This is a genomic window from Acidovorax sp. M14, assembly GCF_049331375.1.
Classification (GTDB): domain Bacteria; phylum Pseudomonadota; class Gammaproteobacteria; order Burkholderiales; family Burkholderiaceae_C; genus Acidovorax.
In genome coordinates this window covers 3,149,049-3,203,713 of sequence record NZ_CP186263.1, presented here as the reverse complement: position 1 = coordinate 3,203,713, position 54,665 = coordinate 3,149,049, and the positions used below count along the sequence as shown (strand labels likewise).

52 protein-coding genes and 4 tRNA genes (1 of these 56 only partly in view) are annotated in these 54,665 nt (G+C 65.2%); 33 read left to right on the top strand and 23 right to left on the bottom strand.

The window, feature by feature from the left end; translation table 11 throughout:
* Nucleotides 1–53: 53 nt before the first annotated feature.
* Both ACOYR4_RS14940 and ACOYR4_RS14935 read left to right on the top strand, forming a co-directional pair.
* Nucleotides 54–1,703, top strand: a complete 1,650-nt coding sequence (locus tag ACOYR4_RS14940) for a methyl-accepting chemotaxis protein (protein WP_422847146.1) — start codon at nt 54–56, stop codon at nt 1,701–1,703.
* Nucleotides 1,704–1,788: 85 nt separating this feature from the next.
* Complete coding sequence (locus ACOYR4_RS14935) at nt 1,789–1,992, top strand: hypothetical protein (protein WP_043566660.1); 204 nt, start codon at nt 1,789–1,791, stop codon at nt 1,990–1,992.
* A gap of 60 nt (nt 1,993–2,052) precedes the next feature.
* Here ACOYR4_RS14935 and ACOYR4_RS14930 read toward each other — a convergent pair whose 3' ends face one another.
* Entirely contained in the window at nt 2,053–3,315 is a 1,263-nt protein-coding gene (locus ACOYR4_RS14930) for a sensor domain-containing diguanylate cyclase (RefSeq protein WP_422847145.1), read from the bottom strand.
* A 90-nt stretch (nt 3,316–3,405) separates the two neighbouring features.
* Between ACOYR4_RS14930 and ACOYR4_RS14925 the strand changes: the two genes are divergently transcribed.
* Complete coding sequence (locus ACOYR4_RS14925) at nt 3,406–3,753, top strand: DUF6172 family protein (protein ID WP_422847144.1); 348 nt, start codon at nt 3,406–3,408, stop codon at nt 3,751–3,753.
* 59 nt (nt 3,754–3,812) lie between these two features.
* Here ACOYR4_RS14925 and ACOYR4_RS14920 read toward each other — a convergent pair whose 3' ends face one another.
* Nucleotides 3,813–5,093, bottom strand: coding sequence for a DEAD/DEAH box helicase (locus tag ACOYR4_RS14920; protein WP_422847143.1), 1,281 nt, complete (start codon nt 5,091–5,093; stop codon nt 3,813–3,815).
* 228 nt (nt 5,094–5,321) lie between these two features.
* On the opposite strand from ACOYR4_RS14920, the gene ACOYR4_RS14915 reads away from it, so the two are divergent.
* From ACOYR4_RS14915 to ACOYR4_RS14905, 3 genes are read left to right on the top strand one after another with little or no spacing between them, the layout of a single operon-like run.
* Nucleotides 5,322–5,792, top strand: coding sequence for a DUF2721 domain-containing protein (locus tag ACOYR4_RS14915; protein WP_015014759.1), 471 nt, complete (start codon nt 5,322–5,324; stop codon nt 5,790–5,792).
* The gene (locus ACOYR4_RS14910; protein ID WP_110961156.1) at nt 5,789–6,151 is read left to right on the top strand and encodes a translation initiation factor Sui1; all 363 of its coding nucleotides are present in this window, start codon (nt 5,789–5,791) and stop codon (nt 6,149–6,151) included. The genes ACOYR4_RS14915 and ACOYR4_RS14910 overlap by 4 nt, the downstream gene beginning before the upstream one ends.
* A gap of 13 nt (nt 6,152–6,164) precedes the next feature.
* Nucleotides 6,165–6,377, top strand: a complete 213-nt coding sequence (locus ACOYR4_RS14905) for a DUF3820 family protein (RefSeq protein ID WP_422847142.1) — start codon at nt 6,165–6,167, stop codon at nt 6,375–6,377.
* On the opposite strand, the gene ACOYR4_RS14900 is transcribed toward ACOYR4_RS14905, so the two are convergent.
* Both ACOYR4_RS14900 and ACOYR4_RS14895 read right to left on the bottom strand, forming a co-directional pair.
* Complete coding sequence (locus ACOYR4_RS14900) at nt 6,332–7,456, bottom strand: branched-chain amino acid ABC transporter permease (protein WP_422847141.1); 1,125 nt, start codon at nt 7,454–7,456, stop codon at nt 6,332–6,334. The genes ACOYR4_RS14905 and ACOYR4_RS14900 overlap by 46 nt on opposite strands.
* Nucleotides 7,431–8,012, bottom strand: a complete 582-nt coding sequence (locus tag ACOYR4_RS14895; RefSeq protein WP_082753352.1) for a GNAT family N-acetyltransferase — start codon at nt 8,010–8,012, stop codon at nt 7,431–7,433. The genes ACOYR4_RS14900 and ACOYR4_RS14895 overlap by 26 nt, the downstream gene beginning before the upstream one ends.
* 128 nt (nt 8,013–8,140) lie before the next feature.
* On the opposite strand from ACOYR4_RS14895, the gene ACOYR4_RS14890 reads away from it, so the two are divergent.
* Complete coding sequence (locus ACOYR4_RS14890; protein ID WP_422847140.1) at nt 8,141–9,034, top strand: LysR family transcriptional regulator; 894 nt, start codon at nt 8,141–8,143, stop codon at nt 9,032–9,034.
* Nucleotides 9,035–9,071: 37 nt separating this feature from the next.
* Nucleotides 9,072–9,245 carry a LiaI-LiaF-like domain-containing protein gene (locus ACOYR4_RS14885; protein ID WP_015014756.1) on the top strand — a complete coding sequence of 58 codons (174 nt, stop codon included), beginning with the start codon at nt 9,072–9,074 and terminating at the stop codon, nt 9,243–9,245.
* Between the two features lie 44 nt (nt 9,246–9,289).
* Here the strand turns inward: ACOYR4_RS14885 and ACOYR4_RS14880 are convergent, their stop codons facing one another.
* Entirely contained in the window at nt 9,290–9,766 is a 477-nt protein-coding gene (locus tag ACOYR4_RS14880; RefSeq protein WP_422847139.1) for a group III truncated hemoglobin, read from the bottom strand.
* Between the two features lie 17 nt (nt 9,767–9,783).
* Nucleotides 9,784–10,533, bottom strand: coding sequence for an iron-sulfur cluster repair protein YtfE (ytfE, locus tag ACOYR4_RS14875; RefSeq protein WP_060985960.1), 750 nt, complete (start codon nt 10,531–10,533; stop codon nt 9,784–9,786).
* Between the two features lie 90 nt (nt 10,534–10,623).
* Here ytfE and ACOYR4_RS14870 point away from each other — a divergent pair, with 90 nt between their 5' ends.
* Entirely contained in the window at nt 10,624–11,142 is a 519-nt protein-coding gene (locus tag ACOYR4_RS14870) for an Rrf2 family transcriptional regulator (RefSeq protein WP_309824989.1), read from the top strand.
* A 92-nt stretch (nt 11,143–11,234) separates the two neighbouring features.
* Here ACOYR4_RS14870 and serB read toward each other — a convergent pair whose 3' ends face one another.
* The 6 genes from serB to mfd form a co-directional block, all read right to left on the bottom strand.
* Nucleotides 11,235–11,948, bottom strand: a complete 714-nt coding sequence (serB, locus tag ACOYR4_RS14865; RefSeq protein WP_422847138.1) for a phosphoserine phosphatase SerB — start codon at nt 11,946–11,948, stop codon at nt 11,235–11,237.
* Between the two features lie 115 nt (nt 11,949–12,063).
* Nucleotides 12,064–12,252, bottom strand: a complete 189-nt coding sequence (locus tag ACOYR4_RS14860; RefSeq protein WP_015014751.1) for a DUF3149 domain-containing protein — start codon at nt 12,250–12,252, stop codon at nt 12,064–12,066.
* A 98-nt stretch (nt 12,253–12,350) separates the two neighbouring features.
* Complete coding sequence (gene map / locus ACOYR4_RS14855; RefSeq protein WP_422847137.1) at nt 12,351–13,148, bottom strand: type I methionyl aminopeptidase; 798 nt, start codon at nt 13,146–13,148, stop codon at nt 12,351–12,353.
* Nucleotides 13,145–13,399, bottom strand: a complete 255-nt coding sequence (locus ACOYR4_RS14850; RefSeq protein WP_422847136.1) for a ParD-like family protein — start codon at nt 13,397–13,399, stop codon at nt 13,145–13,147. Before ACOYR4_RS14850 ends, map begins: the two co-directional genes overlap by 4 nt.
* 97 nt (nt 13,400–13,496) lie before the next feature.
* Nucleotides 13,497–14,159 (bottom strand): hypothetical protein, encoded by a 663-nt coding sequence (locus tag ACOYR4_RS14845; protein ID WP_422847135.1) that lies wholly within the window; start codon nt 14,157–14,159, stop codon nt 13,497–13,499.
* Between the two features lie 343 nt (nt 14,160–14,502).
* Nucleotides 14,503–17,967 carry a transcription-repair coupling factor gene (mfd, locus tag ACOYR4_RS14840; protein ID WP_422847134.1) on the bottom strand — a complete coding sequence of 1,155 codons (3,465 nt, stop codon included), beginning with the start codon at nt 17,965–17,967 and terminating at the stop codon, nt 14,503–14,505.
* Nucleotides 17,968–18,064: 97 nt separating this feature from the next.
* Between mfd and ACOYR4_RS14835 the strand changes: the two genes are divergently transcribed.
* Together ACOYR4_RS14835 and ispF are read left to right on the top strand one after the other, a co-directional pair.
* Nucleotides 18,065–18,979, top strand: a complete 915-nt coding sequence (locus tag ACOYR4_RS14835) for an IspD/TarI family cytidylyltransferase (RefSeq protein ID WP_422847133.1) — start codon at nt 18,065–18,067, stop codon at nt 18,977–18,979.
* A gap of 133 nt (nt 18,980–19,112) precedes the next feature.
* Complete coding sequence (gene ispF / locus ACOYR4_RS14830) at nt 19,113–19,592, top strand: 2-C-methyl-D-erythritol 2,4-cyclodiphosphate synthase (RefSeq protein ID WP_422847132.1); 480 nt, start codon at nt 19,113–19,115, stop codon at nt 19,590–19,592.
* A gap of 30 nt (nt 19,593–19,622) precedes the next feature.
* Here the strand turns inward: ispF and ACOYR4_RS14825 are convergent, their stop codons facing one another.
* Complete coding sequence (locus ACOYR4_RS14825) at nt 19,623–20,660, bottom strand: LacI family DNA-binding transcriptional regulator (RefSeq protein ID WP_422847131.1); 1,038 nt, start codon at nt 20,658–20,660, stop codon at nt 19,623–19,625.
* Between the two features lie 219 nt (nt 20,661–20,879).
* On the opposite strand from ACOYR4_RS14825, the gene kdgD reads away from it, so the two are divergent.
* The 3 genes from kdgD (at nt 20,880) to gudD (ending at nt 24,403) form a co-directional block, all read left to right on the top strand.
* Nucleotides 20,880–21,791 carry a 5-dehydro-4-deoxyglucarate dehydratase gene (kdgD, locus tag ACOYR4_RS14820; RefSeq protein WP_422847130.1) on the top strand — a complete coding sequence of 304 codons (912 nt, stop codon included), beginning with the start codon at nt 20,880–20,882 and terminating at the stop codon, nt 21,789–21,791.
* A gap of 85 nt (nt 21,792–21,876) precedes the next feature.
* Nucleotides 21,877–22,866, top strand: a complete 990-nt coding sequence (locus ACOYR4_RS14815) for a Bug family tripartite tricarboxylate transporter substrate binding protein (protein ID WP_422847129.1) — start codon at nt 21,877–21,879, stop codon at nt 22,864–22,866.
* Between the two features lie 175 nt (nt 22,867–23,041).
* Entirely contained in the window at nt 23,042–24,403 is a 1,362-nt protein-coding gene (gene gudD / locus ACOYR4_RS14810; protein ID WP_422847128.1) for a glucarate dehydratase, read from the top strand.
* A 62-nt stretch (nt 24,404–24,465) separates the two neighbouring features.
* Here gudD and ACOYR4_RS14805 read toward each other — a convergent pair whose 3' ends face one another.
* Together ACOYR4_RS14805 and ompR are read right to left on the bottom strand one after the other, a co-directional pair.
* Entirely contained in the window at nt 24,466–25,995 is a 1,530-nt protein-coding gene (locus tag ACOYR4_RS14805; protein ID WP_209820107.1) for a sensor histidine kinase, read from the bottom strand.
* Between the two features lie 6 nt (nt 25,996–26,001).
* Nucleotides 26,002–26,733: a two-component system response regulator OmpR gene (ompR, locus tag ACOYR4_RS14800; RefSeq protein ID WP_015014739.1), complete on the bottom strand. Its 732-nt coding sequence runs from the start codon at nt 26,731–26,733 to the stop codon at nt 26,002–26,004.
* Nucleotides 26,734–26,950: 217 nt separating this feature from the next.
* Between ompR and ACOYR4_RS14795 the strand changes: the two genes are divergently transcribed.
* On the top strand, nt 26,951–27,664 hold the full coding sequence (locus tag ACOYR4_RS14795; protein ID WP_209820109.1) for an SIMPL domain-containing protein: 714 nt from the start codon (nt 26,951–26,953) through the stop codon (nt 27,662–27,664).
* Nucleotides 27,665–27,771: 107 nt separating this feature from the next.
* Here the strand turns inward: ACOYR4_RS14795 and ACOYR4_RS14790 are convergent, their stop codons facing one another.
* On the bottom strand, nt 27,772–28,554 hold the full coding sequence (locus ACOYR4_RS14790) for a 3-hydroxybutyrate dehydrogenase (protein WP_422847127.1): 783 nt from the start codon (nt 28,552–28,554) through the stop codon (nt 27,772–27,774).
* A 115-nt stretch (nt 28,555–28,669) separates the two neighbouring features.
* Between ACOYR4_RS14790 and ACOYR4_RS14785 the strand changes: the two genes are divergently transcribed.
* The 5 genes from ACOYR4_RS14785 (at nt 28,670) to rimO (ending at nt 34,421) form a co-directional block, all read left to right on the top strand.
* Entirely contained in the window at nt 28,670–29,638 is a 969-nt protein-coding gene (locus tag ACOYR4_RS14785; RefSeq protein ID WP_422847126.1) for an alpha/beta fold hydrolase, read from the top strand.
* Nucleotides 29,635–31,848: a RelA/SpoT family protein gene (locus tag ACOYR4_RS14780; RefSeq protein WP_422847125.1), complete on the top strand. Its 2,214-nt coding sequence runs from the start codon at nt 29,635–29,637 to the stop codon at nt 31,846–31,848. Before ACOYR4_RS14785 ends, ACOYR4_RS14780 begins: the two co-directional genes overlap by 4 nt.
* A gap of 114 nt (nt 31,849–31,962) precedes the next feature.
* Nucleotides 31,963–32,039, top strand: a tRNA-Val gene (locus tag ACOYR4_RS14775).
* A gap of 280 nt (nt 32,040–32,319) precedes the next feature.
* Entirely contained in the window at nt 32,320–32,880 is a 561-nt protein-coding gene (gene phaR, locus ACOYR4_RS14770) for a polyhydroxyalkanoate synthesis repressor PhaR (protein WP_015014734.1), read from the top strand.
* A gap of 149 nt (nt 32,881–33,029) precedes the next feature.
* Nucleotides 33,030–34,421: a 30S ribosomal protein S12 methylthiotransferase RimO gene (gene rimO, locus ACOYR4_RS14765; RefSeq protein WP_422847124.1), complete on the top strand. Its 1,392-nt coding sequence runs from the start codon at nt 33,030–33,032 to the stop codon at nt 34,419–34,421.
* Between the two features lie 133 nt (nt 34,422–34,554).
* On the opposite strand, the gene efp is transcribed toward rimO, so the two are convergent.
* The 3 genes from efp to ACOYR4_RS14750 all read right to left on the bottom strand — a co-directional run bounded on the left by efp (nt 34,555) and on the right by ACOYR4_RS14750 (nt 37,297).
* The gene (gene efp / locus ACOYR4_RS14760; RefSeq protein ID WP_015014732.1) at nt 34,555–35,109 is read right to left on the bottom strand and encodes an elongation factor P; all 555 of its coding nucleotides are present in this window, start codon (nt 35,107–35,109) and stop codon (nt 34,555–34,557) included.
* 140 nt (nt 35,110–35,249) lie between these two features.
* Nucleotides 35,250–36,398 carry an elongation factor P maturation arginine rhamnosyltransferase EarP gene (gene earP, locus ACOYR4_RS14755; protein WP_422847123.1) on the bottom strand — a complete coding sequence of 383 codons (1,149 nt, stop codon included), beginning with the start codon at nt 36,396–36,398 and terminating at the stop codon, nt 35,250–35,252.
* Nucleotides 36,395–37,297, bottom strand: a complete 903-nt coding sequence (locus tag ACOYR4_RS14750) for a LysR family transcriptional regulator (RefSeq protein ID WP_422847122.1) — start codon at nt 37,295–37,297, stop codon at nt 36,395–36,397. The genes earP and ACOYR4_RS14750 overlap by 4 nt, the downstream gene beginning before the upstream one ends.
* 149 nt (nt 37,298–37,446) lie before the next feature.
* Between ACOYR4_RS14750 and ACOYR4_RS14745 the strand changes: the two genes are divergently transcribed.
* The 12 genes from ACOYR4_RS14745 (at nt 37,447) to ACOYR4_RS14690 (ending at nt 48,775) form a co-directional block, all read left to right on the top strand.
* Nucleotides 37,447–38,652, top strand: a complete 1,206-nt coding sequence (locus ACOYR4_RS14745; protein WP_422847121.1) for a CaiB/BaiF CoA transferase family protein — start codon at nt 37,447–37,449, stop codon at nt 38,650–38,652.
* On the top strand, nt 38,649–39,629 hold the full coding sequence (locus ACOYR4_RS14740; RefSeq protein WP_422847120.1) for a hydroxymethylglutaryl-CoA lyase: 981 nt from the start codon (nt 38,649–38,651) through the stop codon (nt 39,627–39,629). Before ACOYR4_RS14745 ends, ACOYR4_RS14740 begins: the two co-directional genes overlap by 4 nt.
* A 45-nt stretch (nt 39,630–39,674) precedes the next feature.
* Entirely contained in the window at nt 39,675–40,655 is a 981-nt protein-coding gene (locus ACOYR4_RS14735; RefSeq protein ID WP_422847119.1) for a Bug family tripartite tricarboxylate transporter substrate binding protein, read from the top strand.
* Nucleotides 40,656–40,733: 78 nt separating this feature from the next.
* On the top strand, nt 40,734–41,714 hold the full coding sequence (locus ACOYR4_RS14730; RefSeq protein ID WP_015014724.1) for a Bug family tripartite tricarboxylate transporter substrate binding protein: 981 nt from the start codon (nt 40,734–40,736) through the stop codon (nt 41,712–41,714).
* A 114-nt stretch (nt 41,715–41,828) separates the two neighbouring features.
* The gene (gene uvrC / locus ACOYR4_RS14725) at nt 41,829–43,832 is read left to right on the top strand and encodes an excinuclease ABC subunit UvrC (RefSeq protein ID WP_422847118.1); all 2,004 of its coding nucleotides are present in this window, start codon (nt 41,829–41,831) and stop codon (nt 43,830–43,832) included.
* 43 nt (nt 43,833–43,875) lie between these two features.
* A complete protein-coding gene (gene pgsA, locus ACOYR4_RS14720) occupies nt 43,876–44,442 on the top strand; it encodes a CDP-diacylglycerol--glycerol-3-phosphate 3-phosphatidyltransferase (RefSeq protein ID WP_015014722.1) in 567 nt (188 codons plus the stop codon).
* 70 nt (nt 44,443–44,512) lie between these two features.
* Nucleotides 44,513–45,607 (top strand): tartrate dehydrogenase, encoded by a 1,095-nt coding sequence (locus ACOYR4_RS14715; protein ID WP_422847117.1) that lies wholly within the window; start codon nt 44,513–44,515, stop codon nt 45,605–45,607.
* A gap of 301 nt (nt 45,608–45,908) precedes the next feature.
* Nucleotides 45,909–46,181, top strand: coding sequence for an HU family DNA-binding protein (locus tag ACOYR4_RS14710; RefSeq protein WP_008906675.1), 273 nt, complete (start codon nt 45,909–45,911; stop codon nt 46,179–46,181).
* 15 nt (nt 46,182–46,196) lie between these two features.
* Nucleotides 46,197–46,272: transfer RNA gene (locus ACOYR4_RS14705), tRNA-Val, on the top strand.
* Between the two features lie 60 nt (nt 46,273–46,332).
* On the top strand, nt 46,333–48,261 hold the full coding sequence (locus tag ACOYR4_RS14700) for a SurA N-terminal domain-containing protein (protein WP_422847116.1): 1,929 nt from the start codon (nt 46,333–46,335) through the stop codon (nt 48,259–48,261).
* 49 nt (nt 48,262–48,310) lie between these two features.
* Nucleotides 48,311–48,386 (top strand) — tRNA-His (locus ACOYR4_RS14695).
* A gap of 185 nt (nt 48,387–48,571) precedes the next feature.
* Nucleotides 48,572–48,775: a hypothetical protein gene (locus ACOYR4_RS14690; RefSeq protein WP_291447646.1), complete on the top strand. Its 204-nt coding sequence runs from the start codon at nt 48,572–48,574 to the stop codon at nt 48,773–48,775.
* 136 nt (nt 48,776–48,911) lie between these two features.
* Here the strand turns inward: ACOYR4_RS14690 and ACOYR4_RS14685 are convergent.
* Nucleotides 48,912–48,988: transfer RNA gene (locus tag ACOYR4_RS14685), tRNA-Arg, on the bottom strand.
* Between the two features lie 189 nt (nt 48,989–49,177).
* On the opposite strand from ACOYR4_RS14685, the gene ybaL reads away from it, so the two are divergent.
* On the top strand, nt 49,178–50,917 hold the full coding sequence (gene ybaL, locus ACOYR4_RS14680; RefSeq protein ID WP_422847115.1) for a YbaL family putative K(+) efflux transporter: 1,740 nt from the start codon (nt 49,178–49,180) through the stop codon (nt 50,915–50,917).
* Nucleotides 50,918–51,107: 190 nt separating this feature from the next.
* Here the strand turns inward: ybaL and ACOYR4_RS14675 are convergent, their stop codons facing one another.
* The 3 genes from ACOYR4_RS14675 to ACOYR4_RS14665 all read right to left on the bottom strand — a co-directional run.
* Nucleotides 51,108–52,982 carry a M14 family zinc carboxypeptidase gene (locus ACOYR4_RS14675; RefSeq protein WP_422847114.1) on the bottom strand — a complete coding sequence of 625 codons (1,875 nt, stop codon included), beginning with the start codon at nt 52,980–52,982 and terminating at the stop codon, nt 51,108–51,110.
* Between the two features lie 138 nt (nt 52,983–53,120).
* Nucleotides 53,121–54,209, bottom strand: a complete 1,089-nt coding sequence (locus tag ACOYR4_RS14670; protein WP_422847113.1) for an endonuclease/exonuclease/phosphatase family protein — start codon at nt 54,207–54,209, stop codon at nt 53,121–53,123.
* A gap of 46 nt (nt 54,210–54,255) precedes the next feature.
* Nucleotides 54,256–54,665, bottom strand: partial view of a nucleoside-diphosphate sugar epimerase gene (locus tag ACOYR4_RS14665; protein ID WP_422847112.1) — the 3' portion only. It continues 73 nt past the right edge of the window; 410 of the gene's 483 nt are visible here — the last part of the coding sequence; its start codon lies off the right edge, out of view; it ends in the stop codon at nt 54,256–54,258.

The following is a 54,665-nucleotide window of genomic DNA, read 5'->3' as shown; positions in this document are numbered from 1 at the left end:
CAAGGCGGCGACGCCTCGGCGGACCTTCACGAAAGATTCAGATGCTTCAAAAAATGAAAATTGGTACCCGGCTGGCGCTGGCGTTTGCCGTGCTGTTGTTGCTGATCTCGGCCCTGGCGGCGGGTGGCATCAGCGGGGCCAAGCGGTTGACCGAGCGCAGCGCAGCCCTGTACGGCGACCGCACCGTGCCGATGGGCGTGCTTGCCGAGATCAGCCACCTGACGCAGCGCAACCGTGTGCTGGTGATGGACATGCTGATGGACCCCGGCACCAGCAACCTGGAGGCCAGCCACGCGGCCCTGACCGCCAATGTCGAGCGCATCCAGACCCTGTGGAAGGACTACGCCGCCAAACCGCTGGGGGCGGAGGAACAGGCCCTGGCGCAGGCCTTTGCCGATGCCAATGCCACCTATCTGGACAAGGGCCTGATCCCGGCGTCGGCCGCGCTGGTGGCCGGCAAGTACGATGACGGTTCGGAGCTGTACATCACCCAGATCCGCCCCAACGCGCTCAAGGTGCAGGACGCCATCGAGCGCCTGGTGGCCCTGCAGATCAACGTGGCCGCAGCAGAGTTTGCCGGGGCCCGCGCCATGAGCGACACCATCCACTGGTGGATGCTGGCCGCCACGGCCCTGGCACTGCTGGCAGGGGCAGCGATGGCCTGGGTCATCACCCGGTCCATCTCGCGCCCGCTGCGCCAGGCCGTGGTGCTGGCACGTACCGTGGCCGGGGGCGACCTGACGGCACAGATTGAGGTGCGCGGCAATGACGAAACCGCCGAGCTGCTGGGGGCCCTGCGCGAGATGAACCACCAGCTGGTGCGCGTGATCACGGAGGTGCGCGCCAGCACCGAGACCGTCGCGCACGAGGCCGTAGTGATGGCGGGCGGCACCGAAGATCTGGCACGCCGCACCGAGGTGCAGGCCTCTAACCTGCAGGAGACGGCCGCGTCGATGGAGCAGCTGACCATCACGGTGCAGCACAACACCGACAACGCCCAGCGTGCCACTGCGCTGGCGCAAGAGGCGAGCAGCGTGGCCAACGAAGGCGGTAGCGTGATGCGCGACGTGATCGCCACCATGCAGGAGATCAAGACCCAGTCGCAGAAGATCACGGACATCATCAAGGTGATCGACGACATCGCTTTCCAGACCAACCTGCTGGCGTTGAATGCAGCGGTGGAGGCGGCGCGCGCCGGTGAGCAGGGCCGGGGCTTTGCCGTGGTGGCGGGCGAGGTGCGGGGCCTGTCGCAACGCAGCAGCATGGCGGCCCGGGAGATTCGCGGCCTGATCTCGGCCAGCGTTCAGGGCGTGGAACGCGGGTCTACCCTGGTGGGGCAGGCGGGCGAGCGTGTGGCCAACACCGTGCACCATGTGAACCAGGTGGTCTCGCTCATCACCGCCATCAAAGAGGCGGGGCAAGAGCAGGCCCGCGGCATTGCCCAGATCGGCGAGGCCGTGCGCCAGCTGGACGCGGCCACGCAACAGAACGCGGCACTGGTGGACGACAACTCGTCTGCCTCGACCGGCATGAAGAACCAGGTCAAGCGCCTGCTGGAGGTGATTCACCAGTTCCGTCTGGCGCCCGATAGGCCCCTGTCGACCGGGGATGCGCCCCTGCTCGCGGCCTCGGGCATTCCTGCTGCGGCGGCCTTGGAGGGCCGAGGCGGCAACCGGGCGCAACTGGCCATTTCGGCCCGCTAGCCTGGCGGCGGCGAGACTTCGGTGATCGCATGGCTGTGCCGTCAATGACCGAGACATTGCCACCCATTTCGCCAGGCGCCGCGCCATGAACCGCACCGATGTATTGATCGCGATTGCCGAGGTGGCGCGCAGCGGTGGCGCGACCGCGCCCGAAGACGCCATTTCGCAGCTGGCGATGATCATTGATGATCTGGAGTTGTCCTGCAGCGGCTCGGAGCAGGTGATGGAGATGCTGCTGCGCATTGCCGCCTGCCTGTGGAACCTGCAGCAGGAACGCATGCGCCTTTGAATACTGGCCTCGGGATTCGGCGCCGCCCTGATCCGTCGCCGCTCAAGGCGACAGACGCGCTCACTCGCCCAATGTTTCGAGCGAAGCCACCTGGTTGCGTCCCCGGTGCTTGGCCAGGTACAGCGCCTGGTCGGCGCGGTCGAGCATGTCACGCAGGCTGCGGTCGCTCTGGCGGAAGGTGCTCACACCCAGGCTGGTGGTCACGCGGTAGCTGTGGCCTGCATCGTCCGTCAGCTCGAGCGCGCGAATGCTGTGCAGCATGCGCGTGGCAACCTCCAGGCCCTCAGCCAATGTAGTCACCGGCAGCAGCACGCCAAACTCTTCGCCGCCCAGCCGGCCCACGGCATCGCTGGCGCGCAACTGGCCCTTGATGGCCTGCGCAAACGCCATCAGCGCACGGTCGCCCTCCAGGTGACCAAAACGGTCGTTGATGGTCTTGAAGTGGTCCAGGTCCAGCATCAGCAACGTCAGGGGCTCGCCGTTGCTCCGTGAATGGGCGTAGGCCGACTCGGCACACTCCAGAAACGCGCGGCGGTTGGCAATGCCCGTCAGCATGTCGGTGGTGGCCAGGCGCTGCAGTTCGCGCTCCAGGTTCTTGCGCTGCGTCACGTCGCGGTAAATGCCCTCGACCCCCGCAAAATTGCCGGCGTGGTCGTACAGCGCGTGGCTGCTGATGGAGATGTCGATCACCGTGCCATCGCGCCGCACCATCTGGCCCGGAAAGTCCGACACCTCGCCGTGCTCCATGATTGCGGCCTTGAACGCGTCGCGGTCCTTGCTCTGGGGGTAGTACGACTCGGCGGTGCGGCCTTCGATTTCATGCGGTTCGTAGCCGAGCACGCGGCGCACGCCAGGGCCCACATGCTGCACGATGCCCTGCGCGTCGGTGCGGTAGTACACGTCCTGCATGTTGTCGAACAGGCGCCGGAAGTTCTGCTCGCTCTCGCGCAGCTGGGCCTCGATCTCGCTCTGGTGCGTCATGTCCATGCCGCACATGAGCACGGCGGGCGTACCGTCCCATTCAATGGCCACGCTGCTGATCAGCACCATGCGCAGGTTGCCCCGCTCGGTGCGGATGCGAAACTCGGACGACTTGTTGGGCCGCCCGGCCTGCTCGGGCACGGCCACCTGCTGGATGCGGTTGGTGGAGCGCACCTGATCCAACGGATGCACAAAATCGCCGGACAGCCGCCCGATCAGGCTGTCGATGCTGGGCGCCTCCAGCAGCTCCATGCTGGCGGCGTTGGCAAAGCGGATGGCACCCTCTTGTGTGACAAGCACAGCCGCTGGCAACAGGTGCAGCAGGCGCAGGTCGTGGTTCATGGGCTGGTGGGTAACCAAAAGTAATGCACCATTGTGGCACCGGGAAGAGGCGCCATCAAAGATCATCTGTCGCAGGCGGTACTATCGCCCATGAGAAAAACTTTCCAACTCCACGTTGAAGGCAAGAACCGCGACCGCGTTCTCGATGCCGTCAAGCACGAAATCCGCAAATACATCAAGCGCGAACGGCGCCGCGACCTGCCCGAAGGTGCCGACTTCTGGGACTTTGACTGTCGGTTTGGCCGCACCAAAGAAGACGCTGCTGTGGCGCATCTGTCGGCCTTGACCGGCTTGATCAACGGCGTGGCGGCCGAGGGTGGCGCCCAGTTCTATGTGGAAATTCTGGCCAAGCCTGGTAAGCGCACACTCCGGCCTGCCGGCCAGGCGCCGCAGGGCGGGGCCGATGACTTGGGCGGGAACGAAGAAGACGGCGTGTAAACCCGGGCCTGGGTGTGTACCACCCGTGCCCACTCTGTATCCCGACACTGCAGGCCCCTTCAGGGGCCTTTTTTCTGGCCGGCAGGGGCTTGGGCGGCTTGCGCTGCGGCGGCTGCGCGCAGCTTGTCCTTTTTGCTGGGGCGTTTGCCCTTGATGCCACCGGTGCCTTGAGGATCTGCGGGGGGTGCGAGCTGGGGCGTTTCGGTCGGCTCAAAGCCTGTGATCTGCTCACGCGGAATGGTGAGGTGCTGGCGCTTTTCGATCAGCCGGAAATGCGCCTCGGCATCGGCCGTCACAAAGCTCACAGCCATGCCGCTTTCGCCCGCCCGGCCGGTGCGGCCGATGCGGTGGACGTAGTCCACTGCAGAACGGGGCAGGTCGTAGTTCACCACGGCGGGCAGCTGTGCAATATCGATGCCGCGCGCGGCCAGGTCGGTGGTGACCACCACCTGCCAGCGCTCGTCCTTGAACTCCTGCAGCACCTGGTTGCGCGCGCCCTGGCTCAGCCCGCCGTGGAACGGCGTGGCGTAGATGCCCGCCTTGTACAGTTTTTCCGCCACATGCTCGGCAGCGTACTGCGTGGCCACAAACACCAGCACGCGCGACCAGTTGTGCTCCTTGACCAGATGGCGCAGCAGCTGGGTGCGGCGGCTCCCATCCACCGCAATGGCGCGTTGTTCGATGGCAGGCTCGTTGCCCAGGGTGTGAGGCACCTCTACCCGCACGGGGTTCTGAAGAAGGCCATCGGCCAGCGCCTGCACGGCAGCGGGAAAGGTGGCCGAGAAGAACAGGTTCTGCCGCCGGGCAGGCAACAGCGCCAGCACGCGCTGCAGTTCCTCGGCAAAGCCCAGGTCCAGCAGCCGGTCGGCTTCGTCCAGCACCAAGTGCGCCACGGCCGACAGGCGCAACGCGTTGTGGTCCACCAGGTCCAGCAGGCGCCCCGGCGTGGCCACCACAATGTCGGCACCGCCGCGCAGGCCCAGCATCTGCGGGTTGATGGATACGCCGCCAAACACGATGGCGATCTTGAGTGGTTGCTGCAGGTGCTGCGCCAGGCTGCGCAGCACTTCGCCCACCTGCGCGGCCAGTTCACGCGTCGGTACCAGCACCAGGGCACGCACCCGGCGCGGCCCGCCGGTGGCGCTGAGCTGCAGCTGCTGCAGCAAGGGCAGTGCGAAGGCCGCCGTTTTGCCCGACCCCGTCTGCGCCGCACCCAGCAGGTCTACCCCTTGCAGGATGGCCGGAATGGCGCCCGCCTGAATGGGCGTGGGCGCCACAAAGCCCGCCTGGGTGGCAGCGTGGACAAGGGCGGGGGAGAGACCGAGGGAAGCAAAAGGCATGGAAAGGCGCTGGAGAGGCGTTAAAAGGGGGCACGCAACGCAGCGCAGACAAAGCAGTGATGGCCCGCATTGTCGCCGCAGTTGCCCGATGCGCCCTACCTACGAGCTTGCAATGCATGCGTTGCACCTTCCGGGTTGCAGGGAATGCGAGTGCCCTTTCTCTGCGTTGGGCAACCGATAATCGGGCCGCCTCGTTTTTCGTTGACAGTTTTCCCGGACCCGAACCCCATGGCTTTGCCCCTAGATACCTCTGCCATCACCCACGGCATCCAGCTGGCGGTGGCGCCCGTGTTCTTGCTCACTGCGGTGTCCGGCATGATCGGTGCGGTGGCCGGCCGACTGGCCCGCATCATCGACCGGGCGCGTGTGGTGGAAGACCGCGCGCGCGTCAACACCGAACCAGAATTCCTGGCCCGTGCCTACAAAGAGCTGGGCGACTTGCGCTTGCGCGGGCGGCTGGCCAACGGCTGCATTGCGCTGCTGACGTTCTGTGCCTTCCTGATCGGCACGACCATCATCCTGCTGTTCCTGGGCGAAACCACGGACTTCCAGTCCAGCCGCCTCGCGGTGGGCGGGTTTCTGGCGGGCGTTGCCTGCTTTTTGCTGGCGCTGGTGTGTTTTCTGACCGAGACGCTGCTGGCCACGCGCCTGCTCGACTTTCACATGCTGCAGCAAGAGGTGGAGGGGAAGAAGCCATGAAGTCTTTTGCTGATCTGGGCGGCCTGGTGTATTCCACCGAGTCGGGCCGCATGTGCCCCGCCTGCCGGCAGCCGGTGGCGCAGTGCGTGTGTAAGCAGAACAAACCGCTGCCCACGGGCGACGGCATCGTGCGCGTATCGCGCGAGACCAAAGGGCGCGGCGGCAAGGCGGTCACCTTGGTCAAGGGCGTGTTGGTGGACGAGGCCACGCTGGAGCAGCTGGGCAAGCAGCTCAAGACCGCGTGTGGCAGCGGCGGCACGGTGAAGGACGGCGTGATCGAGGTGCAGGGCGACCATGTGGAGCGTGTGATGGCCGCGCTGCAGAAGCTGGGCCACAAGGTCAAGCGCGCGGGCGGCTGAGCGGGGCAGGGCAATGGACGCAGAGAAACTGCAGCGCCTGGTCACCACCGCGATGCCGTACGGCAAGCACAAAGGCACCCTGCTGGCCGACCTGCCGGGCAATTACCTCAACTGGTTTGCGCGCGAAGGGTTTCCCAAGGGCGAGCTGGGCCAGTTGCTGGCACTGATGCACGAGATCGATCACAACGGGCTGTCAGACCTGCTGCGGCCCTTGCGCGGGCGTTGATTTTTCCCCTGTGCCTGCGCCGCATCCGGCGCCGGCCACAGGCCGCTGGAGCGCCACAGCATGGTGATGATCATGGCCAAGGCAATCAGCAGCGGGCGCATCACACCCGCATCCAGCAGCCCGTGTGTTGCAGTCTGCAGGGGGCCCACCACATAGCGCAGCAGCTCTGGCAGCGCTGCGAGCAGCACGGCTCCCAGGATCACCCCGGGGATATGCCCCATGCCGCCAAACACCACCATCGCGACGATGAGCACGGACTCCTGCAGGCTGAAGGCCTCGGGGGACACAAAGCCCTGAAAAGCCGCAAACATGGCGCCAGTCACTCCGCCAAAGCTGGCGCCCACGCCGAAGGCCAGCAGCTTGAGGTTGCGGGTATTGATGCCCATGGACCGCGCTGCGGTTTCGTCGTCGCGGATGGCCATCCATGCGCGGCCGATGCGGGAGTGCTGAAGGCGCTGGCAGACAACGATGGTGAACGTCACGAGCGCCAGGAACAGGTAGTAGTACAACGTGACCGACGCCACTTCGTGGCCCGCCACCACCAGGGGGCGGCCCAGGTCCACCCCCAGAATGTGCACCGGGTCAATCAAGCCCAGACCCTGGGCGCCCTGGGTGATATTGACGGGGTGGCTCATGTTGATGACCAGCAGACGCACGATTTCGCCAAAGCCCAGGGTGACCACAGCCAGGTAGTCCCCCCGCAGCTTGAGGGTAGGGGCTCCCAGCAGCATGCCGAGGAGGGCTGCGCATGCCGCGCCCAGCGGGATGGTCACCCACCAGGGGGCGTGCAACCCCTCAGGGAACAGCGCAGCGATCCATGCAAAGTGGTCGGTCAGGTGGGGTGAGGTCAGCAGGGCAAACAGGTAGGCCCCCAGTGCGTAGAAGGCCACATACCCCAGGTCCAGCAGGCCCGCATAACCCACCACCACGTTCAGGCCCAGTGCCAGCATCACGTACAGCAGGCTGACGTCAGCAACGCGCACCCAGTGGTGGCCGAAGGGTTGCAGTACCAAGGGCAGCAGGAGCACTGCGAGGACCAGGCCTGCTTGCGTGCTACGCCGTTCGAAGATCGTGCTCATGGGTGGTGCCGTGGCTGGGGCGTTGGACGGGCCGCTGCATGAAGCGCCAGTGGCTGTGCAGTGCCAGCGGCACCTCGGTGCCTTCGTAGGCCGCGCAGTCGGCGTAGCCGTGGGCTTCGTACAGGCGATGTGCTGCCTGCATGAAAAGGGCGGTGTCCAGGCACATGCGGGTGTAGCCCGCCTGACAGGCATCTGCGTACAGCTTGCGCAGTGCCGAAGAGCCGAGATGCAGCCCCCGGTAGGCGGGGCGCACGTACAGGCGCTTGACTTCAACGGTGCCTGCGCCCAAGGGCCGCAGGCCACACATGCCTGCGGCTTCGCCATCCACCGTGATCAGGTAGTACACGCTGTTTGGCAGGTTGTCGGTCTGGGACGCCTTCAATCCGGGCAGGTCCTCCAAGGGCAGCGACAAGCCGGCACGCGGGGATAGGGCCGGAAAGCACCGGGCTATTTCGCCATGCACCCAGCGCAGATATTCAGCCTGCAAACCCATCAGCGACTTTCGGGTTTCGCAGGCACTGGCGGAGTCGGCGCGAAGGAATGACGGGTTCGGCATGGCGTGGATGTGTGGAAGTACAAGAAGGTTAGACTGGATCGAATCAGCCAAAAAGTGGCTTTCATTCCTTTTATTGCGGAATGAAAGGATTGAATTGGCCGTACTCACAACCGGAGAAAAGAACGCAGATGGACAAGCTCAGTGGCATGTTGGCCTTCGTGAAAACGGCAGAGCTGGGCAGCTTTGTGGCCGCCGGACGGGCGCTGGAGATATCGGCGTCCGCCGTGGGCAAGGGCGTGGCGCGGCTGGAGCAGGAGGTGGGCGTGCGCCTATTGCAGCGCAGCACCCGGCGCATCCAGCTCACGGCAGAGGGGCGCCTGTTCCATGAGCGCTGCCGACGCGTGCTGGACGACCTGGATGACGCGCAGGCCATGTTGTCGCTCTCGCGGGAGACTCCACGGGGAAAGTTGCGGGTGAGTGCGCCCATCGTGGGCTATCACTTCCTGATCCCGTTGGTGCCGGAGTTTTTGTCGCGCTACCCCGAGGTGGAGCTGGACATCACGTTCAGCGACCGTGCGATCGACCTGATCGACGAAGGCATTGACGTGGCGATTCGCGGTGGCGAGCTGCGCGATTCACGCCTGGTGTCGCGGCCCTTGCACACCTTTCGGCTGCTGCTGTGTGCTGCGCCCAGCTACCTGGAGCGCCATGGCACTCCGGCTGAACTGCGTGATCTGGCGCAGCATGCGTGCGTGCGCTTTCGCCACCCGGATTCCGGCAAGCTGCTTGACTGGCCGTGGCGTGAGGACCTGGCCGGTGACGAGCCACGCCTTCGCACGGTGCTGGCCTGCAACAACATCGAAGCCGTTCTGGGGGCTACCCTGCGGGGGATCGGTATTGCCTGCATGCCCGACTTTCTGGTGCGCGATGCCCTGGCAGAAGGGCGGCTGGTGAGCGTGCTGGAGCCGCACCTGGGCCCGGCCCGCCAGTTCCGGGCGCTGTGGCCCTCCAGTCGCCATCTGTCGCCCAAGGTGCGCGTGTGGGTGGATCATCTGGGCGCGCAGTTGTCCAGCCCGCCATAATCGCGGCCATACCAACAACCACACCGAGGGAATGCACATGAAGGGCAATATTGCTGCGATCGTTCTGGTCGTTCTGGGCGTGTTTTTTCTGCTGACCAACCTGGGACTGATCAGCATCAGCCTGCGCGAGCTGCTGCGCGTGTGGTGGCCGGTGGCGCTGATTGCGGTGGGCGTAGCGCTGTTCTTCACGCCGGGCAACAAGAGCAAATAAGCCGGGGAGAGCGCGGGCCCTACTGGCGCGCGAGGTGTCAGTCCTCAGCCCAGCTGGGCCCCTTCGGCGCCGTGGGGGTGGGCGCCGTGCCCGCCATGCTCCTCGCGGGGCTGCACAAAACCAGGGTCGTTGCCAAAGTAGCCCCGGAACAGGTTGCGTGCAATGCCATGGGCCGCTACCTGGAGGTCGCGCGCCACCTCGGGTGCAAACAGGCGGCTGGTGTGCTGTTGCCACAGCCCCACCCAGGCCGCAAAGTGGGCAGGGGTGACGCCCTCCAGCGCCATGTGTTTGCCGAAGACATCGCCCTTGAAGCTGCGGGTGCCCAGCACGACGGTGCTCCAGAAGTCCACCAGCCGCTGCAGGTGGGCGTCCCACTGGCCGTGCAGGGCCTTTTCAAACACCGGGCCCAACAGCGGGTCGTGCCGCACATCCCCATAAAAGCCGTGCACCAGCTGCGTGATGCTCTCCGCGCTGGGGGCGAGCTGGCTGGCGGGCTGTGTGCGGTTGGCTTCGTCGGTCATGGCGGCAGTGTGCCCGCTCACTGGCAACCGCAAGCTGACGTGGCACAAGCCTGGGCGGGAGCAGCGCTGGCTTCGAACCGCGGAAACAGCACGTTGTTCTCCAGGTGGATGTGGTTGATGAGGTCGTCGCCCAGCTGGGCAATGCCTGCGTAGAGCGCGCGCCAGGTGTTGCATGCGCCTTGGGGGGGCGTGGCGTCATTCGTCAGCGCGTTGAGCTTGTCCAGCGCTTCGCCATGGTCCACGTGTTCGGCGCGCATCATGCCGATGGGCTGGCCCACAAAGGGGTTGCCGCCGTTCTTGAGCATCGGGAACAGCACCTGTTCTTCCTTGAGCATGTGCGACAGCAGCTCTTCGTGCATGGCCTCCAGGTGGTCGGCCAGGCCGGCCGGTACCTGCGGGTGGTCGCGGTGCACGGCTTCCACGCGGCGGGCCATGCGGATCAGCTCAGGCAATTGCTGGCGGTGCACCTCGTGGTAGCGCGCCAGGATGTGGTCGATGAGCGCGCTGGGCGACGCTGCCTCGGGCACGGCGTCGCTGCGCTGCAGGGCCGCCAGTTCGGCCAGCACGGCGTCGGCGTCCAGCCCCTTGTCGGCAGCCGCCTTGGCCAGACTCACCTGGCCACCACAGCAAAAGTCCAGCTTGAGGCGCCGAAACACCGCCGTGGCGCCCGGCAACTGCACGGCGATCTGGCCGATCTGCTGCTCGGCGCTCAGTGGTAGCGGGGTGGTGGGGGCTGTGGCGTGCAGGGTGTCGATGCGGGCGTTCATGGTGGTCCTTTAAAGATTCATATCGTGTGAATATTTTAACGAATAAAATTCAGGCTGTATGCATCTTTTTGATTGATCTGCGGCAAACCCATGCGACTGACCCAATGGACCGACTACACGCTGCGCGTGCTGATGTACTGCGCTGCCACCGAGGGGCGGGCGCAGCCCGTCACCATCACGGAGGTGGCCGAGGGCTACGGCATCTCGCGCAGCCACCTGATGAAGATCGTGCAGCAGCTGTCGGCCCAAGGCCTGCTGGAGACCACGCGCGGGCGTGGCGGTGGCATGCGGCTGATGGTGCCGGCCTCGTCCATCCACATTGGCGCAGTGGTGCGTGCCACCGAGACGGACTTCAACCTGGTGGAGTGTTTTGACCCCGCCTCCAACCAGTGCCGCCTGAGCAGCCACTGTCGGCTGAAAGGGGTGCTGGGCCAGGCCATGCAGGCCTATCTGGCGGTGCTGGATGGCGTGACGCTGGCGGATCTTGTGGCGCCCACGTCGCCCCAGGGCGTGGCGCTGCAGGCCACGGTGGCGGCCCCGCGTGCAGGCAGTGCCCGCCGCAAGGCCGTGTTGGTGCCCGGATTGCCCGATGCACCTGGTTTTGAATAAGAACGGCGTGATGCGCTAGTGCTACATGCCTGGATAGCTATCAAATTAATAGTGTCCCGTTGCGCCCTGTAAGTATTGAGGCGCCACGCTGCTCAGCGCAGCACTTCGAGCAGGCGGTCCAGCCCGCCCTGGTTGATGGCCACCTTGGCCTGGGCGCGCACGGCGGGCTTGGCGTGGTAGGCCACCGACAGGCCGGCAACGTCCATCATGGGCAGGTCGTTGGCGCCATCGCCCACGGCAATCGCCTGCTGCGGCGAGATGCCCATCAGCGAGGCCACTTCCAGCAGCGTGCGGCGCTTTTCTGCGCCATCGCAGATGTCGCCCCAGGCCTGGTCCACCATGCGGCCCGTCAGCTGGCCGTCTTGCACTTCCAGCATGTTGGAGCGCGCAAAGTCGATGCCCAGCCCGGCCTTCACGCGGTCGGCAAAGAAGGTGAAGCCGCCCGAGACCAGCAACGTGGTCAGGCCTGCTGCCTTGGCGGCGGTGATCAGCTCTTTGGCGCCGGGATTGAAGCGCAGGCGCTCGGTGAACACCTGCTCCATGTGCTGCACCGTCACGCCCTTGAGCAGCGCCACACGCTGGCGCAGGCTCTCCTTGTAGTCGGCGATCACGCCCTGCATGGCTGCCTCGGTGATCGCGGCCACCTCGGTCTTGCGGCCGGCGGCATCGGCGATTTCGTCCACGCACTCGATGTTGATGAGGGTGGAGTCCATGTCAAAAGCGATGAGCTTGTAGGCGGACAGGGACAGCGGAGGCTCGATGCCCTGGATGACGAGGCCAGGGGCGAATTCGGTTGCGTGGGTCATGGCAGAAAAAGGGGAACAAATGCGGGGTAAGAACCCGCAATGGTATCCCTGGCGGGCTTCTGCTCCCGCCTTGCCCGCCGTGCTTCGCGCGCAGGTTCTCGTCAGATCCCTTACCTCAGCGCGGATGCGGCAGGTTCTGGCTGCCGCCTTTCAGCGCCTTGGCGGCCGGATTGGGCTGGGGCGGCTCGTTCATCTTGACCAGGAACATGCGCACAAAAAATGCAGCCATGCAGATCATGAACCCGATGCCGATGATGCTCATCAGGCCGTAGTCGGTAGAAAACAGATCGTTCAGCAGCTTCATGGAGACCCTCCTTGTGGTGGTGTTCCCCACTATCGGATGGTCCCTGCGGCGGCTGCTTGTGCTGTGTCAAAGACTGCGGCGTGTGGGCAAGATGCAAGTCAAACCAAGGCGGGATAGCGGCCAGTGCCTTCGGGCCAGGGCGTGAGCACCTCGAACCCGTCGGCCGTCACGGCCACCATGTGTTCCCACTGGGCGGACAGCGAGCGGTCGCGGGTGACCACGGTCCAGCCGTCGGCCAGCTCCTGCGTGTCGCGCTTGCCGGCGTTGATCATGGGCTCGATGGTGAAGACCATGCCTTCCTCCAGCCGCAGGCCCTGGCCGCGCTGCCCGTAGTGCAGCACCTGGGGCTCGTCGTGGTAGATCTGCCCGATGCCGTGGCCGCAGTATTCGCGCACCACGCTGAACCGCTCGCGGTGGGCCACGGTCTGTATGGCATGGCCCACATCGCCCAGCGTGGCGCCGGGGCGTACCTGGGCAATGCCCGCGCACATGGCCTCGTAGGTGGTGTCCACCAGGCGGCGCGCCAGCGGGCTGGGCTCGCCCACAAAGTACATGCGGCTGGTGTCACCAAACCAGCCATCCTTGATGATGGCCACGTCGATGTTGATGATGTCCCCTGCCTTGAGCACTTGGCCGGGCGACGGAATGCCGTGGCAGATCACGTGGTTGACCGAGGTGCACACCGTTTTGGGATACCCCAGGTAGCCCACGTTGGCGGGGGTGACCTGCAGTTCGTTCACGATGTAGTCGTGGCAGAGCCGGTCCAGCGCCTCGGTGCTGACGCCGGGCTGCACGTGTGGCGTGATCATGTGCAGCACGCGGGCGGCCAGGTGGCCGGCCTCACGCGCCTGGGCGATTTCGGCGGGGGAGCGCAGGGTGACGCGGGACGACTTCATTGAACACGCCGCCCGCTGTGGCCCGGCTTGGCGGCCACGGAGGCCGCCACCGTTTCCAGGTCGAAGCCTCCGGCCTGCTCGGCGCGGATCAGCAACTGGCAGATGTCGCTGTGGTCGAGGTTGGGATGCAGCTCGGCCAGCATGCCGATGCGCATCCAATGTTCTGCCTGTGCGTTGATGGAGCGAGACAGGGCGTTGCTGGCAACGCGCAGGTTCTCGTGCATTTGGTCTGAAATTTTGACAATACCCATGCAGCGAATTATATGCGAAACATATATGTTTCGTATTGCTGCGTGTCTGCAGTCCCTGTGGTGCGCGTTGGCAACACTGCGCTGATGCCCGCCAGCGCTACTGCGGCGGCCGCTTCAGATAGAGCTGGTCCGACCAGGTGGCCAGCCACTCGGGCTTGAAGGCCACAAAGATGGCCGCGAGCATGCCCGTCACAAACCCGTCGCCCCAGGCCATGAGCCAGCGGGCCACCAGCGACAGCTCGTTGCCCACACCCGGAAACAGGTGCCCGGTCCATTGCGAGAGCACACCGGCGGCGAACACGCAGGCCACGGTGCCCAGAAAAGCCCGGCCCAGCACGTACACAAATGGCTGGGTGCCCACCCAGCGCCGCAGCAGTGCGCCCAGCGCCAGCGCTAGCGTGGCGGGCACCACACCCAGCCAGATGGCGGCGCCCAGCGCGTCGGCCCAGTCCAGGGCGGGTGAAAGCAGGCCCGCAATCGCGCCCACCGCCAGCAGCACGGGGATGGCCAGCGGCCAGCCCAGTATCAGCACCACCAGGCACGCGCCCGACCACTGCAGTTGCAGCGGCATGGCGTGCAGGGTGGGCAGGGCCCACAGCCAGGGCAGAAACACCAGCGTGGCCAGCAACGGCGTCCACAGCGGGGACGCCGCACCGTGGGACTCATGCACCAGCGGCTTGCGGCTGGCCAGCAGTCGCCAGGGCCGCGTGGCCAGGGCGGCCGTCAGCGTCACCAGCGCGAGAAGAGACTCCAGCCACATTGTTTGCTTCTCTTTTGATAGCTGTCGGCGCATTATCTACTAGCGCTTGCAGCCTCTTTGGCTTTTTGAGCCTGTTTACGATCTCCCAGGGGGCGCGCAGCGGTCTTTGCGGGGTGGGATGCAAGGCGCGGTGCGCAGTGGATAGCCCAGCTATCCACAAGCGCCGCAACGCCGCAGACCGCCCGCAAAGGCCACTGCCCGAAGGGTTGGAGCGAAATCGGGTGATTGGACGCCCCAGCTGCTTGCACGGGCGTGGGCCCATGCTGCGCATCCGAAGCCTCCACTCATCCCGATTGCGCGCCAACGCGATCCCCTGCGAGATCGTAAACAGGCTCTTGTAACGCTATGCAGCCACCACGGGTTGCCCCAGGCTGCGCAGAATGTCCCGCACCATCTGCGCGCGGTCCTTGGGCTCCTTGAGCTCGCGCTCGACGCGCAGCTTCTCGTTGCCCGCCAGCTTGATGTGCTTGTTCTTCTGGATCAGCTCGATGATGCGCATCGGGTCGATCGGCGGCTGGGGCTTGAAGGTGATGTTGATGACGCCCGGCGCGGCATCCACCTTCACCACGCCATAGGGCTGGCTCAGCACGCGCAGGCGGTGCACATCGATCAGCGTTTGCGCCTGCGGCGGCAGCTTGCCAAAGCGGTCCACGATCTCTTCGAGCAAGCCGTCGATCTGGTCGTTGGTCTTGGCGGTGGCCAGCTTCTTGTAGAACGACAGGCGCAGGTGCACGTCGCCGCAGTAGTCATTGGGCAGCAGCGCGGGCGCGTGCAGGTTGATGTCGGTGGTGACCGAGAGGGGCGCCAGCAGGTCGGGCTCCTTGCCCGCCTTCAGCGATCGCACGGCTTCGCTCAGCATCTCGTTGTAGAGCTGGAAGCCCACCTCCAGCATGTTGCCGCTCTGGTTCTCGCCCAGCACCTCGCCCGCGCCGCGGATCTCCAGGTCGTGCATGGCAAGGTAGAAGCCCGAACCGAGTTCTTCCATCTGCTGGATCGCGTCCAGCCGCTGGGCGGCCTGCTTGGTCAGGCCCTCCACGTCGGGCACCATCAGGTAGGCATAGGCCTGGTGGTGGCTGCGGCCCACGCGGCCGCGCAGCTGGTGCAATTGCGCCAGGCCGAACTTGTCGGCGCGGCTCATGATGATGGTGTTGGCCGTGGGCACGTCGATGCCGGTCTCGATGATGGTCGAGCACAGCAGGATGTTGTAACGCTGCGCCACGAAGTCCCGCATCACCTTCTCCAGCTCGCGCTCGGGCATCTGGCCATGGGCCACGGCGATGCGCGCCTCGGGCAGGATCTCTTCGAGCTTCTGGCGGCGGTTCTCGATCGTCTCCACCTCGTTGTGCAGGAAGTAGCACTGCCCGCCGCGCTTCAGCTCGCGCAGCACCGCCTCGCGGATCACGCCGGTGCCCTCGGTGCGCACGAAGGTCTTGATGGCCAGGCGCCGCTGCGGCGCGGTGGCGATGACCGACAGGTCGCGCAGGCCTTCGAGCGCCATGCCCAGCGTGCGTGGGATGGGCGTGGCCGTGAGGGTGAGTACATCCACCTCGGCGCGCAGGGCCTTCATCTGCTCCTTGTGGCGCACGCCAAAGCGGTGCTCCTCGTCGATGATCAAGAGGCCCAGGTTGTGGAACTTGGTGGATTCGGACAGCAGCTTGTGCGTGCCGACCACGATGTCCACCGTACCGTCGCCGATGCCCTTGATGGCCGCCGTGATCTCCTTGCCCGAACGAAAGCGCGACACCTCGGCCACCTTCACCGGCCACTTGCTGAAACGGTCCACCAGCGTCTGGTAGTGCTGCTCGGCCAGCAGCGTGGTGGGCGCAAGGAAGGCCACCTGCTTGCCGCCCGTGACTGCCACGAAAGCCGCGCGCAGGGCGACCTCGGTCTTGCCAAAGCCCACGTCGCCGCAGACCAGCCGGTCCATGGGGCGCGGCGAGATCATGTCCTGGATGACGGCGTGGATGGCGGCGTTCTGGTCGGCCGTTTCCTCGAAGCCGAAGTCGTTGGCGAACTGCTCGTAGTCCTGCGGGCTGTAGCGGAAGGCATGGCCCTCGCGCGCGGCGCGGCGGGCGTAGATGTTGAGCAGCTCGGCTGCACTGTCGCGCACCTGCTCGGCGGCCTTGCGCTTGGCTTTTTCCCACTGGCCGCTGCCCAGCTTGTGCAGCGGCGCCTCGTCGGCGCTCACACCGGTGTATCGGCTGATGAGCTGCAGCTGGCTCACCGGCACATACAGCACGGCCTTGTCGGCGTATTCGAGGTGCAAGAACTCCTGCATGGCGGGCGTGCCGTCGGGGTTCTTGTTGCCCACGTCCATGTTGATCAGGCCCCGGTAGCGGCCAATGCCGTGCTGGCTGTGCACCACGGGGTCGCCCAGGGTCAGCTCGGCCAGGTCCTTGATCAGCGCCTCGACATCGCTCACCTGCTCCTGCTTCTTGCGGCGGCGCGTGGTGGGGCCTGCGGCAAACAGCTCGGTCTCGGTGACGAAGTCGATACCGTCTTCGATCCAGCTGAAGCCCACGGTAAGGCCGGCGGTGGCAATGCCCACCTTCTCGTCGGCGGTGCCCTGGAACTCGGCCAGCGAGTCGAAAGCCGGAGGGTTCACCCCGCTGGCGCGCAGAAAGTCGAGCAGGCTCTCGCGCCGCCCATCGCTCTCAGCCAGCAGCAGCACGCGGTGCTGTGTGTTGCGGATATGGGCGTGCAGGCGCGCCAGTGGGTCTTCGGCCCCGCGCACCACTGACAGGTCGCCCAGTTTCTGAAAGTGCGGGTTGTCCTCCACGTCCTCCACGCCGGGGCGGATGGCCAGCTGGGCATGCTCCTTGGCGCGCGTGTAGAACTGGTCGGCCGACAGGAACAGTGCCTCGGGCGGCAGCGCCGGGCGTTCGGGGTCACCCTGCACCAGGCGGAAGCGGTCTTTGGTGTCTTGCCAGAAGCGTTGGAATGCGGGCTCCAGGTCACCGTGCAGCACCACCGTAGCTTCGTCTCCCAGATAGTCGAACACCGTGGCGGTTTCATCGAAGAACAGTGGCAGGTAGTACTCGATGCCCGCCGTGGCCACGCCTGCGCCCATGTCTTTGTAAATGCGGCTCTTGGTAGGGTCACCCTCCAGCATCTCGCGCCAGCGGCTCCTGAACTTGGCGCGCGCGTCGTCGTCCATGGGGAACTCGCGGCCGGGGAGCAGGCGCACCTCGGGCACGGGGTACAGGCTGCGCTGGCTGTCGGGGTCGAAGGTGCGGATGCTGTCGATCTCGTCGTCGAACAGATCCACGCGGAAGGGCACGAGCGAGCCCATGGGGAACAAGTCGATCAGCCCGCCGCGCACGGCGTATTCGCCAGGGCTCACGACCTGAGATACATGCGAGTAACCGGCCAGCGTGAGCTGGGCCTTGAACTTGGCCTCGTCGAGCTTTTGTTTGACCTTGAAGTGGAAGGTATAGCCCGCCAGGAAGGAGGGCGGTGCGAGGCGGTACAGCGCGGTGGTGGCAGGCACCAGCACCACGTCGGCCTCACCCTGCGAGATGCGCCACAGCGTGGCCAGCCGCTCGCTAATCAGGTCCTGGTGCGGGCTGAACGTGTCGTAGGGCAGCGTTTCCCAGTCAGGGAACAGCGCGCAGCGCAGGCCGGGCGCAAAAAAGGCCATCTCGTCGATGAGCCGCTGCGCGTCGGTGGCGTCGGCCGTGACGATGGCGGTGGTGCGGCCGGCAGCCTTGTCGCGCTCGGCCAGGCGGGCCAGCAGCAGGGAGTCGGCGCTGCCCACGGGGCGGGGCAGGGCAAAGCGTTTTCCGGGGGAGAGTTTGGGGAGTTCCATGCGGACGGTGTCGTCAGTGGGCCCGCCGCATCCCCAGGGGCGCGAAACACGCACGGGTTGGATCGGGGGCAACGGGAGATTTTAGAATGAGCGCTCCATGACTGCTCCCCTGCTGCACCCTTCGCTCACCCCCTTGTCGGCCCAAGGGCGTTTTTGGGCGCTGGTGCCCTGCGCAGGGGTGGGGTCACGGGCTGTGCCGGCAGGCGCAGGCAGCCCCCCTCCAGCACAGCCCGTGCAGGCATCGACCGTGGCGGCGTTCTCGCCTGCCGCAGCGCTGTCTGCCCGCGCTCCTGCAGTGGCGGGCCCGCTGCCCAAGCAATACCACCTGGTGGCAGGCCACCCTATGGTGCTGCACACACTGGCCGCCTTTGCCGGTGTCGGGCGCCTGCTGGGCACGCTGGTGGCTGTGGCACCGGGAGATCGCTTTCTGGATGCCCATGCCCACCCCGCATTTTTTGTGGTCGAGTGTGGTGGCCCCACGCGTGCCGACACGGTGCTGGGTGGTCTCAAGGCGTTGCTGGAGCGCGGTGCGCAGCCTGGCGACTGGGTCCTGGTGCATGACGCTGCGCGCTGCCTGGTGACCTCAGAGCAGATCGATGCGCTCATCGACCAGTGCGCGGGCGACAGTGTGGGCGGGCTGCTGGCGCACAAGCTGGCCGACACGCTCAAGACTTCCATCGACGGCCCGGGCGGCGTGCGCGTGGCTTCTACTGTGGACCGCAGCGACAAGTGGCTGGCGCAGACGCCCCAGATGTTCCGCATCGGCCCGCTGATGGAGGCGATTGACAAGGTGGGCTCCAACGTGACCGATGAAGCCAGCGCCATGGAGGCCATGGGCTTTCACCCCCGGCTGGTGCCCGGCGGGGCACAGAATTTCAAGGTCACTTACCCGGATGATTTCGCGCTGGCGGCTGCTGTGCTGGCCCAGCGGGCGCACAGCACCACGCTGGAGCGTTTTGGGGGCGAGCGGGGGCAGGTGAACACGGCCCCCGGCAAGAAGAATCTTTTTTAAGCCCATCGCACAAGGGCTGCTGGCATCACCGGTCTGCTGCCAAGGTCTGCTGTCAACATTGCGCGGCCAGGGAGTCTGATGGACGGCACCGGCGAACCAACACTCAAACATTCACAAAGACAAAGGCAAGCAGATGAATTTCAGGATTGGAGAAGGCTGGGACGTACATGCGCTGGTGCCCGGCCGCCGCCTGGTGATTGGTGGGGTGGAGATCCCTCACACGACAGGCCTGCTGGGCCACTCGGACGCCGACGTATTGCTGCACGCCATCACTGACGCGCTGCTGGGCGCGGCGGCACTGGGAGACATTGGCCGCCATTTCCCCGACACCGATGCTGCGTTCCGCGGCGCCGACTCGGGCGTGCTGCTGGCCGAGGCGGCACGGCGGGTGCGCGCCGTGGGCTTTGAGATCGGCAACATCGACAGCACGGTCGTCGCCCAGGCCCCGCGCCTGGCGGCGCACATCCCCGGCATGCGGGCCGCGATCGCCAGGGCGGTGGGCGTGGCCGAGGGCCAGGTCAATGTGAAGGCCAAGACGGCCGAGCGCCTGGGCCCGGTGGGGCAGGGCTTGGCCATGGAGGCACGGGCCATCGCGCTGGTGTACCGGGCATAACCCAGCCTTTTGCAACGGGGCCTGCAGCGCTCAGCTGCTGCCGCGCTCCACGATGGAAAAGCCGATGTCGACCACGGGCTGGGCGACTGCTTTGCCTTCGGCCCGGTCGGCAATCCATCCGGCAGCCGTCTGCCCCATGCGCGTGCCATCAATGCGCACCGTGGAAAGGGCCGGAGTGACCGTTTCGGCAAAGTCGATGTCGCCAAATCCCACCACCGCGAGTTGCTGTGGTACCGCGATGCCGCGTGCCCTGGCTTCGGTCAGCACGCCCAGGGCCAGCATGTCGGAGCTGCAGAACACGGCGTCGATATCGGGAACGTCGGCCAACAGGGCAGCCAGCCCGGCACGGCCATCTGCGTGGGTGGTGGGCGATTTGCCCAGTCGAACGGCGGGCGGGCGCAGACCCAGGCGCGCGGCGGCGGCGGCAAAGCCCTGAGCGCGCCGCGCGGCACGCTCATCACCACCGCTCAGTAGCGCCAGCCGTCGCCGTCCCCTGGCGAACAGGTGCTCGCACACGGCGGCGCCGAGCGCTTCATGGCGCAGGCCGACGAGCATGTCGATGGGGGTGTCGGTGAAGTCCCAGGTTTCAACCACCGGAATGCCCGAGGCCATCAGCAAGCGCCGTCCTTCGGGAGAATGCATGACCCCCGTGAGCACGATCCCATCGGGCCGCCGGCCCACGATGGCGCGCAGCAGCGCGTCTTCGCGGGAGCGTGCATAGCCCACCTGGCCCACCATGACCTGAAAGCCGCGCAGTTCCAGCGCATCGGTGAGGGCCTGCACCATTTCACCAAACAGAGGCCCCGTGAGCGTGGGGACCAGTGCCGTCACCACGTGGCTGCGCGCCGAACGCAACCCGCCTGCCACGAGGTTGGGTACATAGCCCAAAGTGGAAACGGCTTCCTGAACCCGTTGCCGCGTGCGCTCAGACACCTGCTGCGGCGTGTTGATGGCGCGCGACACGGTAATCATCGACACGCCTGCCCGTTCGGCCACCTCGCGCAGCGTGACCGCCGAGCGGTCGCGGCCGGAGGGTGGGGCAGTGCGGGCCGGGTCTGGAGCTTGCATGGTGGTGGAGTCTAAAGGGCGCGTGACTTCGGGCTGGCACCGTGCACACCCCGTGCGAGGGCACTCCAGTGAAATTTGGAAACCAAGGGTTTTCACTATGTCGTCTGATGATGTTAACGTTAACATTTGCATAAATCGCAGAAATTTCGCCTTTTAGAGCAGAAATTCTGTGACTTGTACGACCTTTAAAGACCTCTTACCCACCGCCCGCTTTTCACCATGACCCCGCAAGAACTCAAAACCATCATGGGCTCCGGCCTGCTCTCGTTCCCCATCACCGACTTCGACGAGCAAGGCAACTTCCGCCCCAAGACCTACATCGAGCGCCTGGAGTGGCTCGCCCCTTATGGCGCCAGTGCTCTGTTTGCCGCTGGCGGCACGGGGGAGTACTTCTCGCTCTCAGGCCCCGAGTACAGCGAGGTCATCAAGACGGCGGTAGAGACCTGCCGGGGCAAGGTGCCGATCATTGCCGGCGCCGGTGGCCCCACCCGCACGGCCATTGCCCACGCGCAGGAGGCCGAGCGTTTGGGTGCCCACGGCATCCTGCTGCTGCCGCATTACCTGACCGAGGCGGGTCAGGAAGGTCTGATCGCCCATGTGGAGCAGGTCTGCAAGAGCGTGAAGTTCGGTGTGATCGTCTACAACCGTGACCGCACCAAGCTCACGGCCGAGTCCCTGGCCATCCTGGCCGAGCGTTGTCCGAACCTGGTGGGGTTCAAGGACGGGGTGGGCAATATCGAGACCATGTCTTCCATTTACATGAAGCTGGGGGACCGTTTCTCGTACCTGGGCGGCCTGCCCACGGCCGAGGTGTATGCGGCGGCCTACAAGGCGCTGGGCACGCCGGTGTATTCGTCGGCGGTGTTCAACTTCATCCCCAAGACGGCGATGGAGTTCTACAAGGCGGTGGCCAGCGATGACACAGCCACGCAGCACCGGCTGCTCAAGTCGTTCTTCATGCCGTACCTGGCCATCCGCAACCGGGTGGAGGGCTATGGCGTGTCGATCATCAAGGCGGGGGCGCGCATCGTGGGCCATGACGGCGGCCCGGTGCGGGCGCCGCTGACGGACCTCAAGCCCCATGAGATGGAAGAGCTCAAGGCGCTGATTGACAAGCTCGGGCCGCAGTGAACGCGGCCGACTGATTCCTTCCTTTTCTCATCCACCCCCGAGGCTCCGCAGAGGGCCTGCCATCACTACTTTCGGAGACACCCTCATGTTCGTTGCCCAGAAACTGTTGCTTGTAGCTGCCGCCTGTGGCCTTGCCTTTGCCGCATCTGCGCAGACCGCCGCGCCCGCTGCTACCACCTGGCCCGATAAACCCGTGACCATCGTCGTGCCGTTCCCGGCCGGCGGTTCCACCGACATGGTGGCCCGCGCCATGGCCCTCCACATGGGCGACAAGTTGGGCCAGAACTTCGTGGTGGACAACCGCCCGGGTGCCACGGGCACACTGGGCGCGGGCATGGTCAAGCGCGCGCCAGCCGATGGCTACACGCTGCTGGTGTCGTCGCTGGGTGCCTTTGTCGTGGCGCCGCACTTGCTCAAGAGCGTGCCGTACGACGCCCTCAAGGACTTTGACTACATCACCGTGCCCGTGCAGGCACCCAACGTGCTGGTCGCAGCCCCCGGACAGAAGGCGCGCACCGTGAAGGAGGTGATCGCCCAGCTCAAGGCCAACCCGGGCAAGGTGAGTTTTGCCAGCTCGGGCAACGGCTCTTCGGACCATCTCTCGGCCGAGGTGTTCTGGCAGCAGACCGGCACGGAAGGCCTGCACATCCCCTACAAGGGCGGCGCGCCGGCCATCAACGACCTGCTGGGCGGACAGGTGGAGTTCTCGTTCCAGAACGTGAACGCCGTGCTGCAGCACATTCGCGCGGGCAAGCTGCATGCGATTGCTGTAACGGGTGACAAGCGCAGCCCCGTGCTGCCCGATGTACCCACCTTGGCTGAGGCCGGCGTGACCGGTGCCGAGGTGTATTCGTGGCAGGGCATGGCCGCACCCAAGGGCCTGCCACCTGCACTCAAGAAGAAGCTCGCGGACGCCGCCATCGCAGCCATCAACGACCCTGCCGTGAAAAAGCGCATGCTGGACCAGGGCCTGGAGATTGTCGGCAGCACGCCCGAAGCCTTCACCGCCTACCAAGCGCGCGAATTTGCCCGTTGGAAGACCGTGATCGAGACCCGAAAAATCACCGCTGATTAATTCGTTACAACCCCCTGAGTCGCTTCGCGCCTTCCCCCTTCTCTCGAACTACTGCGTAGTTTGGGAAGGGGGACACCGCCAGCGCGGCGGGGCGGCCCTTGCGCGGCGGTTCTGGCATCGGCCGCGCGCTTTCGACCGGATCGCCTGACTCCCGCCTTCGCAATCCAATACCACCATGAACACACCTTCCATTCCCTCCAAGGCCTTTGCCACCAGCACACCCGTTATCACCGAGCTGCGCGTGGTGCCTGTGGCGGGCCACGACAGCATGCTCATGAACCTGAGCGGCGCGCACGGTCCATTCTTCACGCGCAACCTGCTCATCCTGCGTGACAGCGCGGGCAACACAGGCGTGGGTGAAGTACCCGGCGGCGAGAAGATCCGCCAGACCATCGAAGATGCGCGACCGCTCATCGTGGGCCAGCCCGTGGGTCACCACAACGCCGTGCTCAATGCCATGCGCGCCCAGTTTGCCGACCGCGATGCGGGCGGGCGTGGCCTGCAGACCTTTGACCTGCGCATCACCATCCATGCCGTGACGGCGGTGGAGTCGGCCTTTCTCGATCTGCTGGGCCAGCACCTGGGCGTGCCCGTGGCCGCGCTGCTGGGCGACGGCGTGCAGCGCACATCGGTGCAAATGCTGGGCTACCTGTTCTATGTGGGCGACCGGGCAAAGACCGATCTGGCCTACCGCACCGAGCCCGGCGCTGACAACGACTGGTTCCGCCTGCGCAACGAAAAGGCGATGACGGCTGAGGGCATCGTGCGCCTGGCCGAAGCCGCTTACCAGCGCTATGGCTTTGCTGACTTCAAGCTCAAGGGCGGTGTGCTGCGCGGCGAGGAAGAGGTTGAGGCCATCCGCGCGCTGCACGAGCGCTTCCCCGAAGCGCGCGTGACGCTGGACCCCAATGGCGGCTGGCTGTTGAAAGACGCCATCCGCCTCACGCGCGACCTGCATGGCGTGATGGCCTATGCCGAAGACCCCTGCGGCGCAGAAGGCGTGTTCTCGGGCCGCGAGGTGATGGCCGAGTTCCGCCGCGCCACCGGCCTGCCCACCGCTACCAACATGGTGGCCACCGACTGGCGCGAAATGGCGCACAGCCTGGCGCTGCAGTCGGTGGATATTCCGCTGGCAGACCCGCATTTCTGGACCATGGCCGGATCAGTGCGTGTGGCGCAGATGTGCCAGGCCTTCGGCCTGACCTGGGGCTCGCACTCCAACAATCATTTCGATGTTTCGCTGGCCATGTTCACCCATGTGGGCGCTGCCGCGCCGGGGCGCGTCACGGCTATCGACACGCACTGGATCTGGCAGGACGGAGAGCGCCTGACCCAGCAGCCGTTCCAGATCAAGAATGGTTTCATCGACCTGCCCGCGAAGCCCGGTCTGGGGGTGGAGCTGGACATGGACGAGGTTGAGCGCGCCCACCGCCTGTACCTGCAGCATGGCCTGGGCGCACGCGACGATGCCATCGCCATGCAGTACCTGATCCCCGGCTGGAAGTTCAACAACAAGTCGCCTTGTATGGTGCGCTGAGGTGGGTGAAAAACACAAAGCCCTCCAATGGAGGGCTTTGTTGTTGATGCAGGGCAGGGGGATCACGCCATCCGGTCTTCCGCCCGTCGCCGGGGCAACTGGCGCTTGACGGACGGGCGCTGCAGGCGCTGCTTGGGGTCCACCCCCTCGGGCAGGCTGGTGGCGCGCTGCAGTTGCAGGTGGGCCACCAGGCCGCCAGTGCTGGAGTTGGCCAGCGCAAAGATGCCGCCCATGCGCTGCACCGTCTTGTCCACAATCGACAGTCCCAGGCCTGCGCCCGCGGCCGCCGTGCGTGCCGAGTCGCCCCGGAAGAATGGCTTGGTCAGGTTGGACAGTTGCTCGGGCGGCACGCCCGGGCCATGGTCGCGCAGCTTGATCAGCACCCAGTTTTCGCGGCTCTTGGCGGCGATGTCCACGTTGGTGATGCCCGTGTCCTCGTTCTTGCCGTAGCGCCGGGCGTTTTCCAGCAGGTTGGAGATCACCCGGGCCAGCTCCACTTCATCGGCCAGCACGTTCAGGTCTTCCGGCACCGCCATGGTGATCTGCAGCTCGCGGTGGTCCTGCACGGCATACACACACGATGACACCACCGCATGCAGGTTCACAGGGGTGAGCGTCACGTGGTCGGGCCGTGCGTAGTCCAGAAACTTGTCGATGGTGGCGTCGAGCTGCACGATGTCGGCCACCATGTGCTCGCGGGCCACTTCGTCGGTCACGCTCATCTCGGTTTCCAGCCGCAGGCGCGCCAGCGGCGTGCGCAGGTCGTGCGAAATGCCCGCCAGCATCACGGCGCGGTCCTGTTCCAGCTTGGCCAGCTTTTGGGCCATGCGGTTGAAGCCGATGTTCACCTCGCGGATTTCGCTGGTCACCACTTCTTCGTCGAGGTGGCTGGCGGCAAAGTCACCGTCTTTGACGCGGTTGGCCGCATAGGACAGCTGCTTGAGCGGGCGGTTGATTAGCCGCGCAATGGCAGCGGCACCGGCCAGCGACAGCGCGGCGGCCGTGATCAGCCAGATCAGCCAGGTGCGTCCCCCTGCCGGGCTGAAGCGCGAGCGGTCCATCAAAAGCCAGTTGGGGTCGCCGTTGATGTTGAAGCCGACCCACAGCCCGTTTTCTCCGTTCACGCTTTGCGCCACGATGGTGTCCGGGCCCAGGCGCATGGTCAGCTCGTCGGTCAGGCGGTTGCCCAGGGCCGTGGGATCGAGCAGTGCGTACTTGTCCTTGGGCTCGCGCGGCAGGATGCGCACACCCTCCTGGTCGGCCATGGTCTTGATGAGCGACACGCGCGCGATGGCGTCGGAGTGCACCAGCGCCGCGCGGCTCAGGTTGACCAGCGATGCAATCTGCTGCGCCGTCTGCAGTGTGCGCGGTTCAAACTCCAGCGCGCGCAGGGTCTGCAACCACGCCAGGATGCTGCCCACCAGCAGCAGGGCCAGCAGAAAAAACGTGCGCCAGAAAAGGTTCAGACCGACGCGCGCACGCTGTTCCCGCGCCCGCCGAATGGCCTCCAGCGGAGCAGGGCTGGTGGCGTCGGAAGGGGCGGTGACAGACTTGCGGGACGAAGATCTCGGCTTGCCCTCAGTGTTGGCCATGAACTATCAGCTCGTTCCGTCCGGTACGAACACGTAGCCCACGCCCCAGACGGTCTGGATGTAGCGGGGCGCTGCGGCATCCACTTCCACCAGCTTGCGCAGGCGCGATACCTGCACGTCCAGGCTGCGGTCAAAGGGCTCGAACTCGCGGCCGCGGGCCAGCAGGGCCAGCTTTTCGCGCGACAGGGGCTGGCGCGGGTGGCGCACCAGGGCCTTGAGCATGGCAAATTCGCCGGTGGTCAGGGGCAGCTCTTCGCCATTGCGCTGCAGAGCGCGGGTGCCCAGGTCGAAGGTAAAGGGGCCAAAGGTGACCACTTCGTTGTCGCCCGAGGGGGCGCCCGGGGCTTCCTGCGCAGGGCGGCGGCGCAGCACGGCGTGGATGCGGGCCAGCAGCTCGCGCGGGTTGAAGGGCTTGCCCAGGTAATCGTCGGCGCCCACTTCCAGGCCCACGATGCGGTCCACGTCCTCGCCCTTGGCAGTGAGCATGATGATGGGGGTGCGGTCATTGGCGGCGCGCAGGCGGCGGCAGATCGACAAACCGTCTTCGCCAGGCATCATCAGGTCCAGCACGATGATGTCCACCGTTTCGCGCAGCAGCAGGCGGTTGAGGGCCTTGCCGTCTTCGGCAACCATGACTTCAAAACCCTCTTGGGTGAGGTAGCGGCGCAGCAGGTCGCGGATGCGGGCGTCGTCGTCCACTACCAGAACTTTGTCGGTGCGATTGGGTGTTGTGGCCATGTTGATCTCAAGTCCAATTTGTAACAGAGCCAATTCTGACCAGTTGGAACGCCGAAGTTCGGGTTTGAAGGCCGGGTTTGACCAAATGTTACAAGTTTTGCCCAGCTTCGCACCTCGTGCGACATGGCTTTGTCAAGGGCGTCGCGCGCAGCGGTTAAGGTGGTGTCCCGCACGCCTGGCAACCGGGGTGTGCACCGATGACAAGGACCGTTTGATGATGAAAAACACTACCAAATTGATAGCTGCCAGTGCATTGATTGCCTGCGCAAGCGCCGCGTTTGCCCAAAATGCACCAGCGCCTGAGCTGCGCAATGTGGTGCAGTTGTCGGCCACAGGCACGGTGGAGGTGCAGCAGGATCTGCTGGTGCTCAACCTCGCTACCAGCAAGGAGGCTGCCGATGCGGCCACCGTGCAGACCCAGCTCAAGCAGGCGTTAGACGCGGCCCTGACGGAGGCCAAGCGCAATGCTCAGCCCGGTCAGCTGGATGTGCGCACCGGCCCGTTCGGGTTGTACCCGCGCTACGGCAAGGACGGCAAGATCAACGGCTGGCAGGGACGTGCCGAACTGGTGCTGGAGGGGCGTGACTTTGCACGCATCACGGCCACTGCCGGCAAGATCCAGACCCTTGCGATCAGCCAGGTCGCGTTTGGCCTGTCGCGCGAAGCCCGCGCCAAGGTGGAATCCGAGGCCCAGACCCAGGCCATCGAGCAGTTCAAGGCCCGGGCCGCCGAGCTGGCCAAGGGCTTTGGATTTGCCAACTACAGCCTGCGCGAAGTGGCCGTGAACAGTAATGAAATGTCGCCCGGCCCCCGACCCCGCATGATGGCGGCCGAGGCCAAGGTGGCGTCGTTCTCGGACTCTGCTGTGCCGGTGGAAGCGGGCAAGGCCCAGGTCACGGTGAACGTGTCGGGCTCAGTGCAGATGCGCTGAGGGCGCCCGGGCCGCTGATTTGCCCTGTTTGAGGTGAAAATGGCTGCAAGCGCCAGTGCAATAAGCGCTGGCAGCTATCAAAAGCAGAGCGATTGCTCAGCGCCGGCTTACTGAGCAGCCCATCCGCCGTCCATGTTCCACGCCACACCGCGCACGTTGTTGGCGGCGGGGGAGCAGAAGAACACGGCCAGTTCGCCCAGCTCTTCGGGCGTGGTGAACTGCATGGAAGGCTCCTTCTCGCCCAGCAGCAGCTTCTTGGCTTCTTCGTTCGAGATGCTATGTTCAGCGGCCTTGGCATCCACCTGTTTTTGCACCAGCGGCGTCAGCACCCAGCCGGGGCAGATGGCATTGCAGGTCACGCCCGTGGTGGCGTTTTCCAGAGCGGTGACCTTGGTCAGGCCGACGATGCCGTGCTTGGCGGCCACGTAAGCAGACTTCTGGGCCGATCCCACCAGGCCGTGCACCGACGCCACATTGATGATGCGGCCCCAGTTGGCGCTCTTCATCGCGGGCAGGGCCAGGCGCGAGGTGTGGAAGGCACTGGTCAGGTTGATGGCGATGATGGAATCCCAGCGCTCAACGGGGAAGTTCTCCACATTGGCCACATGCTGGATGCCTGCGTTGTTGACCAGGATGTCCACGCGGCCGAACTGGCTGGCGCTGTACTTCATCATGTCTTCGATGTCTGCCACACGGCTCATGTCCGCGCCGTGGTACGCCACCTGGGCCCCTGCGGCCTCACCGGCGGCCAGCACTTCGGCACGCGGGACATCCACATCGCCAAAGCCGTTGAGCACGATGTTGGCACCCTGGCGCGCCAGGGCCTTGGCGATGCCAAGACCAATGCCGCTGGTGGAGCCGGTGACGAGGGCAGTTTTGCCTTTCAGCATGGGAGTCTCTCCGAATGAATTACGATGCAACGCAAGAAAAAGTCGGCACCCAAGGGCAAGCAATGGGTGCCAACGACCACGGCATTATCGAGCGCTGCCCCCGGATTTCGCACCCATGATTGAACCTACGCTGAACTACGTACTGTGCCCAGGCCCCGCGGCTGCGCCGGATACTCCAGACCGCGCACCCGCTCCCGCACAGCAGCACCGCATGGCGTACTGGGAGTGGAACGCCACCGGCAACCCGGTGCACCCGCATGTCATCGTCTGCGTGCATGGCCTGTCGCGCCAGGGGCGGGATTTCGACGTGCTGGCCCGGGTGCTGAGCCAGCATGCACGGGTGGTCTGCCCCGACGTGGTGGGCCGAGGCCGCAGCGACTGGCTGGCCGACCCCATGGGCTACCAGATTCCCCAATACGCAGCGGACATGCTGGCATTGCTTGCGCAGTTGCACCAGCAAGCCCCCATTACCACTCTGGACTGGGTGGGCACGAGCATGGGTGGGCTCATCGGCATGGGCATCACCGGCCAGCCGGGCCTGCCTTTGCCGGTGCCTGTGCGCCGGTTGGTGCTGAACGATGTGGGGCCCGTCATCCAGTGGCAGGCGCTGCAGCGCATCGGGCAGTATCTGGGGCAGCCCGCGCGGTTTGTATCGCTGCAGCAGGCGGCCGATGCGATGTGGGCCATCTCCACCAGCTTTGGCCCCCACACACCCGCCCAGTGGCTGGAGCTGTCGCTTGCCATGGTGCGTGAGCTGCCGCAGTCCGCCGGAGGCGGCTTGGCGCTGCACTATGACCCGGCGATTGCCGTGCCTTTCAAGACGCTGACGCAGGAGGCAGCAGTGGAGGGCGAGGCGGCGCTGTGGCAGCTGTATGACCACATCACGGCCGGGACGTTGCTGTTGCGCGGTGCGCAGTCCGACCTGCTCTCGCGCGAGACGGCGCAGGCCATGGCGCAGCGCGGGCCCCATGCCCGTGTGGTGGAGTTTGAAGGCGTGGGCCACGCGCCCACGCTCGTGGCTGAAGACCAGGTCGCCGCAGTTGTGGATTTCTTGCTGGCGGCAGAAGGTGCTGTGGCCGGATGAAAACCAACCCTCCTGCGCCAGCGTCTCTCACCCCCCAGGCCGACGCTGTCCCCCAGCTCATCGCCGCCACGGCGCACACCCTGCCAGAGCAGGTGAACGCACTGGCGCGTGCGCGCGCGTTTGCCGAACCGCTGATGGCGGGCGAAACGCTCGACTCCGGCGAGAACACGCTGGCCCACGCCGATGCGGTGGCCGCCATCCTCAAGGGCATTGGCGGCTCTGAAGCCATGCAGGCGGCCAGCTATCTGGTGCATGCCTGCATCCACCTGAACAAGCCCGAAGAAGTGATCGCCAAGGCGTTTGGCGCCAACTTTGCCGCGCTGGCCGTGGAGACCACCAAGCTGATGCGCGTGCAGCAGCAGGCCCGCGCGGCCGCGCCGCTGGACGACCCGGCCGTGCAGACAGAGAACGTGCGCAAGATGCTGCTGGCCTTCTCGCGCGACCTGCGTGTGGTGATGCTGCGCCTGGCCTCGCGCTTGCAAACGCTGCGCTTCCACGCGGCCAGCAAGCGCCCCGTGTCGCCCAGCCTGGCGCGCGAGTCGCTGCAGGTGTTTGCGCCGCTGGCCAACCGCCTGGGCATCTGGCAGGTGAAGTGGGAGCTGGAAGACTTGTCCTTCCGCTTTCTGGAGCCCGACACCTACAAGGAGGTGGCCCGCCTGCTCGACGAAAAGCGCGGCGAGCGCGAGGTCTACATGGAGCAGCTGCGCGCGCGGCTCGAATCCGATTTGCGCGCCCGCAGCATCAGCGCCACCGTCGCGGGCCGGCCCAAGCACATCTACAGCATCGTCAAGAAGATGCGCGGCAAGTCGCTCAACTTCGACCAGGTGTTCGACATCCGCGCGCTGCGCGTGGTGGTGCCCACAGTGAAGGACTGCTACGCCGCTCTGAGCTGGGTGCACGAGCAGTTCAAGCCCATCGTGGAGGAGTTTGACGACTACATCGCCAAGCCCAAACCGAACGGCTACCAGTCGCTGCACACCATCGTGCGGGACGACAACGGCAAGCCCATCGAGATCCAGATCCGCACCCAGGCCATGCACGAACACGCTGAGCATGGTGTGGCGGCGCACTGGGCCTACAAGGAGGCAGGCGCCAAAGGCTATGCGGGCGTGTCTGCGACGGGCGAGTACGACGCCAAGATCGCCGTGCTGCGCCAGTTGCTGGCATGGGAACGGGACCTAGCCGGCGCGTTGCCCAACCGGGGCCTGTTCGAGGACCGCATCTACGTGCTGACCCCCGATGCGGCCGTGGTGGAGCTGCCTCAGGGCGCCACCCCGGTGGACTTTGCCTACTCGGTGCACACCAGCCTGGGCCACCGTTGCCGGGGGGCCAAGGTCGATGGCGTGATGGTGCCGCTCAACACGCCGCTGCAGAACGGGCAGACGGTGGAAATCTCCACCGTCAAGGAAGGGCGCCCCTCGCGCGACTGGCTCAATGCCGAGCTGGGCTATCTCACCAGCAACCGCGCCAAGGCCAAGGTGCGCGCCTGGTTCAACGCCCAGGCCACGCACGAGACCATCGCCCGGGGCCGCGAGGCGGTCGAGAAGCTGCTGCAGCGCGAGGGCAAAACTGCCGTCAAGCTCGACGACTTGGCGGTGCAGCTGGGCTTCAAGTCGGCCGATGCACTGTTTGAAGTGGTGGGCAAGGACGAGTTTTCGCTGCGCAACATCGAAACGGTGCTGCGCCCGCCCGAGCCCGTGCTGCAGCCCGACGACTACCTGCTGCTCAAGAAAACCCGCACCAACGATTCGGCCCCCAAGGGCGGTGTGCTGGTGGTGGGCATCGACTCGTTGATGACGCAACTGGCCAAGTGCTGCAAGCCGGCACCGCCCGACACCATCCGTGGCTTTGTCACGCGCGGCAAGGGGGTCAGCGTGCACCGTGCCGACTGCAGCAACTTTCGCGAGATGGCGGCACGCAATGCCGAACGCGTGATCGATGTGGAATGGGGAGCGCCCAAGCCTTCAGCATCGACCGCTGTCTACCCGGTGGACGTGGCGGTGGAAGCCGCCGACCGCCAGGGCCTGTTGCGCGATATCTCGGAAGTGTTTGCGCGCGAAAAAACCAACGTGATCGGTGTGCAGACCCAGTCCGTCAAAGGCACGGCCTGGATGACTTTCACGGTGGAAGTGTCGGACTCGGGCCGCCTGAACAAGGTGCTGGGCATTGTGGCGGGCGTGCAGGGCGTCCGTTCTGCCCGCCGCCGTTGAAGCAAGGCGCGCACAGGCTTGCCTGTGAGCCCGCTCCCCGCGCATTGTGTGATTTGTAGCGCGTCGAGTCTGAAAGGCTGTTTTTATGGCTATAATCATGGTCTTGATAACGACAGGCGCGTAGCTCAGCTGGTTAGAGCACCACCTTGACATGGTGGGGGTCGTTGGTTCGAGTCCAATCGCGCCTACCAAGTTTTCTCTGAAAGAGACCAGCTTTCAGTTTGACAAAAACTTGGCACAGCACCGCAACCGGTGTTCACGCAGCAAGCCACCGCAAGGTGGCTTTTTCGTTTGTGCTTCTAGCTTCTTGCGCCCTGGGCTTTTGTTGGGGCGCGGAGCGTAAAAGGCTGCGCGTCATACGGCGCCTCGCGCATCAGTCGCCCACGCGACACATTGGTGCCCGACATCATCAGGGTATTCCTTTGCCGCTGCCGCGCAGCAGTCTCCCTAGAATGTGCTGCACTGCAATACATGGGTTTTGAGCCCGAGGAGTTCGTTGTGTCCGAACCGAAAAGCGCTGCGTCCAAATCGACCCAGCGTGTCATCAAGAAGTACCCCAACCGCCGTCTGTACGACACAGACACCTCCACCTACATCACGCTGGCCGAGGTCCGCCAGCTGGTGATGGACCACCAGAACGTGGTGGTGCGCGACGCCAAGACGGGCGAAGACCTCACGCGCAGCATCCTGCTGCAGATCATTCTGGAAGAAGAGGCGGGCGGCGCCCCGATGTTCACCGAGGCGGTGTTGGCCAACATCATCCGCTTCTACGGCCATGCCATGCAGGGGTTCATGGGCGCGTATCTGGAGAAGAACGTCCAGGCCTTTACCGATGTGCAGGCCAAGCTGGCTGAGCAGTCGCAAAGCGTGACGCCCGAGATGTGGTCGCAATTCATGAGCCTGCAGTCGCCCATGCTCAAAGGCATGATGGGCAACTATGTCGAGCAATCGCAGACCATGCTGGCCCAGATGCAGGAGCAAATGCAAAAGCAGACGGAGCAGATGCTGGGAGCATTTGGCATCAAGCGCTGACCCTCTGAGCCGCCGACCCGCAGGGGCAGTCTTTCCGGGGTCGCCGCCGCGATTTGACGGGTGCCCGGCTCTCGCTCCGACGGTGGCCAGCAGGGAACTGAATGGATCACCTTACCGGCCTTGCGCGGGAACTGGGACAATACGGGGCTATGAGCGAAGCAATTGCCCCCACCAAAACACCCAAAGTCGGATTCGTCAGCCTGGGCTGCCCCAAGGCTTTGACTGATTCCGAACTGATCCTCACGCAATTGAGCGCCGAGGGTTACGAAACCTCCAAGACCTTCCAGGGCGCAGACCTGGTCATCGTCAACACCTGCGGCTTCATTGACGATGCCGTGAAAGAAAGCCTGGACACCATTGGCGAAGCCTTGGCCGAGAACGGCAAGGTCATCGTCACCGGCTGCCTGGGCGCCCGCACGGGTGACGATGGCGGCAACATGGTGCGCCAGATGCACCCCAGCGTGCTGGCCGTGACCGGGCCCCATGCCACGCAAGAGGTGATGGATGCGGTCCACCTGAACCTGCCCAAGCCCCACGACCCGTTCGTAGACCTGGTGCCCGGCAGCTTCGGCATCGCGGGCATCAAGCTCACGCCCAAGCATTACGCTTACCTCAAGATCAGCGAAGGCTGCAACCACCGTTGTACCTTCTGCATCATCCCGTCCATGCGCGGCGATCTGGTGTCGCGCCCCATTGGCGACGTGCTGAGCGAGGCCAAGGCCTTGTTTGAAGGCGGTGTGAAAGAGTTGCTGGTGATCAGCCAGGACACCTCGGCCTATGGCGTGGACGTGAAGTACCGCACGGGCTTCTGGGACGGCAAGCCCGTCAAGACCCGCATGCTGGAGCTGGTGCAGACGCTGGGCGAGATTGCAGAACCCTATGGTGCCTGGGTGCGCCTGCACTATGTGTACCCGTACCCCAGCGTGGACGAGGTGATCCCACTCATGGCCACGGGCAAGGTGCTGCCGTACCTGGACGTGCCCTTTCAGCACAGCCACCCCGACGTGCTCAAGCGCATGAAGCGCCCCGCCAGCGGCGAGCGCAACTTGGAGCGCATCTTGCGTTGGCGCGAGGCCTGCCCCGAGCTGGTCATCCGCAGCACCTTCATTGCGGGCTTTCCGGGCGAGACGGAAGAAGAGTTCCAGCACCTGCTCGACTTTGTGCGCGAGGCGCAAATCGACCGCGCGGGCTGCTTTGCCTACAGCGATGTGAACGGCGCCGCTGCCAACGAGCTGCCCGGCATGCTGCCGATGGAAGTGCGCGAAGAGCGCCGCGCCCGCTTCATGGCGGTGGCCGAGGAAGTCTCGATTGCCAAGCTGCAGCGCCGCGTGGGCGCGACCATGCAGGTGCTGGTGGACCATGCGCCTGCCATGGGCAAGAAGGGCGGCCGGGGCCGCAGCTATGCCGATGCGCCCGAGATTGATGGCGTGGTGCACCTGCTGCCACCCGAGAAAATCAGCAAGCAGCTCAAGGTGGGCGAGTTCACCAGGGCGCGCGTCGTGGGCACGCAAGGGCACGACTTGGTCGCCGTGCCGGTGTGACGGTGCTGCAGGGGCTGAATGCTATTTTTTTGATAGCTTGAGGCGCTTGTCCGTCAGGCGCCAGTCCCCAAAAATGACCCATAAAAAAGGCTTCCCGAGGGAAGCCTTTTTTGTGACTGGGGCAGAAGGTGCCTCAGACGCGCTTGCGGTATTCGCCGGTACGCGTGTCGATTTCGATCTTGTCGCCCTGGTTCACGAACAGGGGCACGGCCACTTCGAAGCCGGTAGCGATCTTGGCGGGCTTGAGCACCTTGCCGGACGTGTCGCCCTTGACGGCAGGTTCCGTCCAGGTGATTTCACGTTCGATGCTGGTGGGCAGTTCCACGGAGATGGCCTTGCCGTCGTAGAACACCACTTCCAGGGCCATGCCGTCTTCCAGGTAGTTCAGCGAGTCGCCCATGTTTTCGGCTTCCACTTCGTACTGGTTGTACTCGGTGTCCATGCACACGTACATGGGGTCGGCGAAGTAGGAGTAGGTGCACTCCTTCTTGTCCAGGATCACGTTGTCGATCTTGTCGTCGGCCTTGAACACGACTTCGGTGCCGAAGTTGCCGATCAGGCTCTTGAGCTTCATGCGCACGGTGGCTGCACCGCGGCCGCCGCGGGCGTATTCGGTCTTCAGGACCACCATGGGGTCCTTGCCGTGCATGATGACGTTGCCGGCGCGGATTTCTTGAGCGATTTTCATAGCAAGTTGCTTGGGTTGGGGCCGCTCAACGCGCGGGCTGGCAAACCGCCTGGTTTGCGCGCCGGTGCATGTTCTGCGGCGAAAGTGCGCAGGGCGTGGGCACTGACATGCCGCGCCTGATTTGCGCAAAGCCTCGGATTTTACCGTTTTTCGGCGACAAAGCCCAAAAGTTGCGCCACAAGGTTGTCCTGCGTCAGCAGGCGCGCACGGGCTGCGCAGGTGCAGGCGGTCCACTCGGCCAGGGTGTCGTCATCGGGCCATTGCAGAGGCGCGGCGTCCAGTCCGTTCCAGGTGGCGTGGAATCGCCGCAGCGACGCTGGTGCCTGCAGCCAGTCCAGAAACGCCCAGAGCTTGTCGTGGTGGGCGTTGTCGTGCTGCGGATAGATGTGCCACACAAAGGCCTGGCCCGCCCACAGCGCGCGCACCAGGGAGTCCTCGCCCCGCACGGCGTTGAAGTCGCAGGCCCACAGCATCTCGTCAAACGCTGGCTGAGGCCGGTGGGGCAGGTAAGACAAGGACAGTTGCCCCCGCTTTTCATGCGGGAGTGGTGCCGTTGCGCTGTTCACGGGTTCGGCCAAGGCCGCCCGCACGGCGGCGGCCGGGCGGCCGGGCGTGACCAATAGCTGGGTGGGCCGCTGCGCGCATTGCTGCAGCAGGTCGGCCAGCGCGGGAGGCTCGTAACAGAACAGCGACACCCAGCGCGTGCCCGGCGCTTCGTCCCCCGCCCCGAACAGAGCCCGGTGCTCTGCACGCCAGGCGCTGCGGTCAAACGCCTCGCGCTGCTCCATCAGATGGTGCTCGCGCAGCAGGCCGCCGGTGCCGGCGGTAAAGCCGGGATAGAAAAACCAGCGCGTCCACCCCGACGCCGGGCCCGACAGGATGGGCGAAGGCAGGCGGTGGGTGCGCTCCACGTAAGCCTCGGCAGACAAGTATTCCAGGTTGATCCAGACTGGTTTGGGACGTTTTTGCCTAGAAGCGCTAGTAGAACTTGCGCTATATGCTATGAATTCAGGAGCGATATCGCAGCCGAACGCCTCCACCATCACATCGGGGGGGGACTCGTGCGGGCCCGGCGGCGGTGCGCCCCAGGGGCGTACTTCCACGCCAGGGCTTCCTGCAGGGGCCATCCATTCCAGCGCCGAGGCGTCGTCCACCCACAGGCGCACGCGGTGCCCCAGGCCCGCCAGCTGCGCCACCAGGCGCCAGCACACGCCGATGTCGCCAAAGTTGTCGATCACGCGGCAGAACACATCCCATTGCAGGGCAGGGAGGGGGCGGGGCAGGGTCATGGGGCGGAATTCGGTGGTTGCGCGCGCAGGTGGTCCACCAGCAGCCGCGCCACGCTGGAGAGGGATTCTTCCGAGCGCACGCACAGCACCAGCTGCCGGTGCGCCCAGGGCTCGCTCAGCGTGACCACGCGGATGGGCTGCGAACCCTTGTACAGCGCAGCACTGCCACGCGGCATCACGCCTACGCCGAGGCCAGCCGCCACCATCAGGCACAGCGCGTCGTAGCTGGTGACCTGCATGCGCAGGCGCAGCGGCAGGCCGGCTTCGGAGGCCGCGCGGGTCAGCTGGTTGTTGATGGCGCTGCCCGGGTGCGCGCCCACAAAGTCGTAGGGCAAGGCGTCGGCCAGCCGGGCCGACTTGCGGCGAGCCAGCGCATGGCCCGTGGGCACCACTAGCACCAGCTCGTCGGTGCGGTAGGGCAGTTGCACCACGCGGTCGCCGTACTGGCCCTGGTTGAGGATGCCCACATCGGCCGCGTTCTCGGCCACCGACTGGGCGATGGCCGTGCTGATCTGCTCCTGCAGCCGCACGTCCACCTGCGGGTGCAGCGCCATGAAGCTCTGCAGCTGCGCGGGCAAAAACTGGGTAATTGCCGAGATGTTGGCCACCACCCGCACATGGCCGCGCACGCCCGCGCCGTAGTCGTGCATCTGGCTGGCAATGCCGTCCAGGTCGTTGAGCACACCACGCGCCAGATTCAGCAGCGCATAAGCGGCAGCCGTGGGCTCGGTGCCCTTGTTGCTGCGGGTGAACAGCGCCACACGCAGCGCGTCTTCCAGGTCGGCCAGGCGACGGCTCACGGCCGATGCGGCGATGTGCTCGCGCGCGGCGGCGGCGGCGATGGTGCTTTCTTCCATCACGGCCACAAACAGGCGCAGGGAGACGGGGTCGAGTTTCATGGGGGCCTGATGGTAACAAGCGCAGCCACTGCCATGCCGGTTTGCGATGGCATCTTGTTGCTTGAGCGATTTACGGCCCCGCGCGCCCTGCGCATCATTCGCCCCGAGCCGCCCCGGCGTGGGGCTGGCCGCAGGAGACAACCCCACCCATGGATTCCATTGCTTCCCCCGCCGCACTGCAAGGCGTGCGCGTCATCGAAATGGGCCAGCTCATTGCCGGGCCGTTCTGCGGCAAGACGCTGGGCGAGTTTGGCGCCGACGTGATCAAGATCGAGGCCCCCGAGACCGGCGACCCCCTGCGTAACTGGCGCATGATCAAGGAAGGCACCTCCGTCTGGTGGCAGGTGCAGTCGCGCAACAAGCGCTCGGTGGCGCTAGACCTGCGCCAAAAGGAAGGCCAGGATATCGCCCGCCAGCTCATCGCTGAAGCCGATGTGCTGGTCGAGAACTTCCGCCCCGGCACGCTGGAGGGCTGGGGCATGTCGCCCGAAGAGCTGCACGCGCTCAACCCCGGCCTGGTGATGCTGCGCATCTCCGGCTACGGCCAGACGGGGCCGTACCGCGACCTGCCGGGCTTTGGCGCGATTGGCGAGGCGATGGGCGGCTTGCGCCACCTGACGGGCGAGCCCGGCCGCGTGCCGGTGCGGGTGGGGGTGTCGATTGGCGACACACTCGCGGCGCTGCACGGCACCATCGGCGTGCTCACCGCGCTGTACCACCGCAAGGTCAACGGCGGCAAGGGCCAGGTGATCGACGTGGCGTTGCACGAGGCGGTGTTCAACGTGATGGAAAGCCTGATCCCCGAATACAGCGCCTTTGGCGCCGTGCGCGAGGCGGCGGGCAGTGCGCTGCCAGGCATTGCCCCCAGCAATGCCTACCCTTGCCAAGACGGCTGGGTGCTGGTGGCGGGCAATGGCGACAGCATTTTCAAGCGCCTGATGGACGCGATTGGCAGACCTGACCTGGGCGCCGCGCTGGACCTGGCGAACAACACCGGCCGCGTGGCGCGTGTGGAAGAGATCGACGCGGCGATTGGCGCCTGGAGCGCGCAGCGCACTGTGCAGCAGGTGCTGGACGTGCTGGGCGCCGCCCGCGTGCCTGCAGGCAAGGTCTACACCGCCAAGGACATTGCCGAAGACCCGCACTACCGCGCCCGCGACATGCTGCTGACCCAGCAGACGCGTGACGGCTACAGCGTGGAAGTGCCGGGCATCGTGCCCAAGCTCTCTGCCACGCCGGGCACCATCCGCAGCAGCGCGCCGCACCTGGGCGATGACACCGATGCGGTGCTGGCAGAAATGGGGCTCAATGCCGAGCAGATTGCATTGCTGCGCAGCAAAGGAGTCGTGCAATGAACGCACCCAGCACCGTTTGGCAAGGCGCAGGTCGCCGCATCCACATGCAGGAAGTGGGGCTGCGCGATGGCCTGCAGATGGAAAAGGCCTTCGTGCCTACGGCTGACAAGATCGCGCTGTGCAATGCACTGTCTGCAGCCGGGCTGTCCAAGATCGAGGTGACTTCGTTCACGTCGCCTACCGCCATCCCCGCGCTGAAAGACGCCGAGATGGTGATGCGCGAGATCACGCGCCGCCCGGGCACGGTCTACACCGCGCTGGTGCCCAACCTGCGCGGGGCAGAGCGCGCCATCGAGTCGCGCACGGACGAGCTGAATCTGGTCATGTCCGTCAGCGCCACCCACAACCTCGCCAACCTGCGCATGACGCAGGAACAGTCGTTCGCGGCGCTGGCGCAGGTGGTGGCCCTGGCGCAGGGCGCCAACGTGGCGGTGAATGTGTCGCTGTCATGTGTGTTCGGCTGCCCCATGGAAGGCGATGTGGCCCAGGCCAATGTGTTTGGCTGGGTGCAGCGTTTTGTGGACCTGGGCGTGCGCGGCATCACGCTGTGCGACACCACCGGCATGGCCTACCCCACGCAGGTGCACCAGCTCACGGCGGCAGCCCGCGCGCGCTGGCCGGGGGTGGAGTTCACCCTGCATTTCCACAACACGCGCGGCATGGGGCTGGCCAATGTGCTGGCGGCCATCGACGCGGGGGCTGACCGGTTTGATGCGTCCTTGGGCGGCCTGGGCGGTTGCCCCTACGCGCCGGGCGCCAGCGGCAATGTATGCAGCGAAGAGATCGTGCATGCGCTGGCGCTGATGGGCTATGACACGGGCGTGGACTTGGCGCAATTGGTGGCCGCTGCGCAGCAGTTGCCTGCGCTCATCGGCCACGACATTCCGAGCCAAATCGCCAAGGCGGGGCCGCGCTTGACGCTGCACCCGGTGCCTGCCGATTTCGATGCCATCCGCGAAAGAGCGCTGTCCCGCTGAATGCGGACGCGCCAGTACCCCCCCATCACAACAGGAGACAAAACCATGAGCTTCCCCGCCCCACTGTCCCGCCGCCTCTTCACAGCTGCTGTGCTGTGCTCTGCCGCCTTTGCGGCAGGCGCGCAGGACAAGTACCCCTCCAAGCCCATCACCGTGGTCGTGCCCCAGGCCGCAGGCGGTGCCAACGATGCCATTGCGCGCGTGGTGGCGCAAAAGCTGGGTGAGCAACTGGGCCAGAGCGTGATCGTGGAGAACCGCCCTGGTGCGGGCGGCACGCTGGCCACCGGCGCCACGGCCCGAGCTCGCAACGACGGCTATACGCTGCTGCTCACGGCTGACAGCGCCCACGTGATTGGTCCCGCGCTCTACAAGAACCCCGGCTTTGATCCCGTGAAGGACTTTGCCCCCGTGGCGCCGGTGGCGACTGCGGGTTATGTGCTGGTGGCACACCCATCCTTCCCCGCCAACACCGTGGCCGAGATGGTGGCCTTGGCCAAGGCCAACCCCGGCAAGTATTCGATTGCCTCGGCGGGCAATGGCACGCTGAACCATCTGATTGGCGAAATGCTGCAAAAGGCCGCAGGCATCCAGTTGCAGCACATCCCCTACAAGGGCTCCGCCGCAGCCGCCACCGATGTGGTGGGTGGGCAGGTGCCGCTGTCGGTGCAAAGCCTGCCTTCGGCCATTGCGTTCATCAAGGCGGGCAAGCTCAAGGTGCTGGGCGTGGTCAATGAAAAGCGCGTGGCCGCGCTGCCCGATGCGCCCACCATTGGCGAAACCATCAAGGGATTTGGCCAGGCCCCTTGGTATGCGCTGTTTGCCCCGGCGGGCACACCCGCGCCCATCGTCGCGCAACTGCAGGCCGAGGTGGCGCGTGCGCTGGAGCACAAGGATGTGGTCGAGAAGTTAGCCACCGTGGGCTGCGAGCCCTTCAAGGGCACGGCGGCGCAGCTGGCGGCGCTGGTGCAGTCCGACCTGCCCAAGTGGAGCCGCGTGGTCAAGGAGACGGGTGCCACGGTCGATTGACCGCGCACCTTTCTGGGCACCCAACGGTTCCTCGCTTTTCAGATTTTTGACAACAACGACCACGGAGACATCGCTTTCATGAAAACCACCCGCAAGCAGTTCACCACCCTGGCCCTGGCCGCTCTGGCCACCGGCTTCATCGGCCACGCAGCGGCGCAAGGCGCTTACCCGTCCAAGAACGTCACCCTGGTGGTGCCCACCGCCGCCGGCGGCACCACCGACCTGTCGGCCCGCATGCTGGCGCAGGCCCTGGCGCCGGTGCTGGGCCAATCGGTCATCGCAGACAACAAGGGCGGGGGCAACGGCAACATTGCGGCCAGTGCCGTCAAGCGGGCCGAGGCCGATGGGTACACGCTGCTCATGCAGTACTCGGGCTACCACGTCATCTCGCCCCACATCACCAAGCAAAAGCAGTGGGAGCAGAGCGACTTCCAGCCCGTGGCCAATGTCATCTCGGCCCCGCAGATCATCGTGGTGCGGGCCGACCTGCCGGTGAAGACGCTGCCCGAGTTGATCGCCTACGCCAAGGCCAACCCCGGCAAGCTCAACTACGCCTCGTCGGGCAACGGCTCGCTGCAACATGTCACGGGTGCCATGCTGGAGCAGCAAGGTGGCATCAAGATGGTTCACGTGCCCTACAAGGGCACAGGCCCCGCGCTGCAGGACCTGCTGGGCGGCCAGGTGGACCTGACCTTTGGGACGGCGCCGCCGTTCATGCCGCACATCGCCAGCGGCAAGCTGCGCGTGCTGGCCGTGACGGGCAAGCAGCGCCTGCCCAGCCTGCCCGATGTGCCCACCACAGCCGAAGCGGGCTACCCCAAGGTCGATGCCACCTCGTGGTTTGCGGTGTTTGCCCCGGCTGCCGTGCCCAAGGCCGTGGTGGACAAGCTCACGGCCGATATCCGCACCGTGGTGCAGAACCCGGCCTTCCAGCAAAAGGCGCAAGAGCAGGGCGCCACAGCCGACTACCAGACCCCGGCTCAGCTGGGCGACAAGGTGAAGGCGGATCTGGCCAACTGGGCACAGGTGGTGAAGACCTCGAAGATCGAGGCGGAGTGACCGAGGGGCAGCGTTTTTGATCAAAATGGCTGCAAGCGCTAGTTGAATATGCGCTGGCAGCTATTTATTTGATAGTGAATGGGGCAGGCGGCGCCCGAGGCCACAATACGCGCCATGTCTGATGTGCATTCCGAAGAACTCCTGGCGCAGGTGGCTGCGCTGCCCGCCTTGCCGGGCGTGTACCGCTATTTCGACGCGCAGGATGCGCTGTTGTACGTGGGCAAGGCGCTCAACCTCAAGCGCCGGGTGTCCAGCTACTTTCAGAAGAACCACGGTGGCACCCGCATCGGCCACATGGTCAGCAAGATCGTGCGCATGGAGACCACGGTGGTGCGCTCCGAGGCCGAGGCGCTGCTGCTGGAAAACAACCTCATCAAGACGTTGAACCCCAAGTTCAACATCCTGTTCCGCGACGACAAGAGCTACCCCTACCTCAAGATCACCGGCACGCCGGGCGCGCACACGCGGGGCGATGCGCCGGGTGAGGTGTTTCCGCGCATGGCGTACTACCGGGGTGCGGTCGATAAAAAGCACCGCTACTTTGGCCCGTACCCCAGCGCCTGGGCGGTGAAGGAAACCATCCAGCTGCTGCAAAAGGTCTTTCGGCTGCGCACCTGCGAAGACACGGTGTTTGCCAACCGCACACGGCCCTGCCTGCTGTACCAAATCAAGCGCTGCACCGGGCCTTGTGTGGACCTGATTTCGCCCGAAGCGTATGCCGCCGATGTGTCGCATGCCGAGGCACTGCTGCGTGGTGAAACGCAGGAGCTGCTGCAGGCGCTGGAGGTGCGCATGATGGCGCACTCCGACAAGCTCGAATTCGAGCAGGCGGCCGAGGTGCGCAACCAGATCCAGGCGCTGTCGCGCGTTCTGCACCAGCAGTCCATCGAGACGGTGGATGACAAGGATGTAGACATCCTCGCCGTGCGCGTGCAAGGCGGCCGCGCCTGCGTCAACCTGGCTATGGTGCGCGGCGGCCGTCACTTGGGCGACCGGCCGTACTTTCCGGTGCATGTTGAAGATGCGGCGGCGGTGTTTGAGGAAGAGGGCGGCGATGGCGCAGACGAGGCGGTAGCCACTCCGTCTCGCCCCGCGCGCCCGGTGGAGGCGCTGGTACTCGAAGCCTTCATCGCCCAGCACTACATTGGCGTGCCCGTGCCGCCGTTGCTGGTGACCAGCGTGCCCGTGGACAAAGCATTGCTCGACGCGCTGACCGAACAAAGTGGCCTGCGTGTGAACGCGATCCATCAGCCCCGCGAACAGCGCCGCGCCTGGCTCGACATGGCGCAGAAGAACGCCGACCTGCAACTGGCCCGTCTGCTGGCCGAAGAAGGCTCGCAGCAGGCCCGCACGCGGGCCCTGGCCGAGGCGCTGGATTTGCCGCCCGAAGACCTGGACCAGCTCACCATCGAGTGTTTCGACATCTCGCACACGGCGGGCGAATCCACCCAGGCGTCGTGCGTGGTGTTCCACCACCACAAGATGCAGAGCAGCGAATACCGCCGCTACAAGATCGAAGGCATCACCGGCGGCGACGACTATGCCGCCATGCGCCAGGTGCTCACACGCCGCTACAGCAAGGTGGTGGAGGCGCAGCGCGAGGAGGGGGGTATCGACTTTGCCGCACCCGACGCGGAAGCTGGCGCGCCCACCCGCAAAGGGGCTGCGCGCCTGCCCGATCTGGTGCTCATCGACGGTGGCAAGGGCCAGGTGGGCGTGGCGCGCGAGGTGTTCACCGCGCTGGGGCTGGACCTGACCCGTATCGTGGGCGTGGAGAAGGGTGAAGGCCGCAAGGTGGGGCTGGAAGAGCTGGTGTTTGCCGATGGGCGCGAGAAGGTCTATCTGGGCAAGGACTCGGCCGCGCTGATGCTGGTGGCGCAGATCCGCGATGAGGCGCACCGCTTTGCCATTACCGGCATGCGGGCTGCGCGCGCCAAGGTGCGGGTGGGTGGCGGGCAGCTCGAAGAAATTGCGGGGGTTGGCCCCAAGAAGCGCGCGCGGCTGCTGCAGCGCTTTGGCGGGGTGCGCGGCGTGGCAGCGGCCAGTGTCGAGGACCTGGCCACCGTCGATGGCATCTCACGCGATTTGGCGGAAGAAATTTACAAGGCCCTGCGATAAGCCCCGCACCGTTCCGCGGCCGCGCCGTGACACAATTGCCGCCATGTTCTGGACTATCCCCACCTTGATGACCTGGACGCGCATCGTCGCGATACCTTTGATCGTGGGGGTGTTCTACGCGCCGCTGGAGCCAGCCACGCGCAACCTCATCGCCACGGTGATGTTCATCGTGTTTGCCGCCACCGACTGGCTGGACGGCTATCTGGCCCGCAAGCTCAACCAGACCTCGTCGTTTGGCGCGTTCCTGGACCCGGTGGCCGACAAGTTTCTGGTCTGTGCATCGCTCTTGGTGCTGGTGCATCTGCAGCGTGCCGATGTGTTCGTGGCGCTCATCATCATCGGCCGTGAGATTGCGATCTCTGCCCTGCGCGAATGGATGGCGCAGATCGGCGCGAGCAAGAGCGTGGCCGTGCACATGATCGGCAAGGTGAAGACCACGGTGCAGATGCTGGCCATCCCCTTCCTGTTGTATGACGGACGCCTGTTCGGCGTGATCGACACGGGCGTGTGGGGCACCTGGCTCATCTGGGCCTCTGCGGTGCTCACTGTCTGGTCGATGGTGTACTACCTGCAGAAGGCGTTGCCCGAGATCCGGGCGCGCGTCAAATAATTTTCAAGTCTTTGATGTCTGAAGCGCTAGTGAGATAAGCGCAGACAGCTATATTTTCAGGAGCATCTGGATGGCGAAGCATCGCGTTGCAGTCATTGCCGGTGATGGCATTGGCAAAGAGGTCATGCCCGAGGGGCTGCGTGTGCTGGACGAGGCTGCGCGCAAGTTTGGCATCGACCTGCACTTCGACCACTTCGACTTTTCGAGCTGGGACTACTACGAGAAGCACGGCAAGATGCTGCCCGACAACTGGAAGGACCAGATCGGCGGCCACGAGGCCATCTACTTTGGCGCCGTCGGATGGCCCGAAAAGATTGCGGACCATGTCTCACTCTGGGGTTCGCTGCTGCTGTTCCGCCGCGAGTTCGACCAGTACATCAACCTGCGCCCCGCGCGCCTCATGCCTGGTGTGATTGCGCCCGTGGTGCGCCGCGACGGCAGCCCGCGCCTGCCCGGCGAGATCGACATGCTGATCGTGCGCGAGAACACCGAGGGCGAATACTCCAGCATCGGCGGCCGCATGTATGAGGGCACCCCGCGCGAGATCGTGATGCAGGAGACGGTGATGTCGCGCCATGGCGTGGACCGCGTCCTGAAGTTTGCGTTTGAGCTGGCCCAGTCGCGCCCCAAGAAGCACTTGACCAGCGCTACCAAGTCCAACGGCATCGCCATCACCATGCCCTACTGGGACGAGCGCGTGGCCGAGATGGCCAAGGCCTATCCCGATGTGAAGGTGGACAAGTTCCATATCGACATCCTCACGGCCCACTTCGTGCAGCGCCCTGACTTTTTTGACGTGGTGGTTGCCAGCAACCTGTTTGGCGACATTCTTTCGGACCTGGGCCCGGCCTGCACCGGCACCATCGGCATCGCGCCCAGCGCCAACCTCAACCCCACGCGCACCATGCCTTCGCTGTTCGAGCCCGTGCACGGCTCGGCGCCTGACATCGCGGGCAAGGGCATCGCCAACCCCATCGGGCAGATCTGGTGCGGCGCCATGATGCTGGACTTCCTGGGTTACCGTGCCGCGCACGACGCTGTGCTGGCCGCGATTGAGGCTGTTTTGCAACCCGGTAGTGGTGCTCCTCGCACCCCGGACTTGGGTGGCACGGGTAGCACGCAGGATGTGGGCAAAGCCATCGCGCAGGCGCTCACAGCCCGTTGAGTACGGCTGGCTGCGGGGTGTCAATACGGAATGCTGCCCATACGGCGTGTTTGAGACAAAAACGCCCGCCAAGCCCTGTCGCAGCGTGAAATACGACTAGAATTCAAAACATCGCTGACGCAAAACAGCGTGTTGTATTGACACTCTGAAACTCGATGGCTTTAATCTGATGCAGCAGCCACTGCTGTGTATGCCAGTCATTCCCCCGCTTGTTCTCCACCAGCCCCCGGCTGTGCTTGCAAGCGTGTGAAGACCAGATATCCGCGAGACATTCCATTAACTCTTTTCCGAGAGGCTTCTTGTGAACAAAACCGAATTGATCGAGCACATCGCTACCAACGCCGACATCTCCAAGGCCGCTGCTGCGCGTGCCCTGGAATCCACGATCGAGGCCGTCAAGAAGACTCTCAAGAAGGGCGGCACCGTGTCGCTCGTCGGTTTCGGTACTTTTGCCGTGGGCAAGCGTGCTGCCCGCACCGGTCGCAATCCCCGCACTGGCGCTACGATTAAAATCAAAGCTGCTAAAGTTCCAAAGTTCCGTCCTGGCAAGGCATTGAAAGACGCCTTGAACTGAGGATCAGTTTAGGTAGGGTCCTTAGCTCAGTTGGTAGAGCGGCTCCTTTACACGGAGTAGGTCGGCGGTTCGAGACCGTCAGGACCCACCACCACCGAACAAAGGCGAACGCAAGTTCGCCTTTTGTTTTTTGTCTTCTGAAAGATCGACCATGTTTGAATCCATCCGCAAGCACTCCAAGATCGTGATGATCTTCTTGTTCTTGCTGATCATTCCTTCGTTTGTGCTGGTAGGCATCGACCGCAACTATTTCTCTGAAAAGAGCCCGGTAGTGGCCCGTGTCGATGGCAACAACATCAACCAGACGGACTGGGACAATGCCCATCGCATGGAGACCGACCGCATTCGTGCCCAGTCTCCCTCGGTCGATCCCAAGTTGCTGGACTCTCCCAGTGCCCGCTATGCCACGCTGGAGCGGCTGGTGCGTGACCGCGTGCTGGCAGCTGCGGCGCAAAAGATGCACCTTGTGACCAGCGATGCCCGCCTGGCCCGCAGCCTGCAGGAAATCCCTGCGATTGCAGGGCTGAAGCGCCCGGACGGCACGCTCGATGCTGACGCCTACCGCGCCCTGGTGGCCGCGCAAGGCCTGACACCCGAAGGGTTTGAAGCCAATGTGCGCCGCGACATCTCGGTGAACCAGGTGATGGGTGGTGTGATGAGCACTGCATTTGATACCGATGCCCAGGTCAAGCTCGCGCTCGACGCTTTGTACGAGCGCCGCGAGATCCAGGTTGCGCGCTTCAATGCCACCGACTTCGCCAGCAAGGTTACCCCCACGGATGCGGACCTGGAGGCTTACTACAAAGCCCATCCTGCCCAGTTCCAGCAACTGGAACAGGCAGCCATCGAGTACGTGGTGCTCGATCTCGACAGCGTGCGTGCCTCCATCACCCTGGGTGAAGACGACCTGCGCACCTACTACAAAGAGAACGTGGCTCGCATGACGGCGAAGGAAGAGCGCCGAGCCAGCCACATCCTGGTGAATGCTCCCAAGGATGCATCCGCTGCAGACCGCGAGAAGGCCAAGGCCCGTGCCACCGAGCTGCTGGCCCAGGTGCGCAAGGCGCCAGGCACCTTTGCCGAAGTCGCGAAGAAGTCCTCTGACGACAAGGGCTCTGCCACTGCGGGCGGTGACCTGAATTTCTTTGCCCGGGGTGCCATGGTCAAGCCCTTCGAAGAGGCTGCTTTTGCGCTGAAGAAAGGCGAAATCAGCGACCTGGTGGAGACCGAGTTTGGGTACCACATCATCCAGCTCACCGATATCAAGACACCTCGTCAGCCCACGTTTGAAGAACTGCGCCCCACCATGGAGGCAGAGCTCAAACAGCAGCAGGCCCAGCGCAAGTTTGCCGAGGTGGCAGAAGCCTTCACCAACGGTGTGTATGAGCAGGCGGACAGCCTTCAGCCCGTGGCGGACAAGCTCAAGCTGAAGATCCAGACGGCCAAGGGCGTGACGCGGACCCCTGCCGCAGGTGCCAAGGGCCCGCTGGCCAATGCCAAGTTCCTCGAAGCGCTTTTCGCCACCGACTCGCTGCAGAACAAGCGCAACACCGAGGCGGTGGAAGTGGGCCCGAGCCAGATGGCTGCTGGCCGTGTGACCGCTTACACCCCTGCGCTGACACTGCCGTATGACGAAGTGAAGGCCCGTGTCCGCACTTTGTATGTGGCTGAGAAATCTGCCGAACTCGCACGCAAGGAAGGCGAGGCCAAACTTGCCGCATGGAAGGCCGCCCCGTCTTCTGCCACTGGCTTGGCTGCAGCGACTGAGGTATCCCGCGAACAAACCCAGAACCTGCCGCGCGCCCTCATCGACGCCGCGCTGCGAGCCCCCGCCGAGACACTCCCCGGCTGGACGGGCGTGGATTTGGGGACTGCCGGTTACGCCGTGGTCAAGGTCAACCGCGTGGTGCCGCGCCAGGCGCCGGATGCACAGCGTGCGCAGCAGGAGCGCCAACAATACGTGCAGTGGTTGGCCACGGCCGAGGGCTTGGCGTACTATGAACTGCTCAAGCAGCGCTTCAAGGTGCAGATCAAGGCGCCGCGCCCTGAGGCTGTGACGGCAGTCGCAGCAGAAAATTAAGCGATTTGATGTCCGGGGCCAAAATCCCGGGCTATAATACAAAGCTACGGTGGCTGTAGCTCAGTTGGTAGAGTCCAGGATTGTGATTCCTGTTGTCGTGGGTTCGAGCCCCATCAGCCACCCCAAAACAGCGAAGCGTTGCAACAGAAATGTTGCAACGCTTTTTGCTTTGGGGCTCAGGTTGTTGTCGTGCGCTTATCTATTTGCAGCCTCGCGGACTAAATAGGTTTTCTCCATCAATAACCCAGCCTTCAGCGCACCACAGTCCCGCACGGCGCATACTGCGTGCTTAACCTTTCGGGAGTTTCTGATGAGCCTTGTGATTCGCGACGCGTCGCCCAGTGAAAAACGCGGCAACGCCATGTCTGCGGCCTTGGCCAAAGAGCAACTTCAATACGCAGTCCAGATCGTGCGCGACGTGTTGCCGCAAAGCGCCGGCGATACGGCTCTGATCGGCGCCGTGGTCCAGGCCATCGCCATGAATTACGCTGCTGTGCCGCAGCCCAATCGCTAGGGTTGGGGCTGAGCGCGACGAGGTGTTTGATCCGCATCCGTCATCCAGCGGACGCGGGCATTGCCCGGCCGTTCCACGCTCGTCAGAACGGCTTGATTGGTACGCAAGAGAGCTTGAAAGCTGCCAGCCAAGAGGCTGGCCTGCCCGGAGGGACTCGAACCCCCGACCTATAGCTTAGAAGGCTATTGCTCTATCCAGTTGAGCTACGGGCAGATGGATGTGGTCGGTTGTGTGGCCGACCGGCTTGCGGAGTGTCCGCAACTGCTTGGCGCAGGGCGCTAATCATACCCGCCCTGACCGGTGCTCCTGGCGCTGCCGCCGGGGCGATTTTGCTGCCGGGACGGTGATGCGGTTATAACCGGGTCATCCCCCCGTTTTGCCTGCCCTCTGGAGCATTTGCCCATGCCACACAGCGTCACGCTGATCCACACCATTGCTGCCGCCTTGGGCTTAGCGCTGGTGCTGGGCTTTCTGGCCGCCCGTTTGCGGCTGCCAGCCCTGGTGGGGTATTTGCTGGCGGGGGTGGCCATCGGCCCGTTCACTCCTGGTTTTGTTGCCGATGCAGCCCTGGCCAGCCAGCTGGCGGAGATCGGCGTGATGCTGCTGATGTTTGGCGTAGGGCTGCATTTTTCTTGGGGCGACCTTCTGGCGGTGCGCAAGATTGCCGTGCCGGGCGCCGTGGTGCAGATGATGGTGGCGACGTCGCTCGGTATGGCATTGGCCCTGTGGTGGGGCTGGGGCATGGGGGGGGCTCTGGTGTTTGGTTTGGCGCTGTCGGTGGCCAGCACGGTGGTGCTGCTGCGTGCGCTGGAGATGCTGGGGATTCTGGACAGCTACACCGGACGCATTGCGGTGGGGTGGCTGGTGGTGGAGGACCTGGCCATGGTGCTGGTGCTGGTGCTGCTACCACCGCTGGGGGGATGGCTGGGAGGCGGCACCGGGGCCGACCTGGATGCCGCGCAGCTCTGGCGCACGCTGGGGTGGACGCTGCTGCAGGTGGGCGGGTTTGTGGCGCTTATGCTATTGGTGGGGCGCAGGTTGTTTCCTTGGCTGTTATGGCAGGTGGCACGCACCGGGTCGCGTGAACTGTTCACGCTGTGTGTGGTGGCCGCGGCGGTGGGCATTGCGTTCGGCTCGGCAGCACTGTTTGGCGTGTCATTTGCGCTTGGGGCCTTCTTTGCAGGCATGGTGATGCGGGAGTCCGAGTTCAGCCACCGTGCTGCGCACGAATCACTGCCGCTGCGCGATGCATTTGCCGTGCTTTTTTTCGTGTCCGTCGGCATGCTGTTCAACCCGGCGGTCTTGTGGGAGCGTCCGCTGCAGGTGCTGGCGGTGGTTGCCATCATCATGCTGGGCAAGACCGTGGCCGCAGCGGGTCTGGTGCTGGCGTTCCGTTATCCGCTCAACACGGCGCTCACTGTGTCGGCCAGTCTGGCGCAGATCGGGGAGTTCTCATTCATTCTGGTCGCACTGGGATCTTCATTGGGCCTGCTGCCGCCGGAGGGGGCCAGTCTGGTGCTCGCGGGCGCCTTGTTCTCCATGGCGCTCAACCCGTTGTTGTTCCGTGCCATTGCACCGTTGCAAGACTGGCTGCGTGCCCGGTCCGCGTGGGCCAGACGGCTGGAGCAGCGTGATGATCCCCTGGCCGAGTTACCCACGACCACCGATTCACGCTATCTCGCGCGGCAGGTGGTGCTGGTTGGTTACGGCCGGGTGGGGCGGCGCGTGGCGGCGACTCTGGCGGCCAACGATATTCCGTTTGTGGTGGCCGAGCAGAACCGGGAACTGGTGGAGGCCTTGCGTGCCGATGGCGTGGCCGCAGTGTTTGGCGACGCGGTGGAGCCCGCAGTGCTGATCCAGGCGCACATCGCGCGGGCCGCGATGCTGGTGGTGGCCACCCCCGACGCATTGCAGGTGCGCCAGATGATCGAGACCGCGCAGACTTTGAACCCGGGTGTGGACATTGTGGTGCGCAGCCACAATGAGGACGAGGCCCAGCGGCTGGTGCAGGAATGCAGCCACGCCCAGGTGTTCCTTGCAGAAGATGCCTTGGCGCAGGCCATGACCCGCCACGTGCTGGAGCGTGCCCGGGAGCGTCAGTCCCGCGCCACGCGACCTGCGCCACTGCACGGACCGGCATGATATGAGCCAAATCTGCCGGTTGCGCTAGAAGAATATGCCTGAGCAGCTATTTGATTGATAGCAAATTGATGGCGGCACTCAAGGGGGCAGCGTAGCTTCCGGACGGCGTCTTCACGGAGTGCCCCATCTACCCCCGCCTGGGTGACAAGCCCCGGCATCACGCCGCCAGAGGCCTGCCTCACGGCGAGGGTCAATCCGTTTCTTCAAACACCAGAGAGGGCACAGCCATCACGCGTGCGCTCTGGCCCAGCTCCTGGATCAGATGGTTGGCAAAGTAGCTGTTTTGCGTGTCGGGCTCCAGCGCAGCCACGGCCAGGTTCGCACGCGGCTGATTCAGCGGCACATAGAAGCTGCCAGCGGGCGCGTCGATGGCGCTGCGCAGTGTGGACACCTGCACGCGAACGATGTCGCCGCTGCCAGCAATGGTGCCGATCACGTCCTGGCGGTTGCCGGCTTCGCGCGTGGTTTCGCGGTAGCTCTCGGCCAGCACGGAGCCAGGCTCTGCCACCCGCATGACCTGGATGCCCAGTTGGCGCAGACGTTCCACGGCCGCACTGGCGTCCGCCGACAGCCAGTAGCCGCAGGGCCGTGCACGCACCTTGGTGTTGCGCAGCGTCAGCGATGAGTTCCAGTCCACACGAATACTGCGGTCTGCGCCGGTCTCGGGGTCCAGAAAATCCAGGTCGCGCTGGGTGGGTGTGGCCTCGGCCTCGATGACCACCTGGTCACGGCAGGCCAGGGCACTCACGTCGCGGGCCACGAACGAGCGCACCTGCTCCAGGTTGGCGGCGCGTTCGGCGGTGGTGCGCAGGGCGCTGGTGATGGCGGTGACCTGCGCATGCACGCGGCGCTGGATGTGCATGCGGCCAATGCCCACACCCCGGGTCTCGATCAGCAGGCTGACCGTGTTTTTCAGGCCGTGGACGTTGCGCCCCGTGTCGGGCTGGGTGCCGCCCATGGAGATGCGCTTGTCCTGCAGGTTGGTCGAGGTGGTGTAGTACCAGTCACTCGTCAGGCCCTGGGCCTTGAGGGCGGCCACCATGGGCTGGTGAAACCACTCCTGCGACGCCTTGGTGAGGAACTCGGGGTAGTTGGCGGTGGTGGTGTATTGCAGCAGCGCGTCGTAGCGCTGGATGGCGTTGAACTTCTGCAGATAGCGGCCCACCACGGTGTATTCGTGGGCGTCCACGACGAGTATGGGGCGGTAGTCGTTGATGACCTGCGCCAAGGCGCGGGCTTCGGGGGTATTGAGCAACAGGTGGTCGCGGTTCATGTCCACGCCGTTGGCAGTAACGCGCGTGCCCACCTCGGCGCCATCCGGGTTGGCGCGGGGCACCACCACCACGTTGATGCGGTCCAGCAGCGGTTCAAGCAGGCCCTGGGCCAGCTCGCGGCTGATGACCAGCAGGGCTTCACTGCCGGCGGGTTCGTCGCCGTGCTGCTGCCCGATCAGTACGACGGTGGGGCGGCCGCTCTTGTCCAGGCTGGCAGGGTCTGTGCCGGCAGCACGTGTGACCAGCAGGCCCTGGATGGGCTCGCCGCGCTGCGAGGTGCCGATCTGCAGCAACTGGGTGCGCGTGCCGCCACGGGGCGCACTGTCGCTCAGGCTGCGCAGCCATTGGCCCACCTCCGCATTGGTCGTGAAGGCCCTGCGGTCGGCCCCCAGACCGGGGGTGCTGTAGACCACCGACGGGTTGGGGAACCGCGCGGCCACTGCATCGCCATAGGGCGGCGCCATGGGCGCTTCGTCGCGCACCAGAAGCGGTGCGGATTGGGGCAGGGGGCTGGCCACTACGGCGGCGCGCTGTGGCGGCACCTGCGCGGGTGTCTGTTGTCCCAGCGGGGCGGGGACCACGGTGCCTTGCTGGACGCGCGGCAGTGGCGCGGGGGCGCTGCGCTGCTGGGCCGTTGGCGTGGAGGGCCACGGCGGCAGCGGGGTGCTGCCGCAGGCTGTCAGCAGCAGCGCTGCCAGTGTGGCCGGAGCGGCCCAGCGCGTGATCCGTGGTTCAGGACGTGAAAGTGGGGTGGCATCGGCGCGGCCGCGCTGGAAATGGTGCTGGGTCATGGTGTGGGCTGCCAGAGAGAGCCCCGGACGTGGGGCGAGTAGGGCGCTTTGTACGTGGATGTTACCTGGGCGCACCCGCCTCTCCTTGTCAGCGTACATCCCGTTGCAAACGCGTGGCGGCCTGGGCTGTCGCGGTGATCAGCGAGGGATGTTGCTGGGTGCAGTGGCGTCAGTGGGCGAAGGGGATGCGCTCTGGATCGGAGGCGAACTGGGCAGCTTCAGCCGCAACAGGGCGCGCACAAAGCCGTGGTCCGAGCGCGTGCGGTCGCGCCCTTCATGCAGGTGGTCGTTAAAATAATCCACCCGGCGCACATCGCCCACGCTGTTGCGCCCGTTGGGCAGGAACTCCTCGCTGACCAGGATCTGGTCCAGCACGTAGGGGGCGCCCTGGTGGATGTGGGAGTAGGCCACGTCCTTTTTCAAGGCGAAATCTCCCTGCAGGTCGTACGCATTGAACAGGGCCACATCGCGGGCCGTCCGGTCGTAGGCAATGTCGTTGGTGGCGCAGATCAGTTGCGTGGTGACGCTGTCGGGGGTGTCGTTGAAGTCGCCCAGGACCACCAGGGGCACGCTGGTGCGGTGCAGCAGATCGATCACCAGGCAACGCAGGGCCATGGCCTCGGCGCCACGCATGATCAGTGAGCGCAGTGAGGCCAGTGCGACCACCTTGCGGTCGTCCCGGTCCTCGGTCGGCTGGCCCAGGGCATCCTGCAGAAACTTGGGGCGCTTGGATTTGAGGTGGGCGGTGAGGACGTTGAGGGTCTGGCCATGTTTCATCCGCAAGGTGGCCACAAGGGGCGGACGCTCAAAGCGCATGTGTTGGCCAATGCCGGGCACGTCCACCTGAAAACCCGGGGGGAAGTCGGCGAAGGATTGCACAGCCTCCACCTTGAGCCGCGTAGCCAGGCCCACCCGGGGTGTGCCCTGCGCACCTTGCTGGGTGTCGTTGTTCTCGGCCCCTGGTACGGCGACAAAGTCGTAGCGCATGCCACCCCGGCCCAACGCCCCCTTGAAAGCCGCATCGTCCCAGACCTCCTGCACGGCCAGCACGTCGGCGTTCAGTGCCCGAAAGCGCTCCCCCAGCCATGTGATCTTGCGCTCAAACTCGGTCTGGCTGTAGGGGTCCTGGTTCTCGTAGAACAGGCGACCCGGGTTGGCCAGGTTGAGCACATTGCAGGTGGCCACCATCAGGGTGTCCAGCGGTTGGGGGAATTCGGTGGGGCGCATGGAGGGCGGGCAGCGTCGTTGTGGTCACATGGGCTGCAGCCGCCTGTCAGCGAGGCTGCAGCGCACGGCCGGACAGCACTTGCAGGCCGGGCCGGCCCGACTGTACGGCATGGACCAGCGCCCGGGCCACATCGGCGCCCGGGCGGGCGCGGTAGTTGGCGGGCAGGAGGGGGTTCAGCCGCTGAAACAGCTTGAGCGACAGCGACTCAGCGGGCCGGTGGGCCTGCTGCAGCGCCCGGCGCTCGCCCATGAGCAGGGAGGGGCGCGCGATGACCAGGGTCTCGAAACCCAGTTGCTGCAGGTCGCGCTCCACCTCGCCTTTGACGCGGTTGTAAAAAATGCGCGACTGCGCGTTGGCTCCCATGGCGGTGACAACTCCGCAACGGGTCGCGCCGGCCGCACGCGCAGCGCGGGCCGTGGCCATCACGGCGTCATAGTCCACCGCCCGGAACGCGC

Coding starts and splice junctions, on each gene's coding strand:
- ACOYR4_RS14915 (WP_015014759.1), top strand. CDS start 5,322: ATGGCTTTGCCCCTAGATACCTCTGCCATCACCCACGGCATCCAGCTG.
- ACOYR4_RS14880 (WP_422847139.1), bottom strand. CDS start 9,766: ATGACCGACGAAGCCAACCGCACACAGCCCGCCAGCCAGCTCGCCCCC.
- ACOYR4_RS14935 (WP_043566660.1), top strand. CDS start 1,789: ATGAACCGCACCGATGTATTGATCGCGATTGCCGAGGTGGCGCGCAGC.
- ACOYR4_RS14740 (WP_422847120.1), top strand. CDS start 38,649: ATGAACGCACCCAGCACCGTTTGGCAAGGCGCAGGTCGCCGCATCCAC.
- ACOYR4_RS14750 (WP_422847122.1), bottom strand. CDS start 37,297: ATGAAACTCGACCCCGTCTCCCTGCGCCTGTTTGTGGCCGTGATGGAA.
- ACOYR4_RS14940 (WP_422847146.1), top strand. CDS start 54: ATGAAAATTGGTACCCGGCTGGCGCTGGCGTTTGCCGTGCTGTTGTTG.
- ACOYR4_RS14895 (WP_082753352.1), bottom strand. CDS start 8,012: ATGCCGAACCCGTCATTCCTTCGCGCCGACTCCGCCAGTGCCTGCGAA.
- ACOYR4_RS14920 (WP_422847143.1), bottom strand. CDS start 5,093: ATGCCTTTTGCTTCCCTCGGTCTCTCCCCCGCCCTTGTCCACGCTGCC.
- ACOYR4_RS14925 (WP_422847144.1), top strand. CDS start 3,406: ATGAGAAAAACTTTCCAACTCCACGTTGAAGGCAAGAACCGCGACCGC.
- ACOYR4_RS14715 (WP_422847117.1), top strand. CDS start 44,513: ATGGCGAAGCATCGCGTTGCAGTCATTGCCGGTGATGGCATTGGCAAA.
- ACOYR4_RS14670 (WP_422847113.1), bottom strand. CDS start 54,209: ATGCGCCCCACCGAATTCCCCCAACCGCTGGACACCCTGATGGTGGCC.
- ACOYR4_RS14930 (WP_422847145.1), bottom strand. CDS start 3,315: ATGAACCACGACCTGCGCCTGCTGCACCTGTTGCCAGCGGCTGTGCTT.
- ACOYR4_RS14690 (WP_291447646.1), top strand. CDS start 48,572: ATGAGCCTTGTGATTCGCGACGCGTCGCCCAGTGAAAAACGCGGCAAC.
- ACOYR4_RS14860 (WP_015014751.1), bottom strand. CDS start 12,252: ATGAAGCTGCTGAACGATCTGTTTTCTACCGACTACGGCCTGATGAGC.
- phaR (WP_015014734.1), top strand. CDS start 32,320: ATGGGTTTTGAGCCCGAGGAGTTCGTTGTGTCCGAACCGAAAAGCGCT.
- mfd (WP_422847134.1), bottom strand. CDS start 17,967: ATGGAACTCCCCAAACTCTCCCCCGGAAAACGCTTTGCCCTGCCCCGC.
- ACOYR4_RS14905 (WP_422847142.1), top strand. CDS start 6,165: ATGGACGCAGAGAAACTGCAGCGCCTGGTCACCACCGCGATGCCGTAC.
- ytfE (WP_060985960.1), bottom strand. CDS start 10,533: ATGAACGCCCGCATCGACACCCTGCACGCCACAGCCCCCACCACCCCG.
- ACOYR4_RS14805 (WP_209820107.1), bottom strand. CDS start 25,995: ATGGCCAACACTGAGGGCAAGCCGAGATCTTCGTCCCGCAAGTCTGTC.
- ACOYR4_RS14735 (WP_422847119.1), top strand. CDS start 39,675: ATGAGCTTCCCCGCCCCACTGTCCCGCCGCCTCTTCACAGCTGCTGTG.
- efp (WP_015014732.1), bottom strand. CDS start 35,109: ATGAAAATCGCTCAAGAAATCCGCGCCGGCAACGTCATCATGCACGGC.
- ACOYR4_RS14900 (WP_422847141.1), bottom strand. CDS start 7,456: ATGAGCACGATCTTCGAACGGCGTAGCACGCAAGCAGGCCTGGTCCTC.
- ispF (WP_422847132.1), top strand. CDS start 19,113: ATGAATTTCAGGATTGGAGAAGGCTGGGACGTACATGCGCTGGTGCCC.
- ACOYR4_RS14790 (WP_422847127.1), bottom strand. CDS start 28,554: ATGCTGAAAGGCAAAACTGCCCTCGTCACCGGCTCCACCAGCGGCATT.
- ACOYR4_RS14745 (WP_422847121.1), top strand. CDS start 37,447: ATGGATTCCATTGCTTCCCCCGCCGCACTGCAAGGCGTGCGCGTCATC.
- ACOYR4_RS14835 (WP_422847133.1), top strand. CDS start 18,065: ATGACTGCTCCCCTGCTGCACCCTTCGCTCACCCCCTTGTCGGCCCAA.
- ACOYR4_RS14870 (WP_309824989.1), top strand. CDS start 10,624: ATGCGACTGACCCAATGGACCGACTACACGCTGCGCGTGCTGATGTAC.
- ACOYR4_RS14885 (WP_015014756.1), top strand. CDS start 9,072: ATGAAGGGCAATATTGCTGCGATCGTTCTGGTCGTTCTGGGCGTGTTT.
- ACOYR4_RS14815 (WP_422847129.1), top strand. CDS start 21,877: ATGTTCGTTGCCCAGAAACTGTTGCTTGTAGCTGCCGCCTGTGGCCTT.
- rimO (WP_422847124.1), top strand. CDS start 33,030: ATGAGCGAAGCAATTGCCCCCACCAAAACACCCAAAGTCGGATTCGTC.
- ACOYR4_RS14730 (WP_015014724.1), top strand. CDS start 40,734: ATGAAAACCACCCGCAAGCAGTTCACCACCCTGGCCCTGGCCGCTCTG.
- ACOYR4_RS14845 (WP_422847135.1), bottom strand. CDS start 14,159: ATGTGGCTGGAGTCTCTTCTCGCGCTGGTGACGCTGACGGCCGCCCTG.
- ACOYR4_RS14890 (WP_422847140.1), top strand. CDS start 8,141: ATGGACAAGCTCAGTGGCATGTTGGCCTTCGTGAAAACGGCAGAGCTG.
- ACOYR4_RS14785 (WP_422847126.1), top strand. CDS start 28,670: ATGATTGAACCTACGCTGAACTACGTACTGTGCCCAGGCCCCGCGGCT.
- pgsA (WP_015014722.1), top strand. CDS start 43,876: ATGTTCTGGACTATCCCCACCTTGATGACCTGGACGCGCATCGTCGCG.
- map (WP_422847137.1), bottom strand. CDS start 13,148: ATGAAGTCGTCCCGCGTCACCCTGCGCTCCCCCGCCGAAATCGCCCAG.
- ACOYR4_RS14850 (WP_422847136.1), bottom strand. CDS start 13,399: ATGGGTATTGTCAAAATTTCAGACCAAATGCACGAGAACCTGCGCGTT.
- ACOYR4_RS14780 (WP_422847125.1), top strand. CDS start 29,635: ATGAAAACCAACCCTCCTGCGCCAGCGTCTCTCACCCCCCAGGCCGAC.
- ACOYR4_RS14675 (WP_422847114.1), bottom strand. CDS start 52,982: ATGACCCAGCACCATTTCCAGCGCGGCCGCGCCGATGCCACCCCACTT.
- ACOYR4_RS14910 (WP_110961156.1), top strand. CDS start 5,789: ATGAAGTCTTTTGCTGATCTGGGCGGCCTGGTGTATTCCACCGAGTCG.
- gudD (WP_422847128.1), top strand. CDS start 23,042: ATGAACACACCTTCCATTCCCTCCAAGGCCTTTGCCACCAGCACACCC.
- earP (WP_422847123.1), bottom strand. CDS start 36,398: ATGACCCTGCCCCGCCCCCTCCCTGCCCTGCAATGGGATGTGTTCTGC.
- ybaL (WP_422847115.1), top strand. CDS start 49,178: ATGCCACACAGCGTCACGCTGATCCACACCATTGCTGCCGCCTTGGGC.
- ACOYR4_RS14825 (WP_422847131.1), bottom strand. CDS start 20,660: ATGCAAGCTCCAGACCCGGCCCGCACTGCCCCACCCTCCGGCCGCGAC.
- kdgD (WP_422847130.1), top strand. CDS start 20,880: ATGACCCCGCAAGAACTCAAAACCATCATGGGCTCCGGCCTGCTCTCG.
- ACOYR4_RS14700 (WP_422847116.1), top strand. CDS start 46,333: ATGTTTGAATCCATCCGCAAGCACTCCAAGATCGTGATGATCTTCTTG.
- uvrC (WP_422847118.1), top strand. CDS start 41,829: ATGTCTGATGTGCATTCCGAAGAACTCCTGGCGCAGGTGGCTGCGCTG.
- ACOYR4_RS14795 (WP_209820109.1), top strand. CDS start 26,951: ATGAAAAACACTACCAAATTGATAGCTGCCAGTGCATTGATTGCCTGC.
- serB (WP_422847138.1), bottom strand. CDS start 11,948: ATGACCCACGCAACCGAATTCGCCCCTGGCCTCGTCATCCAGGGCATC.
- ompR (WP_015014739.1), bottom strand. CDS start 26,733: ATGGCCACAACACCCAATCGCACCGACAAAGTTCTGGTAGTGGACGAC.